The organism is Nostoc sp. JL31, from assembly GCF_017114965.1.
Lineage (GTDB): Bacteria > Cyanobacteriota > Cyanobacteriia > Cyanobacteriales > Nostocaceae > Nostoc > Nostoc punctiforme_A.
This window is the reverse complement of record NZ_JABXKO010000116.1, coordinates 57,672-98,538: the sequence shown is the minus strand read 5'-3', so window position 1 is coordinate 98,538 and position 40,867 is coordinate 57,672. Positions and strand designations below refer to the sequence as shown.

At 40.6% G+C, this 40,867-nt stretch carries 33 protein-coding genes and 3 pseudogenes (1 of these 36 running past the window's edge); 17 read left to right on the top strand and 19 right to left on the bottom strand.

Features of this window, described 5'->3' with window-relative positions; translation table 11 throughout:
- Window positions 1–438 precede the first annotated feature (438 nt).
- The 3 genes from HWQ43_RS30425 to HWQ43_RS30415 all read left to right on the top strand — a co-directional run bounded on the left by HWQ43_RS30425 (window position 439) and on the right by HWQ43_RS30415 (window position 7,929).
- Window positions 439–600: a hypothetical protein gene (locus tag HWQ43_RS30425; RefSeq protein ID WP_292740577.1), complete on the top strand. Its 162-nt coding sequence runs from the start codon at window positions 439–441 to the stop codon at window positions 598–600.
- A 4-nt stretch (window positions 601–604) separates the two neighbouring features.
- Window positions 605–6,445, top strand: coding sequence for an AAA family ATPase (locus HWQ43_RS30420; RefSeq protein ID WP_292740575.1), 5,841 nt, complete (start codon window positions 605–607; stop codon window positions 6,443–6,445).
- Window positions 6,446–6,696: 251 nt separating this feature from the next.
- Window positions 6,697–7,929, top strand: a complete 1,233-nt coding sequence (locus tag HWQ43_RS30415; protein ID WP_292740573.1) for a PAS domain S-box protein — start codon at window positions 6,697–6,699, stop codon at window positions 7,927–7,929.
- A 372-nt stretch (window positions 7,930–8,301) separates the two neighbouring features.
- On the opposite strand, the gene HWQ43_RS30410 is transcribed toward HWQ43_RS30415, so the two are convergent.
- Entirely contained in the window at window positions 8,302–9,429 is a 1,128-nt protein-coding gene (locus HWQ43_RS30410; protein WP_292740571.1) for an ABC transporter ATP-binding protein, read from the bottom strand.
- A gap of 288 nt (window positions 9,430–9,717) precedes the next feature.
- Here HWQ43_RS30410 and mrdA (HWQ43_RS30405) point away from each other — a divergent pair, with 288 nt between their 5' ends.
- Together mrdA (HWQ43_RS30405) and mrdA (HWQ43_RS30400) are read left to right on the top strand one after the other, a co-directional pair.
- Window positions 9,718–11,565 (top strand): penicillin-binding protein 2, encoded by a 1,848-nt coding sequence (gene mrdA / locus HWQ43_RS30405; RefSeq protein ID WP_292740569.1) that lies wholly within the window; start codon window positions 9,718–9,720, stop codon window positions 11,563–11,565.
- Window positions 11,566–11,906: 341 nt separating this feature from the next.
- Window positions 11,907–13,745, top strand: coding sequence for a penicillin-binding protein 2 (gene mrdA, locus HWQ43_RS30400; RefSeq protein ID WP_292740567.1), 1,839 nt, complete (start codon window positions 11,907–11,909; stop codon window positions 13,743–13,745).
- A 295-nt stretch (window positions 13,746–14,040) separates the two neighbouring features.
- Here the strand turns inward: mrdA (HWQ43_RS30400) and HWQ43_RS30395 are convergent, their stop codons facing one another.
- Window positions 14,041–14,850, bottom strand: coding sequence for a M15 family metallopeptidase (locus tag HWQ43_RS30395; RefSeq protein WP_292740565.1), 810 nt, complete (start codon window positions 14,848–14,850; stop codon window positions 14,041–14,043).
- A 102-nt stretch (window positions 14,851–14,952) separates the two neighbouring features.
- Here HWQ43_RS30395 and HWQ43_RS30390 point away from each other — a divergent pair, with 102 nt between their 5' ends.
- Window positions 14,953–15,870, top strand: a complete 918-nt coding sequence (locus HWQ43_RS30390; RefSeq protein WP_292740587.1) for an AEC family transporter — start codon at window positions 14,953–14,955, stop codon at window positions 15,868–15,870.
- A gap of 31 nt (window positions 15,871–15,901) precedes the next feature.
- Here HWQ43_RS30390 and tsaB read toward each other — a convergent pair whose 3' ends face one another.
- From tsaB to HWQ43_RS30375, 3 genes are all read right to left on the bottom strand, one after another.
- Window positions 15,902–16,558 (bottom strand): tRNA (adenosine(37)-N6)-threonylcarbamoyltransferase complex dimerization subunit type 1 TsaB, encoded by a 657-nt coding sequence (tsaB, locus tag HWQ43_RS30385; RefSeq protein WP_292740564.1) that lies wholly within the window; start codon window positions 16,556–16,558, stop codon window positions 15,902–15,904.
- A 160-nt stretch (window positions 16,559–16,718) separates the two neighbouring features.
- On the bottom strand, window positions 16,719–17,210 hold the full coding sequence (locus HWQ43_RS30380; protein ID WP_292740562.1) for a 6-aminohexanoate hydrolase: 492 nt from the start codon (window positions 17,208–17,210) through the stop codon (window positions 16,719–16,721).
- Window positions 17,211–17,383: 173 nt separating this feature from the next.
- Window positions 17,384–17,632, bottom strand: a complete 249-nt coding sequence (locus tag HWQ43_RS30375; RefSeq protein ID WP_251960287.1) for a Ycf34 family protein — start codon at window positions 17,630–17,632, stop codon at window positions 17,384–17,386.
- An 86-nt stretch (window positions 17,633–17,718) separates the two neighbouring features.
- On the opposite strand from HWQ43_RS30375, the gene HWQ43_RS30370 reads away from it, so the two are divergent.
- A complete protein-coding gene (locus tag HWQ43_RS30370) occupies window positions 17,719–19,023 on the top strand; it encodes a CCA tRNA nucleotidyltransferase (protein WP_292740560.1) in 1,305 nt (434 codons plus the stop codon).
- A gap of 399 nt (window positions 19,024–19,422) precedes the next feature.
- A complete protein-coding gene (locus HWQ43_RS30365; RefSeq protein ID WP_292740559.1) occupies window positions 19,423–19,806 on the top strand; it encodes a response regulator in 384 nt (127 codons plus the stop codon).
- Here HWQ43_RS30365 and HWQ43_RS30360 read toward each other — a convergent pair.
- Together HWQ43_RS30360 and HWQ43_RS30355 are read right to left on the bottom strand one after the other, a co-directional pair.
- Window positions 19,787–20,191, bottom strand: coding sequence for a DUF2294 domain-containing protein (locus HWQ43_RS30360; protein WP_292740557.1), 405 nt, complete (start codon window positions 20,189–20,191; stop codon window positions 19,787–19,789). The genes HWQ43_RS30365 and HWQ43_RS30360 overlap by 20 nt on opposite strands.
- A gap of 691 nt (window positions 20,192–20,882) precedes the next feature.
- Window positions 20,883–21,059: pseudogene (locus HWQ43_RS30355) on the bottom strand (hypothetical protein); the annotation flags it as partial.
- A 218-nt stretch (window positions 21,060–21,277) separates the two neighbouring features.
- Between HWQ43_RS30355 and HWQ43_RS30350 the strand changes: the two are divergent.
- Together HWQ43_RS30350 and HWQ43_RS30345 are read left to right on the top strand one after the other, a co-directional pair.
- Complete coding sequence (locus tag HWQ43_RS30350) at window positions 21,278–21,760, top strand: tetratricopeptide repeat protein (protein ID WP_292740555.1); 483 nt, start codon at window positions 21,278–21,280, stop codon at window positions 21,758–21,760.
- A 250-nt stretch (window positions 21,761–22,010) separates the two neighbouring features.
- Window positions 22,011–22,253, top strand: coding sequence for a hypothetical protein (locus HWQ43_RS30345; RefSeq protein WP_292740553.1), 243 nt, complete (start codon window positions 22,011–22,013; stop codon window positions 22,251–22,253).
- On the opposite strand, the gene HWQ43_RS30340 is transcribed toward HWQ43_RS30345, so the two are convergent.
- The 7 genes and pseudogenes from HWQ43_RS30340 to sufB form a co-directional block, all read right to left on the bottom strand.
- Window positions 22,231–22,806: a Uma2 family endonuclease gene (locus HWQ43_RS30340; RefSeq protein WP_292740551.1), complete on the bottom strand. Its 576-nt coding sequence runs from the start codon at window positions 22,804–22,806 to the stop codon at window positions 22,231–22,233. The two genes, HWQ43_RS30345 and HWQ43_RS30340, sit on opposite strands and share 23 nt — an antisense overlap.
- A 47-nt stretch (window positions 22,807–22,853) precedes the next feature.
- On the bottom strand, window positions 22,854–23,486 hold the full coding sequence (locus HWQ43_RS30335; RefSeq protein WP_292740549.1) for a Uma2 family endonuclease: 633 nt from the start codon (window positions 23,484–23,486) through the stop codon (window positions 22,854–22,856).
- A 1-nt stretch (window position 23,487) separates the two neighbouring features.
- Window positions 23,488–24,096: pseudogene (locus HWQ43_RS30330) on the bottom strand (hypothetical protein).
- A 103-nt stretch (window positions 24,097–24,199) separates the two neighbouring features.
- Complete coding sequence (locus HWQ43_RS30325) at window positions 24,200–25,462, bottom strand: cysteine desulfurase (RefSeq protein WP_292740547.1); 1,263 nt, start codon at window positions 25,460–25,462, stop codon at window positions 24,200–24,202.
- A gap of 14 nt (window positions 25,463–25,476) precedes the next feature.
- On the bottom strand, window positions 25,477–26,847 hold the full coding sequence (sufD, locus tag HWQ43_RS30320; protein WP_292740545.1) for a Fe-S cluster assembly protein SufD: 1,371 nt from the start codon (window positions 26,845–26,847) through the stop codon (window positions 25,477–25,479).
- On the bottom strand, window positions 26,847–27,638 hold the full coding sequence (gene sufC, locus HWQ43_RS30315) for a Fe-S cluster assembly ATPase SufC (RefSeq protein ID WP_292740543.1): 792 nt from the start codon (window positions 27,636–27,638) through the stop codon (window positions 26,847–26,849). Before sufC ends, sufD begins: the two co-directional genes overlap by 1 nt.
- Window positions 27,639–27,743: 105 nt before the next feature.
- Window positions 27,744–29,183 carry a Fe-S cluster assembly protein SufB gene (sufB, locus tag HWQ43_RS30310; protein ID WP_099103157.1) on the bottom strand — a complete coding sequence of 480 codons (1,440 nt, stop codon included), beginning with the start codon at window positions 29,181–29,183 and terminating at the stop codon, window positions 27,744–27,746.
- A gap of 395 nt (window positions 29,184–29,578) precedes the next feature.
- Here sufB and sufR point away from each other — a divergent pair, with 395 nt between their 5' ends.
- Window positions 29,579–30,262, top strand: coding sequence for an iron-sulfur cluster biosynthesis transcriptional regulator SufR (gene sufR / locus HWQ43_RS30305; protein WP_292740541.1), 684 nt, complete (start codon window positions 29,579–29,581; stop codon window positions 30,260–30,262).
- A gap of 82 nt (window positions 30,263–30,344) precedes the next feature.
- Entirely contained in the window at window positions 30,345–30,605 is a 261-nt protein-coding gene (locus HWQ43_RS30300; RefSeq protein ID WP_292740540.1) for a hypothetical protein, read from the top strand.
- A gap of 161 nt (window positions 30,606–30,766) precedes the next feature.
- Here the strand turns inward: HWQ43_RS30300 and HWQ43_RS30295 are convergent, their stop codons facing one another.
- Together HWQ43_RS30295 and HWQ43_RS30290 are read right to left on the bottom strand one after the other, a co-directional pair.
- Window positions 30,767–31,399 carry a hypothetical protein gene (locus tag HWQ43_RS30295; RefSeq protein ID WP_292740538.1) on the bottom strand — a complete coding sequence of 211 codons (633 nt, stop codon included), beginning with the start codon at window positions 31,397–31,399 and terminating at the stop codon, window positions 30,767–30,769.
- A gap of 332 nt (window positions 31,400–31,731) precedes the next feature.
- Window positions 31,732–32,058, bottom strand: coding sequence for a YbjQ family protein (locus HWQ43_RS30290; RefSeq protein ID WP_292740536.1), 327 nt, complete (start codon window positions 32,056–32,058; stop codon window positions 31,732–31,734).
- Between the two features lie 661 nt (window positions 32,059–32,719).
- Here HWQ43_RS30290 and HWQ43_RS30285 point away from each other — a divergent pair.
- Window positions 32,720–33,400, top strand: a complete 681-nt coding sequence (locus tag HWQ43_RS30285; RefSeq protein ID WP_292740534.1) for a tetratricopeptide repeat protein — start codon at window positions 32,720–32,722, stop codon at window positions 33,398–33,400.
- A 2-nt stretch (window positions 33,401–33,402) separates the two neighbouring features.
- Here HWQ43_RS30285 and HWQ43_RS30280 read toward each other — a convergent pair whose 3' ends face one another.
- Entirely contained in the window at window positions 33,403–34,305 is a 903-nt protein-coding gene (locus HWQ43_RS30280) for an ABC transporter ATP-binding protein (RefSeq protein WP_292740532.1), read from the bottom strand.
- Window positions 34,306–34,556: 251 nt separating this feature from the next.
- Between HWQ43_RS30280 and HWQ43_RS30275 the strand changes: the two genes are divergently transcribed.
- The 3 genes from HWQ43_RS30275 (at window position 34,557) to HWQ43_RS30265 (ending at window position 38,108) form a co-directional block, all read left to right on the top strand.
- Window positions 34,557–36,158, top strand: coding sequence for an alkaline phosphatase D family protein (locus HWQ43_RS30275; protein WP_292740530.1), 1,602 nt, complete (start codon window positions 34,557–34,559; stop codon window positions 36,156–36,158).
- Between the two features lie 169 nt (window positions 36,159–36,327).
- Window positions 36,328–37,575, top strand: coding sequence for an AAA family ATPase (locus HWQ43_RS30270; RefSeq protein ID WP_292740528.1), 1,248 nt, complete (start codon window positions 36,328–36,330; stop codon window positions 37,573–37,575).
- 8 nt (window positions 37,576–37,583) lie between these two features.
- Window positions 37,584–38,108: a hypothetical protein gene (locus HWQ43_RS30265; protein ID WP_292740526.1), complete on the top strand. Its 525-nt coding sequence runs from the start codon at window positions 37,584–37,586 to the stop codon at window positions 38,106–38,108.
- Window positions 38,109–38,165: 57 nt separating this feature from the next.
- Here HWQ43_RS30265 and HWQ43_RS30260 read toward each other — a convergent pair.
- Both HWQ43_RS30260 and HWQ43_RS30255 read right to left on the bottom strand, forming a co-directional pair.
- Window positions 38,166–39,263: pseudogene (locus tag HWQ43_RS30260) on the bottom strand (ATP-binding protein); the annotation flags it as partial.
- Window positions 39,264–39,498: 235 nt separating this feature from the next.
- Complete coding sequence (locus HWQ43_RS30255) at window positions 39,499–40,098, bottom strand: hypothetical protein (protein WP_292740583.1); 600 nt, start codon at window positions 40,096–40,098, stop codon at window positions 39,499–39,501.
- 234 nt (window positions 40,099–40,332) lie between these two features.
- On the opposite strand from HWQ43_RS30255, the gene dacB reads away from it, so the two are divergent.
- On the top strand, window positions 40,333–40,867 hold the beginning of the coding sequence (gene dacB, locus HWQ43_RS30250; RefSeq protein ID WP_292740525.1) for a D-alanyl-D-alanine carboxypeptidase/D-alanyl-D-alanine-endopeptidase. 935 nt of this gene lie beyond the right edge of the window; 535 of the gene's 1,470 nt are visible here — the first part of the coding sequence; the start codon lies at window positions 40,333–40,335; the stop codon falls past the right edge of the window.

Sequence of the window (40,867 nt, the reverse complement as noted above, 5' to 3'; positions counted from 1 at the left end):
GTTGCACACCCACTAAACGTTTGAACTCTCGATTTGATAACCTTTTGCTTTGCTCGTAGTGCATTTTTAACTAGATTATAGGTAAAAAATGCACACTGTACCATAAAATAATTTTGCAAGAGGTCTATTGTTGTCGATTAATTCTAAATATGCCTTTAATTGGAGTGCCCATAGGTAGTTTAAAGAATAACTTAAGTGTATCTACCTATGCAACTGTTAATAAGTTACTGCTGTCAGCTAGTGTTAGGCACGGTTTTTAATCAAGTTTGAGTTATAAAAATTAACAAAGCGAGCGATCGTCAAATTATCAAGGAAACTCAGTGTGGCAAGCGAAACTGCACTTCTGTACTAGCAAAAATCACCGGGTTTGTCCTTACCTTACCAGTTAAAACTGTGACAGGAGTTTGGGATTCATAACTGTAAGGAGGAATCATCCAAATGTCTCATTGGCAAAACTTTTGCTCCCAGTTTCAGATATCTCGATATTATCTGATTTTTCTGGCTAACCTGTGGTTGCTAAATCCTCAAAATTTAAAATCCTGGATCGACGGGTTCGCTATATATCTGGGAACACTATATCTGGAAGTCTTAAAAATTTAGTAGTATGGTTAGTACGAGAGTCCATATTCCCGGATATAAGGTTAGCGAAGAACTCTACAATGGTTCTAGAACCATCGTTTATCGAGGGTATCGAGAGACTGACTCATTACCTGTAGTGATTAAACTGCTGAAAAATTCTTATCCGAGTTTCAGCGAACTCTTGTCGTTTCGTAATCAGTACACCATAGCTAAAAATCTTAACTCACCTCTCATCATCCAAACCTATAACCTAGAACCGTATCAAAATGGTTATGCTTTGGTAATGGAAGATTTTGGGGGGATTTCTCTCAAGGATTGGGGATTAAAGAGTGGGGAGTGGAAAGTTGGGCGAAACCTACAATCTTTGATGGAGTTTTTAGAAATAGCGATCGCACTGTGCAACACCTTAGATATATTGTATCGCGATCGGATTATTCATAAAGATATCAAACCCGCCAATGTTTTAATTAATCCAGAAACCAAACAAGTTAAATTAATTGACTTTAGTATTGCATCCCTACTACCACGGGAAACTCAAACACTGATTAATCCCAATGTCTTGGAAGGGACACTTGGTTATATTTCTCCTGAACAAACAGGAAGAATGAATCGGGGGATTGACTACCGGACTGATTTCTATTCGTTAGGTGTCACTTTTTACGAACTACTTACGGGTGAGTTACCCTTCCATTCAAACGACGCGATGGAGTTGATACATTGTCATCTAGCAAAACTTCCAACAATGTTAGGCGATAGAGAAGAGATTCCTCAAGTTCTCTGTGACATCGTAATGAAATTGATGGCAAAAAATGCTGAAGACCGCTATCAGAGTGCATTAGGGTTGAAATTTGATTTAGAAACTTGTTTATCTCAACTCCAAGAAACTGGTGAAATTAAGCATTTCCCAATTGCCCAAAGGGATGTGTGCGATCGCTTTATTATCCCTGATAAACTTTATGGACGAGAAACAGAAGTAGAAACTCTGCTGCAAGCATTTGAGCGCGTTAGTACAGGTGCGACAGAAATGATGCTGGTGGCTGGTTTTTCGGGTATTGGTAAAACCGTTGTAGTGAACGAAGTTCATAAACCAATTGTCAAAAAGCGCGGTTATTTTATCAAAGGGAAATATGACCAATTTCAACGAAATATTCCCTTTAGTGCTTTTGTGCAAGCCTTCCGCGATTTAATGGGGCAATTGTTAACCGAAAGCGATGCTCAAATCCAGCAATTTAAAACCAATATCTTAGCGGCTGTAGGTGAGAATGGACAGGTAATTATTGAAGTCATCCCCGAATTATCAAGAATTATTGGTCAGCAACCACCTGTTACAGAATTATCAGGAACTGCTGCTCAAAATCGGTTTAATTTATTATTTCAGAAATTTACCCAAGTCTTTACCAGTGTTGAACATCCATTAGTGATGTTTTTAGATGATTTGCAATGGGCAGATTCAGCATCGTTGATGTTAATACAGTTATTAATGGCTGATACAAAACATCTTTTCTTAATTGGTGCTTATCGTGATAACGAAGTCAATTCAGCACATCCATTAATGTTGACTTTGAATGATATCCAAAAAACAGCAGCCACAATTAATACGATTACTTTAGCGCCTCTGAGTCAATCGCAAGTGAATCAATTAGTGGCTGACACACTTAAATCTACAAAAGATTCGGCATTAACTGTTTCTCAACTGGTATTTCAAAAAACTCAAGGTAATCCGTTTTTTGCCATACAGTTTCTTAAGGCATTACACCAAGATGGATTAATTGAATTTAACTTTGAATCAGGGTATTGGCAATGTGATATCACCCAAATAAATCAGCAAGCGGTGACAGACGATGTTGTCAAATTCATGGTATTTCAATTACAAAGACTACCTCAATCAACTCAAAATGTATTGCAGCTAGCCGCTTGTATTGGCAATCAATTTGATTTAGCAACTTTGGCGATTGTTTGGGAGTCATCAGAAATTGAAACAGCTGCTAGTTTATGGAAAGCTTTACAAGAAGGGTTGATTTTACCCATTAGTGATGTTTATAAATTTTATCAGGGAGAAAATCACGAGCAATTGGCGCTGTCAACTGGGAATACCAATAAACAATTAGCCAAATATAAATTTTTACATGACAGAGTACAACAAGCTGCCTATTCTCTAATTCCTGATAACCAAAAACAAGCAACTCATCTCAAAATTGGTCAATTACTTCTACAAAATTCCTCTCAAATAGAACAAGAAGAAAAACTGTTTGATATTGTTGGACATTTGAATTTAGGACAAGAGTGGATCGCCCAATCATACGAGCGAGAAGCCTTGGCTCGACTTAACTTAGCCGCAGGAGGTAAAGCTAAAAATTCTACTGCTTATGCTGCTGCCAGAGCCTATTTACAAACTGGGATTGAGCTACTTACAATCAACTGCTGGCAAGATCAATATGAATTGACCCTGAGTTTCTATGTCGCCGCCACCGAAGCCGCCTACTTAAATGCTGACTTTGATGGTATGGAACAAATAGCAACAATAGTGTTGCAATCAGCCCAGACGATTTTAGACAAAGTTAAAATTTACGAAATTCAAATTGCTGCTCAGACAGCGCAGAGCAGACTATTAGAAGCGATCGCAGTTGGCAGAGATGCCTTAAAGCAATTGGGGGTTGAGCTACCCATCGAGCCAAACAATGCTGAGATTGGTAAAGCTTTACAAGTCCTTGCTAGTCAACTCGCAGGCAAACGAATTGAGGAACTAGCTGACCTCCCAATGATGACCGATCCCCAAGCACAGGCAGCCATGCAACTGTTAGGAATGTTATTTGCACCCGTTTTTCAGGGAATGCCGGGTTTATTGCCCCTAATTAGCTCCACAATGGTCAGCCTATCGCTTCAGTTTGGGAATACGCCCGCCTCCACGGTGGGGTATGGGCTGCACGGAATGGTGCTATGTGCATTTTTAGGAGAGGTTGAAGGGGGCTACGATTTTGGGCAATTGGCATTGAATTTGCTAGATCGGTTCAATGTGCGGGAATTCAAATCCACGATTTCCATGTTGTTTGGTGGCTTTATTCAACATCACCAAGAAGCTCTCTCGGCAACGATACCGTTGCTGAAAGCTGGTTTTACCTCTGGTATGGAAACGGGCGATTTTTTACACGCTGGCTATAACGTATGTTGTTACAGCTATGCGGTCTTTTGGAGTGGCTCTGAACTCAGCAATTTGGAATTAGATATAGCAAGTTACAACGCCGCCTTAACTCAAGCGAAGCAACATTCTGCCCAGACTTATGTGAGTATTATGCGGCAGGCGGCACACAACTTCAGAGAAACCCAAATTCAGCCCGATTGTTTGAGCGGCAGTATCTACGATGAAACGGTGATGATTCCCAAACATCGTCAGGCTAATGAACTCACGGTGATGGCTGAGTTGTATATCTACAAACTGTTGCTTGCCTATTCTTTTGGTGATTACAAAGCTGCGATCGCTTACATTGATGAAGGGGAGAAGTATTTACTTGCGGTATCAGGATTGATTTTTATTCCGATTTTCCATTTCTATGCAGCCCTGACATACCTAGCCCGATTTTCCACCCAGCCAGAAATTGAACTTTCCGTAATTCTCGCCCAGGTAGAAATCCATCAAACCACTCTGTACCGTTGTGCGCAAAATGCTCCCACAAATCATTTGCATAAATGGCATTTAGTTGAGGCTGAAAAACAACGAGTGTTGGGCAATAAAACAGAAGCACTTGAAAATTACGATCGCGCCATCACTCTAGCTAAAGCCAACGGCTACATCCAAGAAGAAGCACTTAGCAATGAACTAGTAGCCAAATTTTATCTCGATTGGGGTAAAGAAAGAGTTGCCCAAGCATATATGCAAGAAGCATACTACTGTTACGCTCGTTGGGGCGCAAAAGCCAAAATAGAAGACCTAGAAAAACGCTATCCCCAACTACTCCAATCCATTCTGCAACAGCAACGAATCAACTTCAATACCTTAGAAACTATTAGCTTTCGTGGCACTTCCTCATCTACTCGCACTTCTACCACTGGCAGCACTAGTATTTCCCAGACGTTAGATTTTACCTCTGTCCTCAAAGCCGCTCAAGCTATCTCCAGTTCTCTGGAATTAGATCAACTCATTGTCAGCTTGAGCCAAATTATTCTAGAAAACTCTGGTGCGAAAAAAGCTGTACTAATTCTTCCCCAAGATAATACTTGGCAAGTTAGGGCAATTACCTTTATCAATCATGGAGCAAATTCCCAGATTGATATCCAAACTATTTTTGAATCACAATCAATCGACAATTGTCAAGATATTCCTGTAAAAATTATCAATTACGTCAAAAATACTCAACAAACAGTTGTTATAGACAATTGCAAAACAGATATTATTGGGTTGATTGGGGAATATATGCACCGAACACAACCCCAAAGTGTATTATGTACCCCGATTATTAATCAAGGGCGTTTGGTAGGGATTCTTTACCTAGAAAATAAACTGACGCAAGGCGTATTTACTAGCGATCGCCTTTCTATTATAAATTTCCTCTGCACTCAAGCTGCGATTTCTTTGGAAAATGCCCAATTATATAATCATCTCCAGGAGCGAGGAAAGTTCCTAAGCAGTATTTACGAAGGTGTTGGCTGTCTAATCTTTGTGACTGATATCCGTGATCATGGTAGGTTTGAGTACACAGGATGGAGTAAATCTTGCGAATTAGCGGTTGGTATACCTGCTTCTCAAGTGCTGGGTAAAACTCCGCAAGAAATAATGGCTCCTGACGAAGGTGCAGCAGTCGAGCAAAAATATTTGCATTGTTTTCAGACAGGAATACCCGTCACCTATGAAGAATGTCTAACATTTAATCACCAGAAAATTTGGTGGTTAACCACACTCAGTCCATTAAAAGATGAAACGGGCAAAGTTTATCGCGTAGTTGGGACAACTATTAATATTAGCGATCGCAAACAAGCTGAATCAGCGGTGACAGAAAAATCTCAAGCACTCGGAACAGCCTTAGAAGATTTACAACAAGCCCAATTACAAATTGTTCAAAGTGAGAAAATGTCAGCACTAGGCAATTTAGTTGCTGGGGTAGCCCATGAAATGAATAATCCTTTGGGCTTTATTGCTGCAAGTCTCAAACAAGCTAAACCTACTATTGCTGATGTTGTGCAACACTTGAAACTTTATCAAGAAAGTTTACCTAATCGGGGTGCTGAAATTATTGACCATGCAGAAGAAATTGACTTAGATTATAGTTTAGAAGATTTACCCAAGGCAATAGATTCAATGGTGATGGCGTGCGATCGCCTGAAAAATATCAGCACTAGTTTAAGAACTTTTTCCCGTGCTGATAAAGATTACAAAGTGCCGTTTAAAATTCATGAAGGGATTGAAAGTACAATTTTAATTCTCAAACATCGCCTCAAAGCCAATGAGCAACGTCCAGCAATTGAAGTAATAACCAATTATGGCAGTTTGCCTCAAGTTGAATGTTTTCCTGGACAATTAAACCAGGTATTTATGAATATCCTAGCTAATGCCATTGATGCCTTGGATGAGTCGAATGCTGGGCGGAGTTTTGCAGAAATCCAAGAAAACCCTAACAAGATTACAATTCAAACCTCATTGAAAGATAATCAAGTGAAAATAACGATTGCTGATAATGCTAATGGCATGAATGAAGCAGTCAAGCAAAAGATATTTGACCATTTGTTTACGACAAAATCTGTAGGAAAAGGGACGGGTTTAGGATTAGCGATCGCCCGTCAAATTGTTGTGGAAAAACACGGAGGTTCAATACACTGCAACTCCTCCCCAGGAAAAGGTACAGAGTTTGTAATTGCAATTCCAGTGCGGCAATAAACATTACTGAGTAGACCAACTTTAACTAAGTAAGAAGATTTTGTCACCCTACTTGCTCATGGGCACGTAGCATTCATACAGAAAAGGCGTCTTCTCTACGAGACGCTTCGCGTTGGCGGAAGCCTCTCGCAGAGAAGGTGGTTGGATAAATTAAGCTTTTAGCAATTTTTGCGTAAGTCCTGCCTGACTCAGGACTCGCTCAACCTTAGCTATCCGCAAACAGCACTAATTAAAGTAAATGGGAGTTGAATATGTCTACTAACAAAATCAATGAAGAAATATTGCTTTTACGTCAGCAGAATGCCCAATTAATGCAACAAATAGAAGCATTGCAAGACCTTTATTCAACTACGCTGATAGCCGAAAAACATCAAATTTGGGAATCAATTACTGATGAAGTCCCACAGAATTTACAACTGATAGAATTACAGTCGAAGTTGGCAGATAATTCTACCTTTGTAGAATTAGCAAATAAAATTCGCGGACGGCATCACCAAGCGGCGGTAACTGCTTTGGCTGAGAGTGAAGCTAAGTATCGCCAACTCGTAGAAAATATCAGCGACCTAATTTTTTCTATGTCATTGCAAGGTCTTTTTACTTATGTCTCACCACAGTATAAAAATGTTTTAGGATGGGAACCTTCAGACCTACTTGGTCAACCCTTTGCGCCATTGCTTCATCCTGATGATTTCCCTCTAGCCCAGAGAAAAATCCAAGAAATGGTGGAAACCAAGGGGCAGCAGATCGCAATAGAATTTCGCCACCGAAAAAAGGATGGAAGTTGGTGCTGGATGAGGTCAGTGGCTTCGCCAATTTTCGACTCAGGCGGTGAAATTATTGGTCTTCATGGCGCTATTAGTGATATCAGTAGTCGCAAACAAGCTGAAGAATTAATCAAAGCCTCGCAAGCAGAATTACTTGCGTTGTTCAATGCTATGCAGGATGTAATTCTTGTCTTAGATGCCGAAGGAAGATACCTAAAAATCGCTCCTAGTAGTGCGCCCTTACTCTACCAACCTCCTGCGGAACTGCTGGGCAGAAAAATACATGAGGTTTTACCCTCTGCTTGTGCCGACTATTTTCTCAACTCTATTCAACAAGCACTCTTAACGAAAAAAACTATGAAGGTAGAATACAGCTTGCCTATAGGCGACCGAGAGGTTTGGTTTGAGGCGAATATTGCCAGTATGACCGAAAACACCGTTGTTTGTGTCGCCAGGGATATTAGTGAGCGCAAACAGATGGAAGACCAATTGCGACAACAAACAGAAAATTTAGCACAAACTCTTCAAGAACTCAGACAAACTCAAGCACAAATGATTCAAGCAGAAAAAATGTCTAGTTTGGGTCAACTTGTGGCTGGAGTTGCCCACGAAATCAACAACCCCGTTAATTTTATTCACGGTAATCTCAGCCATCTTGAAGAATATACTCAAGACCTGTTACGAATAATTCAACACCAGCAGCAGGAACAGAGTTTGTAATTACAATTCCAATTCAGCATTGACCGAACAAGGCAAAAAAAGAAAATAAATAATGGTTGTCAGCCTCTAAATTCATTTCTCAGAATTATCTGCTTACTTTTTAACCACAAAGTTATACTAGTACAGCGGGCGCGGAAATAAACATACGATTCAAATGGTGCAATAAGCTCGGAATAAAATTATGCGTGACTTTTGACCGTGGCAATTTTAGATTTTAGATTTTAGATTTTAGAAAAGTTGCGGTTCATGCCCCGCAAGAAAGTGGGCGGAACAAATCGTCAATCCAAAATCCAAAATTTAAAATCCAAAATCAGTTGACTTTTGACTTCCGCTTTGCGGTACTGGTTGGCCACCGCTTTCTATGACCATTAACTATTGACTAATAGCTAAACAATCTGTTTCTGCCCACCAGGCATAAATAGGCGTGTCGCGGTTTGGTAAAGTGCCAAAAGTATTAGGTTGCAACACATTAATACTAATGCCATTTGTTAATTCCATAACATAATTAACGTGTGTGCCCAAATACATCACATTGACAAGCCGTCCTTCAAAGCAGTTAGCTGGCAAATTAGGTGGATAAAGCGAAAGCTGTATTTTTTCTGGACGCACACTCACTACTACAGCTTGTGATAATTCAGTTGGTGTATCTTCAGCGCGGCTAATAACAATTGATAGCCCCATTTTTGTGGAAATTTTAATATTAGAGGAGTCTACCGCGACGATTTCACCACTGAATAAATTAGTATCACCAATAAAATCAGCCACAAAGGATGTACAAGGACGTTCGTAAATTTGGCTGGGAGTGCCAACTTGTTCAATTTTGCCTTGATTCATCACGGCAATGCGATCGCTCAAAGACAATGCTTCTTCTTGGTCGTGTGTCACCATCACAAAGGTTAACCCCAAGTCTTTGTGTAAATTTGATAACTCAACCTGCATTTCTTTACGTAGTTTTAAATCTAATGCCCCTAAAGGTTCATCCAGTAGGACGACGGTGGGATGGTTGACTAAAGCCCTTGCTAAAGCTACTCGCTGCTGTTGACCACCAGAAAGTTGATTGGGAAAGCGCGATCGCAAACTTTCCATTTTCACGAGTTTTAAAGCTTCTTGGACTCTAGCTTCAATTTTCGATTTGGGTATTTTTTTTAACCGCAGTCCAAAGGCGATGTTATTCCAGACATTCAGGTGGTTAAATAGAGCGTAACTTTGAAATACAGTATTGACGGGTCGGCGGTAAGGGGGCACATTAGTCATGGACTGACCCTGAATAAACACCTTACCAGCGTCAGCAATTTCAAACCCAGCAATTAAGCGCAGTGTTGTTGTTTTACCACAACCGGAGGGGCCTAAAATACTAAAAAATTCTCCTTGTCTGACATCCAAATCAATTCCATTTACTGCTGGTTCTTGGTTAAAAAACTTGAACACGTTACGCAGTTCAACATCAAGTGGCTGAAAACTTGTTATCCCCCTCTGATTGTGCATGACAGTTTGAGCCATAATCCTCAGTAGAATGCCGCAATATTACGTTATTTTGTCAATTGCTCTAGTCTTTTGGGCAGACTATATTTGACACTTTGGTTTATTGTATCCGCCAAAAACAATTGTTCAAGAATATACTTGCCCGATTCTTTCATACCCAGTAAGTGGAATATAACTCATAGTAGTTTTATATACCAATTTTATTACTGGATATTCTGTGATTAAGTTAATACACCTTAAAATTGCATATTAGCAATTGCTAAAAGGCTGGCTAGAATTGCGTTTATTCATTTTAAATTGATACTTATGTCTTTATTCCCATCACTTGGCAGCAAAAAAGATACACGTACAGTTGGACGTGGTTTCCAATCAATATTTTTAATCGTATTTACCCTATTAATGACCAGTGGGATTGAGGCTCGTTTAGCCTATTTGCAAATTGTTGAAGGGCCAAAACTCCGGGAACGAGCCGAAGCGAACCGAATTCGGATGATTCTCAAACAACCAGAACGAGGCAATATTTTTGACCGGAATGGCAAACTTTTAGCCAGTACTCGCTATCCTAGCTCAGTATATTTGTGGCCGATGGCACATACTAAGCCTTCCTGGTCTGTAGTCGGCCCGCGTCTAGCGCAAATTCTTAACATTCCCCAAGATGAGATGGAAAAGAAATTAGAACAAGCAGGGGCTAATTCTTCTTCACTCATCCGGGTTGCTCGCGATTTAAATGAAGCAGAAATTACGGCATTAAAGGAGTATAAAAATGAACTCCCCGAAGTGGAAATCAATACAGATTCTGTACGTTATTATCCTCACGGTAAGCAATTAGCGCACGTACTAGGTTATACACGGGAGTTGACCGCCGACCAGTTAAAGGGCAAGAAGGAGTTAGGCTATCGACTGGGAGATGTAATCGGTCAGATGGGCGTGGAAAAGGCTTATGAGAAAGCTCTACGGGGCGAATGGGGCGGTCAGCAAGTGGAAGTGGATGGTGCAGGTAGACCAATCCGGGTTACAGGGGAGAAACAGGCAAAAGCTGGTAATGATTTGCACCTAACCATAGATTTGGATGTGCAAAAGGCAGCCGAAAATGCTTTGGGAAATCATCGAGGTGCGATCGCAGCACTCGATCCAAACAATGGTGCTGTTTTAGCGTTGGTATCTTACCCCACCTTTGACCCAAATATCTTTTCCAAACAAAAACTCTCTCAAAAAGATTGGGAAAGTGTCCAAGGTAAAGATCATCCTTTGGTCAACCGTGCCCTGAGTGCCTTTCCGCCCGCCAGTACTTTTAAAGTTGTGACTACGACAGCTGGACTGGAATCAGGTGAATTTTCTCCTGACTCAATACTACAAACCTTTGGTTCCCTTACCGTGGGTGGGGTGACATTTGGTGAGTGGAACCACGCCGGATTCGGGCCATTGGGATTTCCCAGAGCGATCGCTATGAGTAGTGATACTTTCTTCTATCAAGTTGGCAGAAAAGTCGGCGGCCCAACTTTAATTAAATGGAGTCGCAAATACGGGTTTGGTCAAAGAACTGGTATTGAATTTCGTGATGAAGAATCAGTAGGCTTGGTTCCAGATGAAACATGGAAGCGAAAAGTTTTGAAAACGCCTTGGACTGTTGGTGACACCATTAATATGTCAATTGGTCAAGGTGCTTTGCAAGTGACACCTCTGCAATCGGCGATTATGTTTTCTGTCCCTGCTAATGGTGGATATCGAGTTCAGCCGCATTTGCTTAAAGATAACGAAGAAGCAAAAAGTTGGCGAGAATCCTTAAATATGAAGCCAACAACTATCAAAGTTCTCCGCGACGGACTGCGAAAGGTAGTGAGTGAAGGCACTGGTAAGCGCTTGGACGTGCCGACAATTGCCCCAGCCTCCGGGAAGAGTGGCACAGCTGAAGCTGGTGTTGGTCGCCCAAATCATACTTGGTTTGGTGCTTATGCGCCCAGTAATAAGCCAGAAATTGTGGTTGTGGCCTTTGGGGAAAATACTGGCGAACATGGCGGTACTATTTGCGGTCCGATGGTTTTACAAGTACTAGAAGCTTATTTTCAGCACAAGTATCCAGGTAAGTATCAAAAACCTCAGCTTGACCCATCAGAAGCTAAAACTCAAAGTTCAGGACATAGCACTGGAGACTAATACCGCAAGGCAAAAGTCAAAAGTCAAACAGGTATACAGCGTAAGAGTTTCTAGTCTATCCCATTAGTTTTGATGGGTGAAAAAGTTCGTATTAAGGACTTTTGTCCTGGATTTTTAAGCACTTCAGTGCTTACTACAAACTCATCAAAATTAATGCGATAGACCAGTAGTGTGCAAAGTTTAAAATTCAAAAAGCCTTTGGGCGATGCAATAGAAGAGATGAGCTTATGGTATCAATTGAAAACAATTAATTACTGCCAATTAGTTTGCCCTTAAATACCTGCTAAGAATTTAGCAGAGTTATTTACAGATAATCTTAATTTTGAAATCCTCTTTGCCTTATGACTTTCCTGAAACCATCTCCACTTGGCGGACAAAAAAATACACGTACTGTTGGACAAAGTTTCCAGCCGATATTTTTAATTATATTTACTCTATTGATGCTGACAGGAATCAGCATTCGCTTGGCATATTTGCAAATTACTGAAGGAGCAAGCCACCGAAAACGAGCCGAGTCAAATCGAATTCGGATGATTCCCAAACAACCAGAACGGGGGAATATCTTTGACCGCAACGGCAAACTTTTAGCCAGTACTCGTTATCCTCGCTCTGTATATTTGTGGCCGATGGCACATACCAAGCCAGCGTGGTCATTAGTAGGAGCGCGTCTATCTCAAATTCTCGACGTTCCCCAAGAAGAGATGGAAAAGAAACTAGAAGAGGCAGGTGCTAACTCTTCTTCACTCATCCGAATTGCTCGTGACTTGAATGAAGCGCAGATCACAGCATTGAAAGAGTATCAAACTGAACTTAAAGACGTAGAAATCCATACAGAAGCCGTTCGTTACTACCCCCACGCCAAGGAATTAGCTCATGTATTAGGTTATACGCGAGAACTGACCGGCGGTCAGTTAAAAGAAAAGAAGCAGGAAGGCTACAGATTGGGTGATGTAATTGGTCAAATGGGAGTTGAAAAAGCTTATGAGAAAACTCTGCGGGGCGAATGGGGCGGTCAGCAGGTAGAAGTGGATGGTGCTGGTCGCCCGCTCCGGGTTTTGGGTGAGAAACAGGCAAAACCTGGTAACGATTTGCACTTGACCATAGATTTAAATATGCAAAAGACAGCAGAAAAAGCTTTAGGCGATCGCGACGGTGCGATCGTGGCACTCGATCCAAAGAACGGTGCTGTTTTAGCTATGGTATCTCATCCCACCTTTGACCCAAATATTTTCTCGAAGCAGAAACTCACCCAAAAAGATTGGGAATTTGTCCAAGGTGCCGATCATCCCTTGGTGAATCGCGCCCTCAGCGCCTTTCCACCCGCTAGCACCTTCAAAATTGTTACCACCACAGCCGGTCTAGAATCAGGTAAATTTTCTCCTAGCACAGTTTTGCAAACCTACGGTTCCCTGAGTTTTGGCGGCACCCGATTTGGTGAATGGAATCACGCCGGATTCGGGCCATTGGGTTTTGTCGGAGCATTACAGTGGAGTAGTGATACCTTCTTCTATCAAATTGGTCGCGGAGTCGGCGGCCCAACTTTAATTGAGTGGACTCGCAAGTATGGATTTGGTAAAAGAACTGGCTTTGAGTTTGGCAACGAAGAGGCAAAAGGTTTAGTACCAGATGAGGCATGGAAGCAGAAAACTTGGAAGATACCTTGGACTGTAGGCGACAGCATTAATATGTCAATTGGTCAAGGTGCTTTACAATCGACACCTTTACAAGTCGCCATCATGTTTGCTGTGCCCGCAAATGGTGGCTATCGAGTCCAGCCGCATTTGCTTAAAGACAATGAAGAAGCAAAAAGCTGGCGAGCATCTTTAAATATGAAGCCGACAACTATAAGTGTTCTTCGTCAGGGGCTGCGGAAAGTAGTAGCTGAAGGTACGGGTAAAGCTTTGAAGCAGCCAACAGTTCCCCCAGTAGCCGGTAAGAGTGGCACGGCTGAAGCGTGGAAAGGCCGTGTTAAGCAAAATCACGCTTGGTTTGGAGCCTATGCACCTGCTGAACAGCCAGAAGTTGTGATTGTGGCATTTGCTGAACATTCCGGTGGCGGTGGTGGTAGTATTGCTGCGCCCATGATTTTACAAATTATGGAGGAATACTTTCAGCGCAAGTATCCAGGTAAGTATCAGAAACCTCAGCCTGAAAAACTAGGAAATAGCAGACGAAGCTAGACGTGGGGCATTGGGCAAAGGGAAAAGGACAAGGGGACAAGGAGAATTGAGGACAAGGAGAAAGACTAAATCACCTTGTCTTCCTGCTCCAATACTTTTCGGTTAAGGGGGAAAGGGGAATTTACCTTTACCTTTGCAATCTAGATAAAATATCTCGACCAGATGCGATCGCTAAGAAAATTGCTGAATATTACTCTCCAGCCGTTACAGAACTACTGCTTCAGCCTCCATTAGCAAAGAGAGAACAAGGAGCGAGGGATAAAACTAATTGCTCCTGACTCCTGTCTGCTGTCTTTTATGGCGATATCTTAGCGGGTTTCAAGTTTCTGGCTTTGTAGAACATTTCTAAGCTATTGCGATCGCCTACAAAACGCCAGTGCCACGGCTCATAACTCACACCTTGAGCATTATCTTTGGGAAATGACATTTCAAAGCCAAAACGCGCTGCATTAGCTTGCAGCCACCGATAAGCTTTGGTATTGTCAAAGTTAGTTTGAAGATTAGTTGCTGGTACTGCTCCGTCTCCAACATCCACAGCATAACCTGTATGATGTTCGCTATGACCAGGAGGAGCGCTGAGGGCGGCTCGTTCTGCTGGCGTTTGATTTCGCTGGGCACCGACAGCAAAAAACAACTGCTCTTGGTCTTTGACTGAGCGAAAGGCAGAAATTGGTAATAATATTACACCTGAACTCCGGGCTGCTGCTACCATCTCCTCAAACTTTTGGGCAGCAGCTTTTCGCATTCTAATGCCCCTATTTGCGGAGATGGTTACTAGTTCTGACTCAGGGGCTTCTGGGTATGGAAAATGCCCTAATACAGTATCGCTGGAATTATTAGATGCTGTCGGATTTGGAGTTGTAGGAGCAGAAGTAGCTGGTAAAGGTTGAGAATCGACGGTTTTTTTGGGTGCAGTGACGAAAAACAAAAAACCGCTAATTAAAGCCAGCAGAACAAATGCCATTACTCCCCCAATCAGCAAAATTCGGGTTGGCAACCAAATTTTAGGTGTTGCATCAGGGGTATCGCGTACAGCCACTGGAATATCATCACCAAAATCGTTCGATGAGTTTTGCGGTTTTCCAGAAAACCCTGCCTTATTCAAGGGTAAACTCCTGTTTTTGTGGAATAGCCATAACAGATTTTGCACTGGACAAAAGTAAACGTAACAGGTAGCATTTTACATCTGTGGTTCTTGGGCACAATCTTGACAAACCTTTTAGAACTATACGTCAAGCTGGGAGGATTAGTCCTGGTAGGTTTTATTCTGGGACGCAAACTACCTGTGACAGTTCCTACACGTTTAGGACTGTTTCTTTTTTGGGTGGGAGTACCCATAAGCATAGTATCGTTTTTGCGTCAATCTAGTTTATCAGGGCAAATTTGGATTGCACCTGCGATCGCTTACCTAGCCATTTTACTAGGAGCATTTTTAGCTTGGTTAGCCATTAAAGGACAAGCCTATTTTAGAAAGACTGTTCCCCAACCGCCAACTCAGGCTAGCTTGATATTAGCCGCAATGTTGGGTAATACTGGTTATCTTGGTTTTCCCATTACCTTAGCAATGGTAGGCAAGGAATACTTTGCTTGGGCGCTATTTTACGATTTGTTAGGTTCATTCCCAGGAACTTACGGCTTGGGTGTGTTGCTAGCAGCGCGTTTTGGCGTTGGTGTCCAAAATCATTGGCAGACTGCTAAGGCCATCTTAATTAATCCTGCCTTATGGAGTTTCGGATTTGGCTTGCTGGTTCGAGAAGCGACAATTCCCACAGTAGTAGAATTCTGCTTGGAGAAATTTGCTTGGTGTAGTGTAGCTTTATCTCTGGTGTTAATCGGAATGCGACTAGGGCTGCTTAAATCTTGGGGTAGCCTACCACAAGCAGGAATGAGCTTGGGAATCAAAATGTTGCTAGTTCCCTTGATATTAGGCAGTATTTTACCAGTGTTTGGAATAACTGGTTCTACAGCAAAGGTAATCGTTTTACAAATGGCTATGCCTCCAGCTTTCGGCACACTGGTAATTGCTGAGACATTCAATCTCGATCGCGATCTGGCAGTTACAGCCTTAGCTGCTGGGGCTATAGTATTGCTGGTTACTCTCCCTGTTTGGTTGTGGCTGTTTTGATTATAGATTTATGGATTGTGACACATCTCAGTTAAACTTCTACTGGATGTTGCCCATAATATGGCAAAGCCTCTGACCAATTAGGGAATTTGCCCTCTTGCCAATCGAGATTAGCTAGTTCCAAAATACTTGTCACCGTCGCTGCTAACCCAGATTGAGCTTGAATCAACTGATAATTAGTGTTCCAATTCGCTAAAGTTTCCTGCCATACTTCTGGTGTCAACACTCTATCTGATAAACACACTTTTAGTTTAGAAGTATCTGGCTCAAACTGATAAATAGCAGCAAAAATTTGATTTCGTTGGGCTGGCATTTCCACCGCAAAAGTTTTTAAATTTTGACTTTTGCCAGCTTCTGCCCAAGCTACGGCAGCCAAAGTTGAAATCGCAAATACAGGAATATCTAACTGTTGCCCTAAAGTCCGAGCAGTAACAACACCAATTCGAGTTCCCGTAAAGCCGCCGGGGCCTTTTGCAACTGCGATAAAGGACAAATCTGCCCAAGTTTGCGGTTTGATAAATTCAATTAAATATTGATGCACCAAGCTAGATAAATCACGCCCCAAATTCCAAGTTTGAGAGCGAGTTTCACCATCAAAATTACTAATTACCAAACCTAATTCTGGTGTGGTAGTATGTAGTGCCAAAGCGTATTTATTTATTGCAATGTCTTTTAGTTTCGTTGTCAAAATTATTTAAAATATCTATTTTTATAGAGTTAACGCGATTTATTTAAGCATATAACATAGCGGTTCTTAATTGAAAAACTACTGAGTAATAATCAGTCAAACAGTCTTGTTACAAGGTTTGTGAGAGCCAATGCTGTTGACTTTCTAATAGCGATTGCGGCTAGGATGGGGGATTTGGATTACCGCCTTGCTGTCTCAATAGATAGTCCAAAACTCGGTCAATTCGCTCCAAGGCAGCACCCGTAGTCAGTTGAAACTCCTGAAACTGAGATTTTTGTTCATCAAAGTTACGATCAAGCTTTAGCATAAGTGCTTCTAATCGCTCAGTTCGTGCCTTTGTTTCCTCTATTTCACTGCCTGCCTTTGTAAATAGACGTTGTGTGTGAGTGATAAAACTATCAACCTTATCAGAAACTTGGTCAACCTTTTCCCCTATCTGGTCAACACGTGCCCCTAATTGATCAAGGTGAGATTGGGTGCGGTCTTGTTTTATGGTCAACTCATCAAGGTGAGATTGGGTGCGGTCTTGTTTTATAGTCAACTCATCAAGCCGTCTGTTCGCTGATTCTGCGTAGCTAGCAGTAGAAACTAGCAATCGCTTAACAGTTTCGAGTTCATCTTCTACATGGTCTAATCGCTGTGCGTTGGTCATGCTGTTTTTGCTTGGCTGGCTTCTTTATCTTCTGCGATCGCTGATAGACAAAATCTCATTACAGCAGAAATCATGTATTTTGACCATATCGGTTGTAGGGGCGCAAGGCCTTGCGCCCCTACCGCGTGGTCTGTTTACCTGAAAATAGCTGTAAGATACACCAATCATTTCTATCAAGTGGGCACTAATTCACCAGGACGCAATTTTGACCACTTACCTGTTTCCCGCTTAAAGCTCAGACAACCAACAACATCCCATTCCATTTCAATTACATCATCTTTAGTCCGAATGTTGACATTGATAGAAGGTTCATTCGGATCAAAATCTGGTGTTTCAGTCAAGTGAGGCTGTTGGTGCTGCCCTTCTACGGCATGATAGGTAACACAGCTGTCTACATAGTGGCAATTCACGCAAATACACATAATAGAACCAACTCCAGGGGCCTTTATTGTTAATCTAACGTAAGCCCAACTGTTATTCATGAGTTGCTGGGTTGATTTTTATTACAATGCTTGAATCAATTCCTTCTACCCTAGCTCCCGAAAATTGGCCTTTTAGTTTGGAATTCCTACCACAACCCGCTTACATGGTAGGTGGCGCTGTCCGAGATGCGCTCCTGGGCAGAACTCGCGAATATCTGGATCTAGATTTTGTTATACCATCTAAAGCGGTAAAGGTAGCGAGAGCGATCGCTCATCATTACAAAGCTGGTTTTGTGTTACTTGATGCAAAACGACAAATTGCTCGTGTGGTTTTTCCCCACGCCACGGCTGATTTTGCCCAACAGGAAGGAGATAGTTTAGAAGTTGATTTGCACAGACGAGACTTTACAGTAAATGCGATCGCTTATAATCCCCATACGCAAGAAATTATCGATCCTCTGCAAGGTTATGTAGACTTACAACAGGGCATTTTGCGAATGGTATCACCCGCGAACCTAGAAGATGATCCTTTGCGGTTAATGCGAGGTTATCGCCAAGCTGCTCAACTAGGTTTTACTGTTGAGCCAGCTACCCAAGCCGCAATTCGTGCTTTGGCATCGCATATCAGCAAAGTTGCAGCCGAAAGAGTTAGGGTAGAAATTGGCTATCTATTGGCAAATTCTCAGGGTACTCCTTGGATCACAACGGCTTGGGAAGATGGTTTACTTGCCCCTTTCTTCAAAAATGCCACCCGTGAAAGCTTGTTAAAACTAGCAGCAGTTGACACCGCCGCCGCCTTACTTACAGAAAATTGGCAACAACTAGGGGCACAACTGCAAGAATATGTCCGCGATAGTATTAAAACTACTTGGCTAGGTATTGCCAAACTTGCTTGTCTTGTCAACCCAGATCCAGTATTAGCAGAAAAAGAGCTACAGGAACTAACTTATAGTCGTGCCGAAATCCGAGGTGTAACTACTGCTCTGAAACTGTTACCGCAATTTCAAGTAGTGGATATGTCCTTACGAGAACAATACTTTTTGTTTCATAACGCAGATATTGTGTTCCTCGCTACGGCAGTGCTAGCTGTAGCAATTAATAATTTGGTAGAGGCAATATCTAGTGACAAGCCACTACACACAGCAGTGGAAACTAAATCTTTGAGCTACCAAGTCTTAGCACCTTTGATCGACCGCTACCTCAACCCTGATGATGCGATCGCTCATCCCACTCCATTAGTAAGCGGGAAGGAGTTGATCGTAGCATTAGATATTCCAGCTTCGCCAATTATCGGTCAACTGCTGACTGAAATTGGTGTAGCACAAGCTGAGGGGAAACTTTCAACCCCAACAGAGGCGATCGCTTATGCACGTCAGTTACTTGATGGTTAAATATACTTAATTAATTTATGGTAATGTAACAAAGGCGATGCCTACGCAATTTTAGCACTCCTGGCTAAGGCTAGTAAATCTGCAACTTCAAGTACTTTAAGTATTCCCCTATTTACCATAAAATACCAATCTTTTATAGTCAATTCTGGCAATTACATACATCACTTATGCTAATATTTGCTTGATGTTATGACTGCTTTGCTATGTTATTTCCTGAAATTTAGTGCCGATGGACAACCGAATGAATATACACTAACCTATTTATTTTTATGCCTTAGTTGGTCGTCTGAAGATACTCTCGTACATTTACTTAAACACTTACTAGAAAAAAAGATTTTCAGGTTTTCTTAATGGATAAAGTTTTTATGCCTAGCTTTTCTTGGACAGGACTAACTGCTTATGAATGGACAGCCTTTAATTTTGGTTGTAGAACAGAGTTTACATGATTTAGAGCTACTTAATTCTCATCTAGGAATATTAAATTTTTCATGTATTTGTACTAAACAAGGGGTGAGGGCTGTGATGTTGGCACAAACTCATCAACCAGATTTAATCCTGCTAGATATGAAGCTATCTAATTTGAGTGCGAACCAAGTCATTGACGATCTCAAACATGACTCAAAAACTGCTAGCATTCCAATCATTGCAGTCACACCTTTAAAAAGGGTACAAGACGATCGCTCCACGATGCTCACAGCATTTGATGATTGCATTACTAAACCCTATGATTTTAATCAATTAGAAGTGGTAATCAGTCGCCACATCAGTCAGCTAAATTCCTAACATTTATCTTGGGAATAGATTCGGGATTACGAACTTCAGGTAATTCCTTGAGAATCACAACAATCCCAGTACGCCCTGTTGTTAAATTGGTGTTTGTCATCAAGTAAAGGATAGGTTGACCAATAATTTCCTCAATCAAATTTTTTAAATCTGGTTTAATTATTTTCTCTAAATATAATCGTACTTGTTCAGCTAAAGTATCATAACCTCCTTTCAGTAAAGTTTCTTCAGCTTTGGTAACAGAGCTTTCTAGAGAAATTACGATTTCGGTATCAAAAAAATGACAAATGATTTGGCTAGGAGACTTTCCTAGTCGATCGTTATATAAATTTATGATGCGCTGTGATATTTCTGTTTCTAATTGTCCAATAGTCGGTTGTACCATTAGTATCTACTATGTAATATTTATCTTTCTAATCGGGGAATTTAAGTATCCAACATTATAGTAGATGATTATGGAAGAGTCTGAAAAAATCAATCACTATTTTATATGAAGTTAGTGTATCAATGTGATGTATTTAGTATGCATTTATTTAAGAATATTTCCAAATTAAACGAAGTAAAATTTGTTAACTAACGATTTGTGCAGTGTTCGGCTAATAACTGGATTTAATCGTCATTTGCTCATGAATAATTAGCTTATTTTGTGCCAAATAAGCTTAGGCGTAGCCCGTCGTCCATTTCCCAACCCAGGAATAATATAGCCATGTTCATCCAAATGGTCATCAATGACAGCCTCATACAGTGTTACATCAGAATGTAATGTACATTACAAAACTCTCTATACCTTGCTGTGCAGTGAATAAGCAGAGAAACTTAGGTTCTAATAAAGAGTATGTTAGCCACTGAGACAATTTTTGAAAAACCAATACAATATATTCGGCATTAATTCTTATAAGGCTATATCTTCCATTCTGGCGACACATTGTGTACGGACGAAGCAACTGTGATTGCAATACTTTTCGGTTAAGGGGGAAAGGGAAAGGGTTTGAATTTAGCTTTACCCCAAGCCCAGTAACCTTTCCCCAGACCAAAAGAGAGATTGTTGGCGTTTATCCGAAAAGTATTGTCTGTGATTCTGCAATGCCCAAGCCCTTGGCAATTCCTGGTAAATACCAAACTGGCTCAACTGTGGCTTTGGTGATAACCAAATTACCGCCTGGTTTCATAATCTTGCTATCTACCTGCAAATAACCTTTGTCTACTGCATCTTGCAGTTCTGGCATATTGATGTGAGCTTGAGTAATAAATAGTGCCAAAGGGATTTGTTAGCTACCTGTAGTCAGTTTTTATTTTTATGACTCCAAATATCTAGTATGGTATTAGTCGTATTGTTGAACACAATAAATCTCACAGGAATTTCATAATTAGCGATTAATCACGGCTAATTTAAAGATGACTTTAAAAATGATTTAATCGAGAAAATTTGTGAGAAAGTTAATACAAAGGTATATTCACTGATGTCAAATTCATGGATTCTTTATTTATCAATTCATTACTTGAAGAGTTGAAAAACCCGGATGCCACAGTGCGCGACAAGGCAACCAGAAAAATCTGGCGGATCTGGTTTCAGCAAAAGGGAATCTATGGGCTGGAAATAATTGACCGCAGTCAAAAGTTACTGGATGCAGGTGAAATTGCTGAAGCTGAAACATCGCTGACGGCATTAATTAAAGACCAGCCAGATTTTGCCGAAGCTTGGAATCGTCGAGCTTTCCTCTATTACAGTATTGGCGATTATCAAAAATCTCTGGCAGATTGTCAGATGGTTATACAGATAAATCCAATACATTTTGGGGCGCTTCATGGTATGGGCTTATGTTATGCAGCACTAGGAGAGTATGGTCAAGCTATCCGAGCTTTTCAACGTGCTTTAGAAATTCAGCCCTATTCTTTAGTCAATCAAAAGTTGATTCTAGAATGTACATTTAGATTCAGCTACAACGGCAGATAAGAGAAAGCATCATACTGTTTTATGAATCCGTTATCATCCTCATCAACAACAATTCATCGCCTTAGTCGTCATAATTTTATTCAATACACTTCTATCTGAATTAATAGCAGCGTCATTGCTGCTTGTACTAACAGCAACTAACCGTCAACTAACAATTCTCAGTTGAATAAAGTTAACTTTAGTACAAACTAGATAGCGCAAGCGGAACACGATGGATTTTACTAAGCGATGTCTACGACGGTCTGCGCCTATGTCACTGGTCAAAGACTACGGTTTAAGATGTAACTATCAAAACGAGTGGTCTCTGGGTTCTCAGTGGTACTCAATTGTTGATGGGGGTACGGTAGATTCCTTTATGAGTTATGGTATGGATGTCGTGAATGCCATAGCCACAGTTACAGCAATTTTCAAGAAAGACCCCTGGTGTCTTATTGCACATCCCAACTCAGCAATTAAAATTCTTGCCGATATTATCTTTTACTCTGCTCAATAAATCTACTTATCTCACTTACTGAAACTATAGGAAAGGCAATACTAAACTTACACTCGACATATTGCCCTTCTATCAACTGATAAAACTTTAAATATTGCCCGTCGTATCTCCAAAGTTCAGTTACACCCAACGCTGAATAAATCCCCAATTTGTTAACTGAACTGCTGGTAATGTCAATCTCAATTGCTAAGTCAGGTGGCGGATCATTTTCTAAATCTAAAGTTTGCTTACCTCTAATAGCTAGCTCATTCTCGATATAGTAGCAAGTATCAGGTTCTATTCCCCGATTTGATATTTTCCGCTTCAATGTTGTAGAACCAGCGCTTCTAATTTCAATTCCTAATTCTTCAGCTAAAACTAGAATAAAACGGTCAAATTGAATTTTGGGGTTTTCATGTTCAAAAAGTGAAGTCATGATTTCTAAAACACCGCAGTCATAAGCAAACTGAGAACCTCTATCTTCACCTGTATCTCTCAGCAAGGCTTCAAAGGTTTCCCAGCTAATGTTATGTAGCACTGTTCTTTGTTCACCAACCGTTGACTTGACAAGCATATCTTAGAAAAATAAGCCAGTAATTATATTTATCAATTAGGTAAACTTTAACCTATCTTCCCCTGCACCCAAGCGCGGAAGGATTGTACCAAATCAATTTCATCCATAGTTTTACTTTGCTGGATAAATCTATTCATATCACTAACAGAAATTAAAGGGAAAGCGATACTCGAATTAATTTCAATATATTCACTTGCTACTAGCTGATAAAATTTTAAAACTTCACCGTCATATCTCCATAATTCTCCTACACCTAAAGCCGCATAAATATTAAATTTATTAACAGAAGTGCTAGTAATATCAATTTCAACTGCTAAATCCGGTGCTGGATCTGTTCTTAAATCTAATTCTTGTTTACCTCTAATTAATGGCTCATTTTGAATATAATAGCAAGTATCGGGTTCTATTCCCTTTGTTATTGGTTTACGTTTTAATGTTGTAGAACCAGCACTTCTAATTTTAGTTTTTAATTCCACTGCTAAAGCGAATATCAATCGGTCAAACTGAATTTTGGGGTTTTCGTGTTCAAAAAGTGGAGTCATAATTTCTAAAATGCCGCAGTCGTAAACAAACCGAGAACCTCTATGCTCACCTGTATCTCTCAGCAAGGCTTCAAAGGTTTCCCAGCTAACGTTGTGTAAGACTGTTCTTTGTTCCGCAAGGGTTGACTTGACAAGCATATTACAATACTTTTTCTGTCAGAATATTAGATAAAATTCCGATAATTTTACCTATGTCATTAATATAATACTCGCTCAAGTCAATTTCAATCACTTGCCCAATAAGTTTCAAAAACTTCCAGTTAGTTCCAGTGGTGACAGTTCCATAAATTGCCTGAATGTTATTACCCACACGTTCATTAAACAATTTAGCTGCTAACATCTCTGCTACACACTGACCTAATCCCGCATTGATATTTTATTTTTTAGCTTCTACAATTGTGACAACTGGTGCGTTCAAAATTAGTAACTCTGCTGAACGGCTAATAATAAAATCGCAATTTCCATTTAACCCTTGTGCTGAATCAACAGTAAAATCGATACCAGAAAATAAACTTATTTGATTATTTAAATATTTCCTTACAGCAATTAAAATAGGTGCAATAATCATCTCTGAGCGGGATTTTTCAGTATTACTAGCAAGAGCTAAAGGTACATTTTCCCGCAATACTTCTGCAAGTAATGGTGGACACTCTACTTCATGTACAGATGCAAATATATCAGTTTTATCAGAAATAGTTAGGCCAAAGGTTTTTCTAACTCTGTCTAAAGTAAAGTCACTGTATAGCACTTTAGTTTCTCTTGTAAATAATCCAGATAATTAAATTGTGCCAACTATTAGCAAGATATGTTGCTGATATTTGGCACAATCACTATCTAAATATTTTGTAACTTTAAGCAAGGAAACCTGCAAAAAAGTCGAGAGTTTCTTTCAGTGCTTTGATGAAAATATCAATTTCCTCGCGGGTGTTGTAGAAAGATAGACTTGCTCGTGCGGTTGCAGCAAGACCTAAATAACGGTGTAATGGTTGTGTGCAGTGGTGTCCAGAACGGATAGCAACGCCTTCTTGATCTAATAATGTAGATAAGTCGTTGGCGTGAACTTCCCCGGCGGTGAATGACACAAGAGCAGCTCTACCTTCACCTTTTGCATTTGGTTTGGGGCCGTAAATTCTAATTTGGGGAATTTGCTCTAATTGTTGGAACAAATAAGCGGTTAATTCTGCTTCATAGGCGTGAATTTTATCCATGCCGATACTGCTAAGATAATCTATCGCAGCACCAAGTGCGATCGCTTCTCCAATTGCAGGTGTACCTGCTTCAAATTTATGCGGTAACTCTGCGTATGTAGAATGGTCTAAATACACCTCTGCTATCATCTCACCACCGCCAAAAAATGGTGGCATTGATTCTAGTAATTCCAACTTGCCATACAGAAATCCTATCCCAGTTGGCGCACACATTTTATGGCCCGAAGCTACCAACCAGTCACAATCTATCTGCTGCACATCGACAGGATAGTGAGGAACACTTTGGCAAGCATCAACTAAAAATTTAGCACCGTAGCTGTGAGCGATCGCACCAATTTCTGCCACTGGGTTAATGCAACCCAAAGTATTAGAAATATGCACCACCGACACCAACTTGGTTTTGTCGGAGATCAGCTTTTTATACTGTGACAAATCAAAAGTCTCTTCAGGTGTCAGTTCCACGAATTTCAGTACTGCACCCGTTTTTTGTGCTACCAATTGCCAAGGCACAATATTACTGTGGTGTTCCATCACCGACAGAATAATCTCATCCCCAGGCTGCAAATTATTCATTCCCCAACTGTAAGCTACTAGGTTAATCGCTTCACTTGCGTTGCGGGTGTAGACGATTTCCTGACGGGATGCAGCATTAATGAATTTGGCAACTTTATCTCGCGCACCTTCATAAGCATCAGTAGCTTTAGCACTCAGGGAATGGGCACCTCGATGCACGTTAGCATTATAGTGTTCGTAATAATCCCGCAGGGTATTTAACACCAACAAAGGCTTTTGCGATGTTGCAGCATTATCTAGATAGACCAAGGGTTTTCCGTTAACTTCCTGATGCAATATCGGGAAGTCAGGGCGAACTTTATCAGCAAGGGTTTTGGTAGAGGTGAAAGTCATTGGTAGATTAGTTATTACTCATTAGTCAGGGACTTGAGATTATTCACTGTGTTTAAAAGGATTTCTCGCAGAGAGGGAATCGGTATTTGGTTGATAACTTCAGCAGCGAAGGCGTTAATTAATAACTTTCGAGCATCGTTTTCATCAATTCCCCGACTTTGCAGATAGAATATTTCATCATCTTCCAATTGGCTAACGGTAGCACCGTGGGCGCATTTTACATTATCCGCCGTAATTTCCAATTGGGGTTTGGTATCAACTCTGGCTTTAGACGATAGCAGCAAATTGCGATTCAACTGGGATGCATTTGTTAACTGCGCTAGTTTGGGTACAAAAACTTTACCATTGAACACCGCATGAGCGCGATCGCCTACAATACATTTATGCAATTGGTCACTTGTACCGTGGGGATAGTTGAGTGCGATCGCACTGTGAGTATCAGACAACTGCTTACCAGAGATTATTGTCAAACCATTGAGAGTAGTTTGTGTCTGCTCACCAGTTTGCAAAATCTCCAAATTGTGCCGTGACAACTTCGCACCTAAAGTGATGGCATGACAAGTATATCGACTATCACGAGCTTGTGCGATCGCAGTTTTCCCAATATGAAAAGCCTCTGCACCTTCTCGCTCAACCCTAGTGTGCCTCACTTCCGCGTTGTCACCAACCCAAACTTCCGTAACCGCGTTAGTTAAGTAAACTTCTTCCTTCGCGTTCTCTGCGCCTTCGCGGTTCGTATACTCTTCAACCAACGTCACCTGCGAACCACTTTCCGCCACCACTAAACAACGCGGCTGCGAAATCGCCGCCGTCTCACCCGCAACCGAAATAAACACCAGATGAATTGGCGTTTCGACTACCACATTCTTCTTTACCCACACCACAGCTGCATCAGTTATCCCAGCTGTATTGAGAGCAGTAAAAACTTCTTGCGCTCCCTCAGCTTGAGCTAAATACTGCCGTACAGCTTGCTGCTCAACCACAGACAAACCAACCAAATTACTCACTACAATTCCAGATGGTAAATCTGAAACTGCTGAGAACTCCGGCGCAAAAACGCCATTAACAAATACCAAACGACTATTAGCCGCCTCTGGCAAAATATCAAATTCTAGAGACGCAAAATTTCCCACCTCTACATTAAATTGCACCTTTCGTAGAGACGACAAATCAGTAAATCGCCATTCTTCCTCGCGGGTAGTCGGGAGAATCGAGTGACGTACCCAATTAGCAGCACTTTGGCGTAATTCCTGCAACCAACCTTCTGTTTTAGTCGCTGTTACTTGATTTAACAACCCAGTCAGATAATCATCTCTATCTAACATCGATGTCAAACTGACTGCATTTGAATTAGGTATTGGACTAGGAGATACTTGAATATTCATTACACACCCACCTCAGCAGCTGCAAATTCTTCCAGCACCCAGTCATAACCGCGAGACTCTAATTCCAGCGCCAATTCCTTACCACCACTGGTAATAATTCGCCCCTGTGCCATCACATGCACAAAATCAGGCACAATATAATCGAGTAACCGTTGGTAGTGAGTAATCAAAATTGTCGAATTGTCTGAACTTGCCAGTTGATTTACCCCATTCGCCACAATTCTGAGCGCGTCAATATCCAAACCCGAATCTGTCTCATCCAAAATTCCTAACTTTGGCTCCAGCAACGCCATTTGCAGAATTTCATTCCGCTTTTTCTCGCCACCAGAAAACCCTTCATTCAAACTCCGACTGAGAAAACTGGCATTCATCTTCACCACATCCAGCTTTTCCTCAATCAAATCGTCAAAATCAAAAGCGTCTATTTCCTCTAAACCTTGCGCCTTGCGACGGGAATTGTACGCCACCCGCAAGAAATCCAAATTGCTCACACCGGGAATTTCTAACGGATACTGAAACGCCAAAAATACACCACTTCTGGCGCGTTCCTCAGGCTCCAACTCCAGCAGATTTTGCCCTTGGAAAATCACCTCACCGCCAGTCACCTCATACGCCGGATGTCCAGCCAACACCTTAGAAAAGGTACTCTTACCAGAACCATTCGGCCCCATAATCGCATGAATTTCACCCGATCGCACCTCCAGATTCACACCTTTCAAAATCGGTGTCCCATCAACATTAGCCGTCAGATTCCGTACTGACAGCACAACTTCACTATTTTCAATAATCATCTTCTCTCCCTTTTCTCTCTGCGCTCTTGGCGTCTTGGCGGTTCGTTACTCTTCCAAAAGATAAACACAGAACGCCGATGTCCCTGTGTTTATCCTTGCTTCCATTTATCCAACACTGCCTTCCAACTTCAAACTCAACAACTTATCAGCTTCCACAGCAAACTCCATCGGTAGCTGATTGAAAACATCCTTACAGAAGCCGCTAATCATCATCGAAATAGCATCTTCTGAAGAAATACCCCGTTGAGCAAAGTAAAATAACTGATCTTCCCCAATTTTAGAAGTAGAAGCTTCATGCTCCACCTTCGCACCGTTATTTTGCACCTGAATATAAGGGAAAGTGTTGGCATGGGCATTATCCCCAATCAGCATTGAGTCACACTGAGAATAATTTCTCGCCCCTTTCGCCGTTGGATTGACTTTCACCAAACCCCGGTAACTATTACTAGAATTACCTGCGGAGATTCCTTTAGAAATAATTGTACTGCGGGTATTCTTACCTACATGAATCATCTTACTACCCGTATCTGCTTGCTGCTGATGATTTGTCAGCGCCACCGAGTAAAACTCACCCACAGAGTTATCACCCACCAACACACAGCTAGGATATTTCCAAGTAATTGCCGAACCTGTTTCTACTTGAGTCCAGGAAATCTTGGAATTTACGCCCTGACACAAACCGCGCTTGGTGACAAAGTTGTAAATACCGCCTTTACCATTGGCATCTCCAGCGTACCAATTTTGCACGGTGGAGTATTTAATTTCGGCGTTGTCGAGGGCGACGAGTTCCACAACTGCGGCGTGCAGCTGGTTGCTATCATACATCGGTGCGGTGCAACCTTCGAGGTAAGAAACATAACTACCTTCTTCAGCGACAATCAAAGTCCGCTCAAATTGTCCCGTATCACCAGAGTTGATGCGGAAGTAGGTAGACAGTTCCATTGGGCATTTCACGCCTTTAGGAATGTATACAAAAGAACCATCGCTAAATACGGCGGCGTTCAAGGCGGCAAAATAATTGTCAGCTATAGGAACAACGCTACCCAAATATTTTTTAATCAGTTCTGGGTGTTCTTGCAACGCTTCGGAAAACGAACAGAAAATAACGCCATCTTCCGCTAATTTTTCTTTAAATGTAGTGGCGACAGAAACGCTATCGAAAATTGCATCAACAGCGACATTTGCCAACCGCTTCTGTTCAGATAGAGAAATGCCTAATTTCTCAAAGGTTTCTAAAAGGGTTGGATCAACTTCATCCAAGCTGTTTAGTTTTTCTTTCTTGCGTTTTGGCGCTGAGTAATAAATGATATCCTGATAATTAATTGGCGGATACTTGACATTCGGCCAAGTTGGTTCCGTCATTTTTTGCCACTGGCGATAAGCTCTGAGGCGGAAGTCCAGCATGAACTGCGGCTCGTTCTTCTTAGATGAGATCAAGCGAACAACGTCCTCGTCTAGTCCACGCGGAATAGTGTCGGCTTCAATATCTGTAATAAAGCCGTACTTGTAGGGTTGGTTGACTAAGGTTTTGACAGTGGCACTCATCAGTAATAATCTCTCGTGTTCTGAACTCTTTTAGGATGGGAGACGGGCTGCGGCTAACCGATTTCCATCTCCCGTTACGGAATGGTTACACGCCTGCTAGAATAGTGGTGGAGAGTAAAACAACAGCTATGTTGTTTAATCTATCTTCATTTTACGCTAAATTAACAACAACAATGTTGTCTAAGTCAAACAATTTTGGATTTTAGATTTGCAATTTTAGATTTAAAAAGATCACAAAGGTGCTTGGCTCAAGGATTTTAGATTGACGATAGCGTAGCGGGGCATATACCAGAAAACTTTTTAAATCCAAAATCCAAAATCCAAAATCGGCACAGTCAAATTTTCCAAGAAATTAATTTTTGGGGCGTTCGCTGAACGTCTCGCACCACATGAAGATGGCGACTACCCACCAGTCCTCAACCAAGCAAGATATCCTAGAATATCTGCACAAACACGAAAAAGCAACGGCTTTGGAGCTAGCTGAAGTTTTAGACGTTACCCCCCAAGCTATTCGTCGCCATCTCAAAGATTTGGAGACGGAGGAGCTAGTTTTGTATTCTACATCAGTGCAGGCGGCGGGGATGGGGCGTCCGCAGCATCTTTATCAACTGAGTCGTCAGGGACGCGATCGCTTGCATCGAACAATGAGCGATCGCTTTGGTGATGGACACGGAAATTTTGCGGTTTCGCTGCTAGACACCTTAGCCGAAACGGTAGGACACGACCAATTTAAATCGATTTTAGAGAAACAGTGGCAGCGCAAAGCTAAAGAATACCGCAATCGCGTCGGTAACGGTTCACTGCGAGAACGTGTAGCCAACTTAGTAGAGTTGAGAAAAGCGGAAGGCTTCATGGCAGAGTATCACGCTGTTGATGTAAATGACTGCTTTGAGAGCGATCGCTTTATCTTAATGGAGCATAACTGTGCAATTTCTAACGTTGCCGAGTCTTTCCCCAGCATTTGTGGTCACGAATTAGAAATGTTTGCAGCCGTCTTACCTGATTGTACCGTAGAACGCACCCACTGGATTATTGATGGCGAACACCGTTGTGGCTATTTAGTACAAATTCGTCAGTAAAGTTCTCATAAACAAACTCGGTTTACATCTAGTCGTGGTAATGGATAATAGCTGAATAGCAACTAAGTTTGAGATAGCATTTATGGATGTACTACCACAGCAACCATCAACACAATTTTTAACCCTGGAAGAGTCAGCAAAAGTAGACGCGGCGTTGTTGTCTTCCCCAGAAAAATTTTTAACAAGATTGACAATTTCATCACTGAAGCTTTTGAAGCATATTGCCCAAGAGTACGGTATTGCTATTGAAGATTTGACAACACAGCAAGTAATTGCCTGGTTTGAAAAAGATGGCAAAATTCGTCGTGAGCAGGGAATTGAAGGTTCATATCTCAAATGGTGAACCGTGGAAGGTGGGTTTTTCTAGGTCATAGTAGTTATTTCTAGTTAGTTGTAATTTTGTTGGTAATAATAATACTCTAATTTTAAATAATAAATAAAAAGCACCTTTTTGAAGGTGCTTTTATTTGAAAATAAATAACATTTTCTTTGTCAAACAATTATTTAAGCATTGTAATTGTTAGTACGAGGACTACGAGCGCCAGTTACAGCTCCAATCATTGAGGCTATTAAACCCAATAAAGAACCAAACACAAACCACCACAATCCCGAACGTATATTAGCTGCCGTATCACGAGCTTGTTGGGCACTTATATTTGCTTGTGGTACATTAACACCACCTTGCTGTTGTACCTGGTTTATGACTTCTCCTGCGTTAGAAGCAGCAACACCAAAAGCACCAGATACTCCACTTGCTAAAAGCCATGAGCTAACTGCCAAAGTCGTTGCCCAAAGAATTGCGCCGTTAAGAAGAGCTGTATTGCGGTTCATCGGCCCACAAGCACGGGCTGTAACCCAACCACCAGTAAATAGGGAAATTAGTAAAGCGATAGTTGACCAAAGCCCCGCATTACCCGCAGCGTTAGGAGCAATTGTTCTAGGTGCACCTGAACCTGCAACTGTGCCTGCCGCAACCGCCGCAATGATAGAACTCAAAATTAATTGTGTAGCTAAAGAAACCAACAAACCAGCAATAATTGGCCCCCAGCGAACACGGTCGTGATATTCAGCTACTCGACCTGCTACCACAGTATCAGTAGATATAACGTCATCACCTGTCCGATTTACGTATGACATCGCTTATGTTCTCCAGTGCTGTTTCAGCAAAGTTCCTGCTCGGGTATATTCATCTTTATGCTTCAAATTAAATAACTAAATGTTCTGTTTTAATCTCTATCGATAGAAAGATTTAATAGGTCTATCTTTAGCCAGAAAAAAACTTTATTTAACAATTTTTAATATAGTTTAGTGTTTATTTATGTATTTTTCCTAAAATTTCCATTTAAAAACTCTTAACTTAAAATATAACTATTAGTTAGCTATCAGAAACCAGCTTTAAAGATGTATGCCATTAGACTTAATCTAACTAAAGCTTTGTAATGATTGTCAAAAGTTAAAATCATCAAAAATTAACGCGTCCTTACAGCAGTGCCTGTGGCAGTAATCAGCAAAAGAACTCCTGACTGGTCAAGATTGATTGTGCCAGTATCAATTTCAATCCCAATTACAGCATTTGCTCCTAAACGTTGTGCGCGTTGTTCTAATTCTTCTAGTGCCTTGCGTTGACCCTGCTCAAATAGACGCTCATAGCTAGCAGTGCGTCCACCGATAATATCTCGAATCCCAGCCAAAAAGTCCCGCAAGAAATTGCTGCCGTAGACGACTTCTGCTGTCACAATGCCTAAATATGACTCAATCACGGCTCCTTGAATTACATCAGTGGTAGTTATAATCATAAATTAACCTCCTAATATGGGATATGTCTTAATATTGATCATCCAAAGTATTTCTCAAAGCAATTGAGAAATTGTAACTATTATTACAGAATACAGGCTTGATAAACATCCTCTCAAACAATTTTAGATTACACTTTGCTTTTGAGTCTTGTTTTAAGCACAAACCAGAATTTAAAGGAACATTTTACAGATTAGATTTATCTAACCCTTTTAATGGCCAAAAAAGGATGTGAATATCTCGATGATAACTTCTCAAAGGGTAGTATCAAAGACTAAAAATGTGAGATGAAATTAGATACAGAGTTAGCAAATTATGAAATTAAATAAAAATAACAATAGATATCAAAGCCTGTAAGCTTAGTGCATCAGAATCTAGGATTAAGTTAGATGCCTGTGATTTTTTCAGGTAACACGTATAACTACTGATTAAAAAAGGTGTTATTTTTCTATGTATTAGTTTATATATAGAGTACTTTCACCTGTTATCCGATCGCTTACACTTCATCCTTCAGTAAAAACTCTGTTATGTAGTGCTAAATGTAAAAGAAAGGAGAATAAACTATTAACATCTTAATGAATACGAAGAAATACAGTTTTCAAAAGTCCATATTTTTGTTTTAATGTACAAGAAAAAGTCCTCTAAAATTTCAGGAAATTTACTGTGTACAAGCCAACATCATTCGTGTTTAGTGTGGTGTTACTAGGATGTTTTACTTTCACCATACCTTTAGTAGCTCAGGCTCAGGTATTAGTGGCGCAAGCCAAAAACCCAGAGTTAAAGCAATTACTGGAGGAAGGACGAAGATTAGTGAATGGCGGGGATTATGGTGGTGCGATCGCTGTTTATCAGCAAGCAGCTAGTATAGACCCCAAGAATGCTAAAATACATTCAGGTATTGGGTATTTATACGCTCAACAGGGAAATTACCAGGCAGCATTAGCAGCTTATCGTCGGGCGATCGGTATCAACCCTAACAATAGTGATTTTTACTACGCTGTGGGTTACATCAAAGCCAATTTGGGCGACACACGTGGGGCAAAGGAAGGTTATCGTCGTGCGATACAGCTGAACCGTAACAACGTCAACGCCTATTTAGGATTGGCTGTGACCCAATCTCGTATGGGAGACTATAATGCCGCTACCTGGGCATACCAACAAGCAATCGACTTGGATAAAAACAACGCCCAGACTTATGAGTTGATGGGTTCAATGTATAAACAGCGACGACAAGCCAAACAAGCAAACAGCTTGCTTCAGAAAGCCCGTGACTTGTACAAACGGCGCAATGACTCAGATGGCGTAGAAAGGGTAGAAGCCATGCTGCGGCAGTTAGGAGGATGAGGTTAATCTAACTGGCGTCCCGTTAATTCCACAAAAATATCTTCCAGATTAGAGGGACGCACCATCATTCCGGTTTTATCGGGCTGTTCATTCAAGTAGATATTTGCTGCTTCCAAGGATGGAAAAAACAGATATTCCCAATTACGAGCGCCATCACTTCCCACATTAGACACACCTAATTGTTTCATCACCAAACCTTCACCGTGAGCAGAACGCAGCTGTTGTAAAGTTCCCAAAGAAATCAGTTTACCACTATCCATAATACCGATGCGTCCTGGCTTGGTAGAACCAAAGGCATCGCACAAAAATTCGACCTCATCCATATAATGGGTCGTCAGTAGCATCGTCATCCCTTGTTTATTTAAATCTCGAATAATTTCCCAGAGGCGTCGCCTGGTCTGGGGGTCTAGTCCTACGGTTGGTTCATCTAAAAACAAAATTTGCGGTTGATGCAATAAAGCTCTCGCAATTTGCAAGCGTCGTTTCATACCCCCAGACAGGGTTTTTACCAAATCATCACGTTTTTCTGCTAGCTCAACATATTCTAGCCATTGATTTATCAATTTTTGTCGCTGCGGATTGCTAATGTGATGTAGTCTCCCGTGCAGTTCCATATTTTCCCAGACGGTTAAATCGTTATCCACACTGACCTGTTGCAAGACTACACCAATACTCTGTTTTGCCAACGTTGCTTGGCGCATCACATCATATCCACCTACTTCTATGCGTCCTTCGGATGGTTTCGTGAGTGTAGTCAGCATCCGAATTGTGGTTGATTTACCCGCACCGTTCGGGCCAAGTAGAGCAAATATCTCCCCCGCTTCAATTTGGAATGAAAGGTCATTGACTACAGGTACATTGTTGTAAAACTTGTAGACGTTTTCTAGAAAGACAGCAGCAGTCACGTCGCTTCGCTCCGAATTAAAAATTAAAAATTAACCAGCTCATAAATAAATTTAGTTGCTTTGTATCCTTTTCTGTTAGGTCATGGATAAATTTGCTCACACCAGTTCATAATCAAGACTACCATTCTGATTACATCAAACTAAATATATTTTATTAACCCTTAGATAACTCAATCTTTACTTGTTGACAGAACAACGTGTGGTAAACACTTATCCTGTAATACTTTAGTTTAAGGTTGCTGTTATTTAGTATGGAATCTCATCACCCATTGAAGCTAAATCGGCGTCAGTTTTTGCTACATTCAGCTATCACAGATGGTGGAATTATTTCCACAAATTTTGTCGCTAAATCACCAGTTTTTGGCGAAGCACCTGCAATTATCACCTCTGATAGAATGCGTCCTGGCATACCTTATGGTGTAGCTAACGGAGATATATCTAACGATAGCATCGTGATTTGGAGTCGGAGCGATCGCCCTGCCAAAATGATCGTAGAATATTCTACCAGCGAATCTTTTCGCAACGTGCAGCGAGTTGTCGGGCCTAATGCTTTAAAAAATAGCGACTTTACAGCACGACTTTATCTGAAGAATCTGCCACCAGACCAAAAATTATTTTATCGGGTGATTTTCCAAGATTTAGATTATCAACGCACCTACAGCGCTCCTTTTTATGGTACTTTCCGAACTCCCCCCAAATCTGGACGAGATATATTCTTTGTTTGGGGTGGCGACACCGCCGGTCAAGGATGGGGGATTAATCCTGATTTCGGTGGGATGAAAATTTACGAAACTATGCGCCAACTTCATCCCGATTTTTTCATCCATTCTGGCGATAATATTTATGCTGATGGCCCGATTCAATCAGAAGTAACTTTAGACGACGGCACAATTTGGAAAAACATCACCACACCAGAAAAATCAAAAGTAGCAGAAACTCTCACAGAATATCGTGGTAACTATATCTACAATTTGCTTGATAAAAATATCAAGCGTTTCAATGCTGAAGTTCCCATATTGGCACAGTGGGACGACCATGAAACAAGAAACAATTGGTATCCTGGGCAAATTATCCTCAACGATGACCGTTATACAATTAAGGATGTTAACTTGCTAGCTCAAAGGGCAAGACAAGCATTTTTAGAATATCTGCCTATTGGATATGAAAGCAATAATCCAGATAAAGCGAAAATTTATCGCTCTTTCAACTATGGCCCATTATTAGACATTTTCATGCTGGATGAGCGCACCTACCGGGGGCCAAATTCCTCTAATAATCAGCCAGTACCAAGTAAAGAAACAGACTTTTTGAGCAGAAAACAAGTGCAATGGTTGAAAAGGCAATTGCTGTCATCAAAAGCAACATGGAAAGTGATTGCTAGTGATATGCCTTTGGGACTGCTAGTTCGAGATGGTAGCACTGATTTTGAAGCTTGGGCTAATGGAGATGGCCCAGCTTTAGGAAGAGAATTAGAACTTGCCGATTTACTACGATTTATCAAAAATAAAAATATCCAGAATGTTGTTTGGTTAACTGCTGATGTACATTATGCAGCAGCCCATTATTACGACCCCGCTAAAGCAAAGTTTACTGACTTTAAGCCTTTTTGGGAGTTTGTTGCCGGACCGCTTAACTCTGGTACATTTGGGCCAAACGAATTAGAAAATACCTTTGGACCACAATTGATATTTCAAAGCCTCCCTCCAGGTACAAAAGCAAATCGACCGCCTAGTGAAGGCTTGCAATTCTTTGGAGGAGTTAAAATTGATGGAAATACAAAGGTGATGACGGTAACGTTGCGTAACTTGGCTGGGAAGGCTGTTTACAGTGTAGATTTACCGCCAGAAAAATAAATCGCCAAAATCACAGTGAGAGGTAGCCAGTTAGATAGAGTAATTACGCAATTTTTTACTTTGTCTGCTGGCTTTGCTGTTTTTTGGGTGGGATGTTGAAGGATAAAAAAATTGTGCGATCACCACTGTTAGGAGCTAAATTGAAGTAAGTAGAGTTTTGGAGTTGATCGTGCTTAAGCAACTCATCTTAGAAAACTGGAAAAGTTTCCGTTACGCCGAGCTTCCACTTGACCCGTTGACTGTTCTGATTGGTACAAATGCAAGTGGAAAATCTAATGTGGTTGAAGCTTTGGAAGTTTTACAAATAGCCTTTACAAGAGAGGATATTAAACCAGCTTTAGTAGGTGATTCAATACTCCCTTCAATTCGAGGGGGTGTAGAATGGGCTGCATTTAAACCTGAAAAAAAATTTACCTTAAAGGTTGTTTTTCAAGGTCAATATATTAATACTGATTATATTTACGCTATCACAGTAAAAACAAAACCTTTCCTTCAAGTTTTAGAAGAATCTATAATTTATCAAGAATCTCAAAATAATTCAGAAGAAAATATTATTATCAGAGATTCTGTAAAAGCTTTGTATTTAGAGGAAAACACAAAAACTATTCATAATTATAATGATGAATATATTTTAAGAGGTAATTTTTTACCTACTCAAACATACCTAACTAATATTATGTTTGTTGAGGGAAATTTTAATTCCCATGAGATGCAAGAAAAAAATATAGATGATTTTTATCATTATATTAAGAGTATTTTTATTCTAAATCCTATTCCCTCTAAAATGCGCTCTTACTCACCAATTAGTGAAAAGCTAGAAACTGATGCCTCGAATATAGCTGGTGTACTAGCAGCATTATCTAAAAAACAGAAAGCGGAAGTTGAAGCAGCTCTATCAAACTACATTAAAGAGCTACCAGAAGGTGATATACAAAAAGTATGGGCGCAAAAAGTAGGTAGGTTCCGTACTGATGCCATGCTCTATTGCCAAGAAGAATGGAAACCTGGTCATATTACAGAAATAGATGCTAAAAGTATGTCAGATGGAACTTTACGCTTTCTAGCAATTCTGACAGCATTACTTACGCGACCAGAAGGCAGTCAACTAGTAATTGAAGAAATAGATAACGGGCTTCATCCCTCGCGTGCAGAATTACTTGTCAGAATACTGCGAGAAATTGGCAGCAAAAGAAAAATTGATATTTTACTTACTACGCATAACCCAGCTTTACTTGATGCTTTAGGTCCAGAGATAGTTCCTTTTGTAGTTGTTGCACACCGCGATAAAGAAACTGGAGAAAGCAAACTTACTCTTTTAGAAGATATTGATAATTTCTCTAAGTTATTTGCATCATATTCTTTGGGTGATATGACAACTAAGGGTGCAATTGAAAGAAGCTTTTCTCATAATGAATAGTTACTAATATGAGAAAGGTGCTACTAATCGATACATCGCTTTTATGCGTTTGGTTACAAGTTCCAGGTAGAGAAACTGCTGGTAATAATAAATGGGATTTTGAGCGTGTAAATCAAAAAATCCAGGTAGAAATAGACAAATCAACAACGCTGGTACTACCTTTAGCTGCTGTTATAGAAACAGGTAATCACATTGCACAGGCTAAAACAGCAAATTCAGAAAGTAAACGTATAGCAGCTCATAAATTTGCTGAAATCATAACTTATGCAGCTGATGAAACTACACCTTGGGCTAAGTTCCGTGAGCAAATTGTCCTCTGGGAAGAAGAACAGTTGAAAGAGTTAGCTGCTAAATTCCCCAATCAAGCTATAGAAAAGACTTCTATGGGTGATGCTAGTATTGTCATCCTAGGTTGGCACTATCACCAAAAGGGTTTTCATGTAGAGTTTTTAACTGATGATGACAAGCTAAAATCTCAAGAACCACCTCCGCCACAGCCACCTACGCGTCGTAGCAGTCGAACAAAAAGGTAAAATATCCTTGAGCGATTACTACTATTTACCCAAAATCGAGATTTTTTAACTAACTTGTCATGAATTAAGTTCGACAGGAATTGTAATAATAAATTCTGTTCCTTCTTTTACAGTAGATATACATTGCAGTTGACCACAATGTTTTTCTACAACAATTTGATAGCTGATAGATAGCCCTAACCCAGTGCCTTTACCGACGGGTTTAGTAGTGAAGAAGGGGTCAAATAATCGCTTTTGTATATCCTTGGGAATTCCAGTACCATTATCGGCAATGCGAATAACTACTTGCCGATTGTCTGTGACTTCAGTACGAATACAAATTACAGGTTATTTTAGAGTTGAATAAACTGATTCAAAACTCTCGAAGATAGCATCAATCGCATTGGATAAAATATTCATAAATACTTGATTTATTAACCCAGCGTAGCATTCTACTAGAGGAAGATTTCCATATTCTTTATCAATAGTAATTATTTGACCTGTTTGCTGATTTATGAGACAGCTTTGTAATATTATTAAAGTACTATCAATCCCTTCATGAATATCAACTATCTTTTTATCATATTCATCGAGGCGAGAGAAATTGCGTAATGAAAGAACTATCTCTTGGATACGCTCAGTACCAAACTTCATAGAATCAAGAAGCTTGAGGTAATCAGCAGTTAAAAATTCTAGTTCCATTTCTGCGATCGCGTCTTCAATTTCTGCTATTGGTGCAGGATAATGGTGTTGGTATAGGCTAATTAACTGTAGTAAATCTTGAGTGTAGTTGAGTGCATAAACAAGGTTGCCAGCGATAAAGTTCACAGGGTTATTGATTTCGTGTGCAATACCAGCAACGAGTTGTTCCAAAGCAGCCATTTTTTCATTTTGAATTAATCGCGCATAGTTATTCTTAAGGGTGCGAAAGCCTACTTTAGCGATTCTAGATTGTTCTTCTACTTGCTCTAGTTGAGCTAATGTTAAAATATGAATTTGGGAATAAGCTAAAAGTAAATGATGGCAATCGAGTAGCTTATAACTAACTGCCTGAGTTTCTATTAAAATCGGCTCATATACAAATTGAGGTTCTCGCTGCAAAGCTACCTTATTTGCTTCTACAATGAGCGTATCCTCAGAAATAATACACACATCTGGCTGAAGAAAGTTAATCAGTTAATAAAGAACTTAAACCTCAGTTAAAAGCAACACTAAAACTGCATCAATAGCAGTCAGCAAAATTGCTTGTGGAGTGAAAGAGAAAGTAATTAAAAAGGGTTTTGGAAATTTTTATGTCTCAGACTGCTGCTCACGGTTGCAGGCTACTGTTTAGAGAAGCAAAGTATTTTATTGTATAATCAACAACTAATGACTCCCCTGGATGGGGAGTCATTTGATATCAGTTAGCTAGCTAAAATGAAATTGGTACATTTTTAAATGCGGCTGTATCTGGCACAAAAATGTCCAAATTATTGATACCATCGGGAACTCTTAGCCAGATATAAGCATCTGCGGAGGCTTGTGGACGTACTTGGAACAAAGAAACGCTTCCTGTTGAGCGATTAAGAGCAACTCCTTTGTAGGTTACGCTAGTGTCAGGATTGCGGGCTGTTGTACTAGCAACTGATATAATATCGCTACCCACAACTCCGTCTGTGGCAAGGCGACGAATACGCATTTGCAGATTTACCACATCACGGTTTCCAGTTTCTGGATCTTTAATTCGTTTTGCTGAAAGTAACTCAACTTCTGCCTTTTTGCCAAAAGCAGGCTGCACAAATTGACCAGGACTAATTGCTGATGTTGTAGCACTAGCTGAGGGTGGTGAGGCTGTTGCTTGTGGAGAAGTTGTAGCTGTCAGACTTGGCGCTTGAGTGGGAATGGTGTTACTGGCTGTACTAGTAGCATTTAGTGTCTGCCGCAATGTAAAAACTTCATAAGCTACATAGCCGCTACATCCCAAAGCCAAAGTAGAGAGTAATACAGCTACACCAGATAAAAATGTACTCACACCGTTGCCTCGATTTCGTATTTCTGTATATGCAGGTTGACTTGGGTTTCTATTTTGTAGTCCCATAAATTATGTTTGTGCGTAGGCGCAGCCCGTCGTAGACATCGCCTATGTATGAAACATGTGAATATCTTCCCTATACTAATTAAGTAACTTTACTGAGCCAATTCTTCTCTCTCCGGAAAGAAATTGTTTGCAAGGTAAAAATATCTGTCTTTGGGATAAGGAAAATTGGTGAGACTTAAGACTTTAAATCAACCACTGGGTGTTTTATTAATATTTTTGACTAGCCAGATAGGATTTAGTTCTATTGCGAAAGCACAAACCCCAGTTGCACCAACAACTACCACAAAATCAATTTGCTCTAGCCAACTGGGAACAGCTATAGATGCTGTAATCAATCGTCCCTTATTTAGTCGGGGGCGCTGGGGAATTTTGATACAACCCCTGTCAACTGGACAAACTCTTTACAGTCGAGACGCTCAAAAATATTTTACTCCTGCCTCTAACCTCAAATTGCTGACAACAGCAGCAGCGTTGCAGGAATTGGGTGCTAATTTTCGGATTCGCACCTCTATTTATCAGAATGGCAATGGTGTTTTACGTGTTGTCGGCAGGGGAGATCCTAGTTTAAGTGATACTGAATTGCAAAAATTGGCACAGCAGTTAAAGCAGAAAGGTATTACTCAAATTCAGCAGTTGAGTGCTGATGATAGTTATATTCAAGGTGATATTGTTAACCCCACCTGGCAATGGGAAGATGTGCAGT

Coding starts and splice junctions, on each gene's coding strand:
- HWQ43_RS30425 (WP_292740577.1), top strand. CDS start 439: ATGTCTCATTGGCAAAACTTTTGCTCCCAGTTTCAGATATCTCGATAT.
- HWQ43_RS30420 (WP_292740575.1), top strand. CDS start 605: ATGGTTAGTACGAGAGTCCATATTCCCGGATATAAGGTTAGCGAAGAA.
- HWQ43_RS30415 (WP_292740573.1), top strand. CDS start 6,697: ATGTCTACTAACAAAATCAATGAAGAAATATTGCTTTTACGTCAGCAG.
- HWQ43_RS30410 (WP_292740571.1), bottom strand. CDS start 9,429: ATGGCTCAAACTGTCATGCACAATCAGAGGGGGATAACAAGTTTTCAG.
- mrdA (WP_292740569.1), top strand. CDS start 9,718: ATGTCTTTATTCCCATCACTTGGCAGCAAAAAAGATACACGTACAGTT.
- mrdA (WP_292740567.1), top strand. CDS start 11,907: ATGACTTTCCTGAAACCATCTCCACTTGGCGGACAAAAAAATACACGT.
- HWQ43_RS30380 (WP_292740562.1), bottom strand. CDS start 17,210: ATGACCAACGCACAGCGATTAGACCATGTAGAAGATGAACTCGAAACT.
- HWQ43_RS30375 (WP_251960287.1), bottom strand. CDS start 17,632: ATGTGTATTTGCGTGAATTGCCACTATGTAGACAGCTGTGTTACCTAT.
- HWQ43_RS30370 (WP_292740560.1), top strand. CDS start 17,719: ATGCTTGAATCAATTCCTTCTACCCTAGCTCCCGAAAATTGGCCTTTT.
- HWQ43_RS30365 (WP_292740559.1), top strand. CDS start 19,423: ATGAATGGACAGCCTTTAATTTTGGTTGTAGAACAGAGTTTACATGAT.
- HWQ43_RS30360 (WP_292740557.1), bottom strand. CDS start 20,191: ATGGTACAACCGACTATTGGACAATTAGAAACAGAAATATCACAGCGC.
- HWQ43_RS30350 (WP_292740555.1), top strand. CDS start 21,278: ATGGATTCTTTATTTATCAATTCATTACTTGAAGAGTTGAAAAACCCG.
- HWQ43_RS30345 (WP_292740553.1), top strand. CDS start 22,011: ATGTCACTGGTCAAAGACTACGGTTTAAGATGTAACTATCAAAACGAG.
- HWQ43_RS30340 (WP_292740551.1), bottom strand. CDS start 22,806: ATGCTTGTCAAGTCAACGGTTGGTGAACAAAGAACAGTGCTACATAAC.
- HWQ43_RS30335 (WP_292740549.1), bottom strand. CDS start 23,486: ATGCTTGTCAAGTCAACCCTTGCGGAACAAAGAACAGTCTTACACAAC.
- HWQ43_RS30325 (WP_292740547.1), bottom strand. CDS start 25,462: ATGACTTTCACCTCTACCAAAACCCTTGCTGATAAAGTTCGCCCTGAC.
- sufD (WP_292740545.1), bottom strand. CDS start 26,847: ATGAATATTCAAGTATCTCCTAGTCCAATACCTAATTCAAATGCAGTC.
- sufC (WP_292740543.1), bottom strand. CDS start 27,638: ATGATTATTGAAAATAGTGAAGTTGTGCTGTCAGTACGGAATCTGACG.
- sufB (WP_099103157.1), bottom strand. CDS start 29,183: ATGAGTGCCACTGTCAAAACCTTAGTCAACCAACCCTACAAGTACGGC.
- sufR (WP_292740541.1), top strand. CDS start 29,579: ATGGCGACTACCCACCAGTCCTCAACCAAGCAAGATATCCTAGAATAT.
- HWQ43_RS30300 (WP_292740540.1), top strand. CDS start 30,345: ATGGATGTACTACCACAGCAACCATCAACACAATTTTTAACCCTGGAA.
- HWQ43_RS30295 (WP_292740538.1), bottom strand. CDS start 31,399: ATGTCATACGTAAATCGGACAGGTGATGACGTTATATCTACTGATACT.
- HWQ43_RS30290 (WP_292740536.1), bottom strand. CDS start 32,058: ATGATTATAACTACCACTGATGTAATTCAAGGAGCCGTGATTGAGTCA.
- HWQ43_RS30275 (WP_292740530.1), top strand. CDS start 34,557: ATGGAATCTCATCACCCATTGAAGCTAAATCGGCGTCAGTTTTTGCTA.
- HWQ43_RS30265 (WP_292740526.1), top strand. CDS start 37,584: ATGAGAAAGGTGCTACTAATCGATACATCGCTTTTATGCGTTTGGTTA.